Origin of the sequence: Saccharothrix deserti (assembly GCF_009769385.1) — a bacterium.
GTDB lineage: Bacteria > Actinomycetota > Actinomycetes > Mycobacteriales > Pseudonocardiaceae > Actinosynnema > Actinosynnema deserti.
Genome location: NZ_VKAB01000052.1, coordinates 1 through 54,618 on the forward strand (window position 1 = coordinate 1; position 54,618 = coordinate 54,618).

Sequence of the window (54,618 nt, forward strand, 5' to 3'; positions counted from 1 at the left end):
CACCCGACGACGCCACTCCCACCTCGGCCAGAAGTCCCCGATCGACTACGAGAACAGCCTCACCCCAACACCCGCTACGCTGACCCCAGCCGCATAACCCCGTGTCCAACATCCGGGGTGAAGTCCCCCTGTCCCCCTTCGGCCAGATGCACGATGCGGGTCTTGGCGGCCTTGGGTTCCAACCCCAGATCGCCCAACAGGACCGTCAACCGCGCCAGCGCGGCTTCGGCCTGCTCCCGTGACTGGCACATCACCACCAGGTCATCGCAGTAGCGCACCAGCACACCGTGCTCACCCGCATCCCATACCCGGTCCAGCCGATGCAGATACGTGTTACACAGCAACGGCGATGCCGGGCCGCCCTGCGGGGTTCCGGACGCCTCACGGCGCACCACCCCGTCCTCCGGCACACCCCCGCGCAGCATCACGCGCAGCAGCTTCAGGACACCCTGGTCGCTGATGCGTTCCTCGATCACTTGCATCAACTTCTCATGCGGAATCGCCGAGAAACACTCGGCGATGTCCGTCTCGACCACCCACCGCTTGCCCTGCCACGACTCGTCAACGAGCACTTGCAGGGCGTCGTGCGCCGACCGTTTCAGGCGAAACCCGAAGCTGCACGGCAGGAAATCGGCCTCGAAGATCGGCTCGAGCACGACCTTCAGCGCGGCCTGCACGACACGGTCCCGGACCGAAGGAATCGACAGCGGACGACACTCATCCGTCCCGGGCTTGGGAATCAGCACCCGCCGGGCCGGCAACGGCCGCCACCGTCCGTTCCTCAGGTCCTCGGCCAACTCGTCCAAGAGTCGATCAATGCCGTACTCCTCGACATCGGCCAGAGTGGTTCCATCGATGCCCGGCGCACCGTCATTGCGGCGCACCGCGACCCACGCCCGCCACAGGACGTCTCTGCGATAGACCTTGTCCCGCAGCGCGTGGAACCGTCGTCCCGGATCGGCCTTGGCCGACCGGTAAAGCGCATGCTGCAAGGCACGAACCGGGTCTCTTACGGACCCCACAGCGGCGGAACTAGCCTGACCGGCACTCACCGGGCCCCTCCTTCCAGACACTGCGCACGAACGAAGCAGCGGCCCTTCCCTCACCGCAGGTTGTGTTGTCCTGCGGCTCGATCGGTACTACGACCGCCTCCGACTCCCTCCCGGCATCCGATCCACTTCCCGGTTCCACACCGGTTATAGGACGGACTTGTCCACGCCACTCGCAGTGCGCTTCGGCCGGGGAGGGCCTCCCCAGTTCCCGCTGTCACCTTCTGAACGTTCCGCGCCCTCTTACGCCGGGGAGTCCTTCGCGGCTGCACTTTCAGGATCTTCACCGCTTCCATGGCCTTCACCGTGAGCCGCACGGCTCGGCTCTCCCTCAATGTCTAACGACGCGGCAGGCTTCGCTATCCGCTACGGACCGCTCAGTTGCTTCCCCCAACGGGGCTTTTGACGCTGGGCTTCGACCCGACCCGTTTCCAGACCGAGCCGCCAGCCTGCTACCGGGCCTCCTGGCAGCTACCCGGACCGGACTCACACCGGCTGGCGACGACGAGCTTCTGATCAGGTCATGACCGCTGGACGATCACCTCCTGATCACTGGGCGCACCGGCTGGAGTATTAAGACCACATTTCATCTGAGGTTGTTGTGGGTCAGCAGATCCAACTTGACGGCTCGGCGGTAGCAGATCACCGCGCAGGCAAGTCGGGCGGATGCGGCGAAGTGGGTGGCCTTGCGCTCGTAGCGGCGCGCCAGGCGTCGGAACCGGGAACCCACTCCAGGGTGCGTTCGACTGGTCATGGACCTCGAAGACGCGGCTGCCACGCGATTCCTGACCCGCGACCGGGATGGGAAGTCCCCGCCCTGTTCGACGGCATCCTCGCCGACGCCGGCATCGAGGTCGTCCTCAGCGGCGTCCGGATCCCGCGGATGAACGCGATCAAGCGCGTGACCGGACAGGCCGAGCTCGTCCGGCCTGCCGGGCACCGGGTAGATGACGTTCATCACGGTGGTGTCCAGCATCGCCATGGAGAAGCCCACGGCCAGTACGGAGAGCTTGGCCTCCGCGGATCTCCGGTCCACCTCGAACGGCCGGTGCGGCGGGCCGGACGCCATTGTCGATCACCATTGCCCGCATCAGTTCCTCCACCAAGCGAGGACGATCAACGGCAACAATCGTGACCGCCCCCGAACCGCAGATCGACAGGCGGCACAAAACTCTAGGATTTCTACCATACATCGAGTTCACGAAACGTCCGACTTGAGGTTTATTTGATATTCCCTTCACATTGCATTGACGAGAACCCGCGTTATCGGAAAGTTCCACCGCAGGACGCCTCAACCGCCCCCGCCCGACAGCACGCCCGGGACACCCCGGTCACAGGCCTGCGGCGACGAAAACTAGTACCTTTCCCAGCCACCGTTGACACCGACGTGCCCGCCGCCGAATATCTGGCCACCGGCAATAGTCGCCAGCCGGTTCCCTGATCTTCGGAACAGGTCGCCAATTCACGGGTTGCCAAGAGAAACGGTAGACACGACATGAAGGCTCGCAGCCTGCTCGCCGTGCTCGGTACGGCGCTGCTGATCCTCGTAGCCGCCGGCCCGGCGGTCGCCACCACTGCCCCGCACCGGACCGACGTGGTGCTGGAGTGGTTCGACGTCACCGCCGAAACCCTGGCCGCCGCGCCGGATGCGGGGCCGCTGCACGCTGAGCGGGCCTGGGCGATCAGCTGGCTCGCCGCGACGCAGGCCGTCCGCGGAGTCGCTCATCCGTGGGAGGCGGCGTTCGCCGGGGCGATCCACCGGAGTCAGCACCGCGTAGTCGTTGCCCATCGTGCCGGTGAACACCCCGACCCGGTCGTCGGCGAGGGCGGCCGGAACGATGCCTGCGTCCTCCGGCGCTTCCCAGCTCAACTCCAGCATCAGCCGCTGCCGCGGGTCCATCACCGCGGCCTCGGCGGGCGCGATGCCGAAGAAGCCGGGGTCGAACCGGTCCACGTGGTCGAGGAACCCGCCCCGCAGGGCCGCGGCGGGCAGCACCGGATCGCCCGGCTCAAGCTGCTCCCACCGTCCGGGCGGTACGTCGGTCGTCGCGTCCACCCCGTCCGCCAGCAGGTGCCAGAAGGCGTCGAGCCCGTCCGCCTTGGGCACCCGGCACGCCATGCCGACCACCGCCACGAAATCGTCGGCGGGCGCGTTGTCCGGCATGCGGGGTCCCGAACCCGTGCTCAAGGCCATGCTGCGGTTCCCTTCCAGGCGTTCTGGCGGACGTTCTGACACGGAGTTGGTCACGCCGGCCACCCGGCGCGCAGCCGCCACGCGGTGAGCGCGGTGGCGAGGAGGAAGCAGGCGGCGGCGATCAGGAAGAACACGGCGGTCCCGGCGACGTTGTCGGTGGCTTCGACGAGCACCGCGCCGGCCACTGCCACGCCGGCAAGCGCACCGACCTGCCTGGTGGCGTGCATCGCGGAGACGGCGATGTTCGCGTGCCGGGGTCCGGCCGCGTCGAGCAGGACGGCGGACATGCCGGGGATGGCGAACCCGGCGCCCAGGTTGCTGATCGCCAACCCGATGCAGGAGAACACCCGTCCGCAAAGGACTCGAACCGGTGTTCTCCTGCAAGTGGACGGCCACCGCGAACAGCCGGCCGAAAACCGCGCAGTTGAGCAGGAAGCCCACCGCGGCGACGGTCGGGAAACGCCGGTCGCGCACCAGCTCGGCGGGCAGAACGGGGTGCGCCGAACGGCGTTCCCGGAGCGCGAAACCCATACCGGCGACGACCGCCGCCACCGCCGAGACGACGATCCACGGGGAGTCCCACCCTCGGATCGACCCTTCGAGGAGGGTGACGCACAGCAGCGCCAACGCGGCCAGGCCCAGCGCATGACCGGACAGGGGCTAGCGGACCCGGTCGGCCGGGTGCCGGGTCGAACACCGCGCGGGCCGCCAGGATCGCGACAACGCCGAGCGGCACGTTGACCAGGAACACCGCGCGCCAGCCGGCCAGGTCCACCAGCAGCCCGCCGACGAACGGCCCCGTCGCCATCGAGGCGGAGACCAGGGCCGCCCAGACACCGATCATCCGGGTCCGCTGGGCCGCGTCGGGGAAGGCGGAGTTCAGCAGTGCGAGCGAACTCGGCATGAACATGGCCGCACCGGCGCCTTGGAGCACGCGGGCGGCCAACAACCCGCAGGGGTGGTTGCGAGGCCCGCGATCAGGGAGGAGACGGTGAAGACGGTCAACCCGACCGTGTAGACGGACCGGGCCCCGAACCGGGTCGCCAACGCGCCACCGAGCAACAGCAGCGCGGCGAACGACAGGACGTAGCCGTTCACGAGCCACGCCGGCCCGGTGAGGCCCATGTCCAGGCTGCGCGTCACCGCGAGCCCACCGACGTTCATCACGGTGGTGTCCACCATCGCCAGGGCGGAGCCCAAGGCCGACGCGAGGAGCCGGCCGGCCGCGGACCTCCGGTCCACCTCCAGCGACCGGCGCGGCGGACCGGGCCGGCCACCTTTGCCGATCACCAGCGCGCGCATGCGTTCCTCCACGAAACGAAGGTGATCTGCGGCGACAATCACCACCGCATTCGAATCGTAGATCGATGTGCGTCCGAAAAACTCTATAAGTTCGACTACAAGGAAACCGTTGACGGTCGGCCGACTTGAGGTTCTCTTGATATTCCAATCAAACGGAACCGGCAAACCCGCACTTGTCCAACATAAGCCAGCACCTTCCCGGACCTGCGGATCGCCAATCTGTAACAGCACATCGCTGTAACGTCGACGCAACTCACCGATCACCGGGACATGCTCTTACCTGCTCGCCGGGGACGTCTACCGACCTCACCGGGCTGCGCTGGGTGATGGAGACCTCCGTGCTCAAGACCCTGGCAGGCGAGCACCGCTCGTCGAATACTGGAAGGTCCTCGCCACCGGCTACCGAGGCCGCCTGGCCGAGCTCCCCACCATCATCCACATCGTCACCGCCCTCGATCACTACCGCCTCGGCTGGTGAGGCTCTGAACAACGCTCATGGTTTCCCATCGGCAAGGTCGATGGCTTTCCCGCCTTCCCTGGTGATCTCCCTCACCGACACACTGGTAGCTCTCAACAACGCACAAAGCCGTGTTCCGTTTGAGTGACTCCACAGGTCCATCCCCTGCGACTCAAGGAGTAACAATGCGATCCAGCAGTGCGGTAATCCCCGAGGAGGGATCCGTCCGAACCCGGAAGCGGCGACGCTTCCAAAGTCTCGTGCTCCTACCCCTGGTGCTGCTCACAATGTTCAGCGCGCCCGGTATCGCCCAGGCTGCCACCTGGTGCTGGGTGACGGGAGACACTCTCAGGTCCGGCGACACCAGCTACGCCCGGGTGAAACAGCAGGCCAGCAAAACCTGGGAGGACTGGATCTGGCGCGGGCCCATCTACCAGTGCCCGCGGGGCGTCGAGCAGTGCACGTACGCCTGGGGACAGACCAAGCTGTCGGGCTGGAGGTGGAGCACCGGCGTATCGATGGACCTGGCCGGACTCAAGCTCCCCGGCACGGTGAGCGGCGATTTCGGCCGCTACGGCGAGATGAGCACGACATTCACGGCCACGGTCTACATGAAGCCGGGGCAGTACGCCCAGCCCATCCAGAAGGTGATCCGCCGGTGGCGGTCGGGTGACTTCGTAGGAGCCTTCCGGCGCACCGGTAATACGTGCAACTACAGCAGTTGGCAAAAGGGTCAGGAGTTCTACTGGGACGGGGGCTACGCGTGGGGTAGGTGGTCGGACAACCGCCGCCAGTGGGAGACCGGGGGCCACCACACCTGGTTCTGACCTGTGACGGCTGGGCCCCGGCGCGACAAGGCGACCGGGGCCCGGCCCACCACAGCCGTTGCGACGTGTGGTCGACAGCATCGTTTCCGATCCGGGAGAACCGAGTCCATGAACCTGCGCTGTTTCCGGCGCGTCGTCGTGCCGGTGTCCGGTGCCCTCCTGTGCGGCATCCTGGCGTCCTGTTCCGGCGGGAGCGAGGTGCCCGCCGCCGCCTCCACCACCGCCGCGCCGGTGGCGATCGGCCCTTCGGTTTCGGAAGACACTGCTCCGCCCAGCGTCAAGACGTTGCAGCCTTCGGCGCTGTGCGGGGCACTCGACCTGGCCGCCGCGCAGGGCGTGTCGGCCGACCTCCGGTTCTCACCCCAGGCCGCCCCCGAGGGCAGCGACGACAGCACGGCCGCGGAAGCGTGCACCTACGCCACGGACGACGGAACCGCCGTGCTGAGCCTCGCACCCACCACGCGCCCCTACGACACCGCACTCACCCTGGCCCACGAAGTCGTCCAGGACCCCGCGCTGGCCGGCATGACCGACGTGCGGGTGGAGCCGGTCACCGGGCTCGGGCAGGCCGCGTTCAGCCAAACCGGGATCGTGGTCGAACCACTACAGAACAACATCACGCATGTGGTGTGGCGCACGGATTCCGGCAGCTGGGTCCTGACCCTCGCCGAGATCGACCAGACCGATCTCGCCGGCCGACTCGTGCCACTGGCCCAGCAGATCAGCCCCCGACTACCTCGGTGAACAAGGCTACCTCCACCACGAACGACCACGCCCAGAGTCGTGATGTGAGAGTCCCTGGTCCCGCACGCGGGACCAGGGACTCTCGACGTGTGCCCGGTCTAGGGAGCCATATAGATTCTTCCGTCCCGGTCTTGCCGAGGACCCGCCGCCGGCGGACGCTTCGCTTCGAAGCAGGCGTTTGCAGGTCCGGATTCGTTGTTGCGCCGCCACCGCCGGTCTGACCCCGAGCGACGCATGGCCGGCCGAGGAGGAGATCGACGTGAATCACGACGAAGCCGAGGTCACCGGCGGCGGGCACACCGCGGAGCCGTTCCGGATCACAGGGCCGGACCGAAGCGCGCGGGGACGGTTCGTCGGTCGGTTCTGGGAACTCCTGCTCGTCGACCACGTCCTGTCCGAACTCCAAAACGGCCACGGCGGGGTGCTGTTGGTCACCGGCCGAGCCGGAATCGGCAAGACCCGCATCGTGGCGGAGCTGGTCGCCCGGGCACAGACGGGCAGCGGTTGCGTGAGCGTCGCGGTCGAGGCAGGCGGTGCTGCGCATCCTGGGCTGTGGCGCCAAGTGCTCGCCGAGCTGGCTCGCGACCACCCGGACGTGACTGGACGTGACTTGTCCACCGTGGACGCGTTGACGCTGCGGACGGCGGCTTCGGAGATAACGGAACGAGCCCGCGTGCCGATGATCGTCGTCTTGGAGGGAATCGACGCGGTTGATTCGGACGAACTATCCATAATGGACGATCTGCTGCCCGACCTCGGCGATGTGCCGCTGCTCCTCGTCCTCACCGCCACAACTCAGCGCGACGACACCCCGACACCACGACACCCGCATTGGCACGGCCACCGCAACACCACCCGCCTGGACCTCCGGCCGCTGCCCGCGGAGACCGTGCTGGAGCTGGTCGAGGCGGAGTTGCCCGGCGTGAGCCGGGAGACCGTCATGTCGATCGCGGCGGCGAGCGACGGCAATCCCGGAATCGCCCAAGAGCTGTGCGAGTGGACCCTGCATCCCAGGGAAGACGCGGACGTGTCGACCACGGCCTGGCTCACCGCCGCGCTCGCGGACACCGACGACGTCCTCGCCACGCTGGCCGCGGTCGGGGAGCCGGTGGTCGCGGGCCTGATCGGCGAAGTGCTGCGGATGGACCGCGACGGGGTCGTGGCGGTGCTGGAGGCGGCCGTCGCGACAGGGCTCGTCGTGCGTGATCACGAGGTCGATCCACGGTACCTGCTCAGCCATCCGCTCATCGGGTACGCCGCACGGGCGCTTGCCGGTCCGGAGCGGATGGCCGTGATCAACCGCCGCATCGCGCACGAGCTCGCGGATCGGCAGGAGGAGTCCCCCTCGCCGGTCCACGTGCGGATCGCGGCGCACCTGCTGGCCGCAGGCGATCACGGGCCTGGCGTCGTCCGGCACTGCCTGGACGCCGTGCGTTGGCTCATCGCCGAGAGGTCGTTCGGCGCGGCGATCGACTTCGCGACCGAAGGCCTGGCCCGCGATCCGGACCCGGAGCAGGAAAGCCACCTCCTGATGCTCGCCGGCCGGTGCGCGATCAAGTCCGGGGCTTACTCGGTCGGCCTGGCCTACCTGGAGCGCGCGATCGCGACCACTGAGGCGATGGCCGACCGGGAACTGTTCGCCCGCGCGGTCGTGGAATTCCTCGAGGCCACCCTGATCGGCCAGATAACCGTCGAGCGGCGCCCGGAGCTGCTGGTCCGGGCGCTGCGGGGCTGCCCGCCGGGCGCGGTCGCGTTGCGGGCCCGCCTTGAGGCGCAGCGCGCGTCGATGACGTGCCTCGATGACGCCCCGGGGTACCGGGTGATCGCCGAGCACGCGGTGGCGCTCGCCAGGGAGAGCGGAGATCCGGAGGCGATCGGTTTCGCGCTCGCGGTGCGTGCGGCCAACCCGATCCCCCACGAGGTCGAGGAGTACGCCCGCATCGCCGCCGAGACGAGCAGGCTGCCGGGGGCGGCAGCCTGGGGCGCGCTGCCGGCGATGGTGTACTCGGCGATGGCCACCGGGCGGCGGGAGACGCTCGACACCGCGATGAACACGGCGGCAGGGCTCCCGGCAGCGCCCGGCGACCGGTTCATCCACACCCGTCACGCCGAGTTCGCCGCCGGTCGGGCGATCCTCGACGCCGAGGAAGCGGACCTGGTCCACGCACTGCGGCGGTTGACGGCCGAAGCGCCGTCGATCGCGTCCTTCGTGGCACCGGCCGCCACCGGGCTCTGGCGCGCGCACACCGGCCGGGCGTTGCCGCCGGCGGCCACACCACCCGCCCTGCGCCCCGACCTTCCAGGGCACATCACCTCGCTGGTGACGGCGGTGGACTACCTGATGCCCGCCGAGTCCGCCGACCCGGTGGCGCACCGACGGTTGAAAGACCTGGTCGCGCGCCTGCCCGACCCGACCCGGCTGCCCCGCGACTTCACCTGGTCGACCTGGCAGGCCGTCACCGCCCGCGTAGGCGTGCTGCTCGGCGACGCCGACCGGTGCCGTCGGGCGGTCGGGCAACTGGGGTCCTTCCTCGACCAGTTCGTCGTGCTGGGCACGGCCCTGCCCGTCGGGCCGGTCGGCTGGTTCCTCGCCGATCCACTGTCCCTGCTCGGCCGCACCGAGGAGGCACTGGACGCCAACACCCGGGCCGAACGGATCAGCCGCGACCTGCACAGCCGGGGCTGGGTGGCGCGCTGCCTGATCCAACGCGGACACCTGCTGCGCGGGCTGGACCCGGCCGCCGCGGCGGACGCGGCGGCCGAGGCACGGCAGGCCGCGCGCGAGATCGGCATGACATCGCTCGTCGAGCAGACCGGGAAGCTGCTGGTCGGGATCCGCGCGGACATCGCCGATCCGGCCGTCGGCCCGGTCGGCCATCGGACGGACGCTCGGGAGCCGGCGGCCGGTCCGGTCAACGAGCCGGGCGTCGCGGGCGGGTCTGCGATTCTCCTGGCCGCCGGACTCAGCCTGGAGGACATCGACCTCATCCAGTACGCCGCGGCCGGGAACACCAACGCGCAGATCGCGAAAATCCTGCACCTGAGCGTGCCGACGATCGAGCGGCGACTGACGAACGTGTACCGGCGGCTCGGCGTGCGCAACCGGGCCCAGGCCGTGAGCCTCGTCGCTCGCGGCCCGGGCCGGTGACTGCGGTGGACCTCGGGTCTGGAACGGAACGGTGACGCAGGCCGGGCGCACACCCGCCCTGCCGGCGTGGCCGGCCCCGGTGCGGGAGAACGCGAACACGCACCCGGTATCGATCGACCGCTCCTGCCGGCACACCGGTCGAGGCGGCGGTTCCAGGACCTTTGTGGACGGTCCACCGACATCCGTCCGTCGGACGAACCGGACGTCAGCGCGTCGCGTCGGCGACCACAGCCGCCACCAGCACCTGGGCACGTGCCCGCTGGTCGCGTTGAACCGGGCGTCCGGCCCAACAGCACACCACGGCTCACGCCTGCCGATCGACCACCGCGCGCAGGGCATCGGCGAGCTCGGCGCGCCGGCGCACCCTGAGCTTCCGGTAGGTGTTGGTCAGGTGCTTCTCCACCGCGCGCGACGTGACCGAGAGTTCGTCGGCGATCTCCTGATTGGACCGTCCATCGACCGCGAGCATCGCGACCTTGCGCTCCGCGGGCGTCAGCCGCGGTGCGGACTGCACCGCCGCGCCGTCGAGGGCACGGCGAGCACGCTCCGCGATCACCGTCGCCCCGCACTCCGCCGCGACGTCCAGGCACCGTTGCCACACATCGGCGCGGGCCGACATCTCGGCCCACAGCCGGAGCGCCCGGGCGAGTTCCAGCTTGTCCGAGGAGCCCTCCAGCACGCCGACCGCCCGCCGGGCGAGCTCGACGCCGTGCCGCTTTCCGGACAGCTTCGCGAGCACGCGCCACGCCCGCCCCACGCCGCTGGGTGCGCCCCACTCCTGGGCGATAAGCCGTTCCTCCTCGGCCAGTTCGAGGGCGCTGTCGGTGTCGCCGAGCCGGTGCTTGATCAACGCGAGCGAGCTGCGCCAGGGGAACAGCACGGGGTTGCGCCAGCCGGAGCGGTCGAGCCTCGCGCCGTGTTCGGACAACACCGCCGCGGCGGAGGGCAGGTCACCGCGCGACATCGCCGCCGAACTGCGGAGCATCCTCAGCACCGCGGCCAGGAACGGGTTCACGGGTTGGTCCTCGAACGCGCCGAGCAACCGGTCGGTCAGCACCGGATCGCCCAGTTGCAATGCCACCGACCCGGACACGATCGCCGTCGCGGACCCGATCGTGTTCCAGTCCAGCGCGCCCATCTGGAACGCGTCGGCCGCGGCCCGGGTCGCCTCTGCGAGCCGTCCGGTCCGGAGGTGCACCAGCGACTGCTCGGTGCGGATCAGGGTCTGCGCGACCAGGTCGCTGCGGCTTCGCGCCATGCCGAGCGCCTCGTCCAGCCATCCCGTCACGACGCCGGGCGAGTCGGTCGCGACCAGTACCGCAACCAGCAGTGGGGTGGCAGTGTGCACGTGGTCGGGTAAAGGCAGCTCCTGCGCCAGCACCCGTTCCGCGAGGTGCGCCAACTCGGCGGCCGGCCGCCGAGCGGACAGCATCGCGCCGTGCAGCAGCACGGTGAGCAATTCACGATCGGCACCGGTCGCCATCGGCGGTTCCGCGCCCATGGCCGCCAACCGCGCCAGGGTGATGCCGAGTTCGGATGCCTCCGTGTCGGCGACGTACCTCACCCTGGCCTCGATGCGCAGCGCCAGCTCGCGGTCGACACCTTCCAGGTGATCGGGGTCGCCCAGTTCGTCGCCGATGCCGCGGAGCATCCCGACCACCTGTTCGGGCGCGCCGCCGAGCACGACCGGAGCGAGCCGGATGGCCGCCGCCGCGCGGTCACGCGGCCGGTCGAGCAGCGCGGTCGCATAGGTGATGTGCCGCACCGCGGCGTGCAGGTCGAAGCCCCGCTCGACGGTCGCCAGGTCGACCAGCACCCTCGCCCTGTCCTCACCGTCGACGGAGCTGTCCAGCAGGGCTCGGCGCAGGTAGCGCGCCGCGACCTCGTTGGCCCCGCTGCGCACGGCGTTGTCGGCGGCGACGCGCAGCACCTCCACGGTCCACTGGCCTTGCGGGGTGGTGATGCCGAGCAGTTGCGCGGCCACCTGTTCGGCGGGCCAGCCGTGATCGTGCAGCAGCCGCACCGCACGCAGCTGCGCGTCCTCCCGCTCGGCGACGGTCATCATCTCCTCGACCGCCTCACGCGCGGTGGAGTGGGCGAACCGATCGCCCGCGACCAGGCCGAGTTTCCGCAGGACGGACAGCGCGTCGGCGGTGGCCACGCCGTCGAGCCCCGCCAACGCGCCCGCGACCGCCAGGTCGCCGCACTCGGCCAACACGGCCAGCGCCTTGGCCAGCGCCTGGACGGGTTCCGGCTGCGTCCGCAGGCAGGCGATGAAGCGGTCACGTGACCGAGCGGGCCGAAGCGCGCGCACCACGTCGGCCTGGGCCGCGACCGGGGCCTGACCGCCGAGCGCCCACTCCAGGGCCAACGCGGTGAGCAGCATCGGGTTGCCGGCGGTGGCCTCATGGCACGCGAGCGCGAACTCCGGGTCGCACTCGGGCCCCAGCCGTTCCCGCAGCAGCGCCGCCGAGCCCGCCGACGACAGGAGGCACGGGCGCAGCTGGTGCACGGTCTCCGCGGTCGTGGTGAGCGCGCACCGGTCGGCAGACGGCTCACCCTCACGTACGGTCCCCACGAACACGACGCGCGCGGGCCTGGACCCGATCCACTTCCCGAGGTCCTTGAGCAGGCGGGCTGACATGTCGTCGACCCACTGCAGGTCGTCGACGAGCACCAACACCGGCTCGTCCCGGAAGATGTTGCGCGCCAGGGCCGTCATCCCGAACAGCAGCAGCCGCTGTCTGTCCACCGCGCCGGGCGGCTGGTCGAACCCGTCGGCTTCGAAGAAGGGGCGGGCCAGCGCCGCGGCTCCGCGCCAGACGTGTTCGTCCGCCGCCGCCACCGCCGGTTCGAGCAGCTGACGGACGACACCGAACGCGAAATCGCGCTCGAAGGGCGAGGCCGCCGCGCGCAACACGTGGCAGCCGGCGGCCTCGGGCAGCCGGGCGAGGGCATGCAGCAGCGCGGTCTTGCCGTTGCCGAGCGGCCCGCCGATGAGGATCACGCCGCCGGTGCCGGCCGAGGCCAGCCGGAGGGCACGGCTCACCGTGGCCAGTTCGTCATCGCGTTCGACCAGCACTCCGCGTCCGTCTCCCTTCCAGGCCGCCGGGCACCCAGCCGAGATCTCGGGCCCGGGCGACCAAGTGGTTCGCATGGTGGATCAACGCGATCTCCGCGGCTTCCCGCACCAGCGGTGCGGCCTCCGCGGGGTCGCCCGCCGCGGCGAGTTCGAGCAGGGCCGTCGCGTAGCGGACGCGCATCGGTGAATCCCTGAGCAGCCGGACCGCGGCGCGCCGGTGCTCGTGGGCGTGGTCGCCGGTCAGCACCAGCGCGCTGCCCAGGTGTGCGTTCCCCAGCGTGCTCGGCGCTCCCCACCGGCGCGCGAGTTCCCGTTCCTCGGCGACGAGCCGAACGGCGCGTTCGGTGTCACCGGTCATCCGCAGCGAGATCGCCGCGACCGTCCGCCAGGCGAGCAGGGCCGGGTTGCCCCACCGCCGGGCGAGCAGGCGGCGCCCGCACTCCAGGGACCGCGCCGCGGCGGTCCCGGCGTCACCGCTCACCAGGGCGAGCAGGCCGCGGGAGAACGTCAGGTGCGTCGCTCCGAAGCCGTTGACCCCGCCTTCGGGTGGCACGCTCGCGGATAGTGCCTCCGCGCGCTCGACCAGTCCGCGTTCCAGGCTCAGCAGCATGTCCAGGGCCACGATGACCACCCGCGCCGCGGGATGCCAACTCGACCGCGGCAGTTCCACCCCGGCCCGCTCCAGATCGGCGGTGGCGTCCTCGATCCACCCACGCCGCGCCTTCACCTTGGCCCGCGCGACCAAGGCGAAGCTCGCGACCGCGGTCAACCCCCGCCTGCGTGCCTCGGTCACCACCGCGTCGAGGCCGGCCGTCGCCTCGTCGACGTCGTCGGTCAGCATCAACGCGCGACATGCCTGGACGCGGGGGATCAACAGGGCGGGTCTGCCCGTCAACGCGGCTCTGGCCAGCGTGCGGGTGCGTGCCAGGTCGGTGCCGAGCGCCGCGCACCGCCACGCCGCCGCGCCCGCTCGCGCGGGGTCCTCGGGTGCGTCCGGCAGCTCCGGCACTTCGAGCACGCCCAGCCCCGGCTCCTCGTGCGGCGCGTCGTCGGCGAGCCAGTACAGCGCGGCGAAGCTGTGCCGTTGGACACCGGTGGCGTACACCGCGCTGAAGGTGCGTCGGGCCAGGGCGCTGTCGCCACGCGTGAGAAGTTGCTCGGCGGCGTCGGTCCGCGCGGCGGCGACCCCGGTCAGCGGCGGTTCCAGCAGCAACCGGGCCAGCCTGCGGTCACCGGTCTCCGGCGCGTGGACGCCTTCGGTTACCGCCAGTTCCACGATCAGCCCAGCCCGCTCGGCCGGTTCGAGGGGTTCGCGCAGCGCTCGCTCCAGGTGGCGGGCCGCCTCCCACGTCCGGCCGCGTTCGCGTTCGCGTTTCGCGGCGGTGCGCAGCAGGGGCACCACCCACGGCTCACCCGACGGCGGCGCGCCCGCGAGGAGCCTCGCCACGGCCTCTTCCGCGACCGCGCTCCGGTAGCCCAGCAGCGCGGCACGGGCGAACAGCTCCGCCCGCCGCGACTGGGGAATTCCGGACAGCACCTGACCCGCGCCGACCCCGGCCACCAGCACGGGCCGTTCCCTGGACGTGATCAGCCCGGTGTTGACCAGCAGTTCGAGGGCACGGGTCGGAGTAAACGCCCGCACGGGCGCCAACGCGTGCACTAGATCGAGATCGAATTCCGGACGGCAGATCGCGATGACCCTCAGCAGCTCGACCACCTCGGCGGGCAACGTGTGCAGCGCCCACACCACGGCCTCACCGATCGTGTCCACCGTGTGCTCGATCAGGTCTGGCACGTGCTCCGCACGCGGCGCCAGTCCGGCCGCGGCCAGCCTGTTGAGCACCGAGCGGAGCACCGCGGGCCTGCCCTGGGTGCACCGGGCAGCCGCCTCCAGGAACTCCGGGTCGGCCTGCTCCCGGAACCGCGCGGCGACCAGCTCCGCGATGGCGGCGGCGCCCAACGGCCGCAGCGTCAGCACGGTCGCGCCGTCCAGGACGGGGCGCACCCCGTCGGACGCGACAACGATCATGACCGCGGCCTCACCGCCACGCCGCGCCAGACCGGCGAGCCAGGTCCTCGACGCGTCGTCGATCCACTGCGCGTCGTCCACCACCAGCAGCAGCGGCGTGGCCCTCGCGGTTTCGAGGAGCAACGCCGCGGCCGCCGACAGTCGCCGCGCCCTCGCAGGCGCCCTACCATTCAAACCGGCCAGCAGGTCGTACACGACGCGGTGCTCCCGCTCGAACTCGCCGAGGGAGCCGCGCGCGGTCAGCACCGTCGCCCCGGCCCGCTCTCCCGTCGCGGCCACGTATCGCAGCACGACGCTCCGGCCGACGCCGGTGGGGCCGACGACCTCGAACTGCGCCGAGTCGCCACCGGTCAGCGCCTGAACCGCCGTCCCCAGAACCGCGAGCTCGGCGTCGTGCTCGACGGTCACGGACCACCCCTTCCGAACTGTCCGACCAGCTCCGCCCGCGTCTGCACACCCAGCTTGCGGTAGGCGTTGGACAGGTGGCTTTCGACCGTGCGCACGGTGACGAACAGCGCGTCCGCGATCTCCCGGTTGGTCCGGCCGTCGGCGGCCAGTGCCGCGACTCGGTGTTCACTGCGTGTGAGTGCGTCCACCGGCGTCGCGCTCACCTCTGCCATCCGGCCGCCCGCGAGGTCGAGTCCGGCTCTGGCGACCTGTGCGGCCGAGACGTCACCGCAGCTCACCGCGAGCTCGACGGCCGTCCGGAAGCTCTTGCGGGCGGCCTTGTCATGTCCGTCGGTCAGCAGCGCGTGGCCGAGCGCCGTGCGCGCCACGATCTCGTAGGGGCGGGAGTAGGAGGCCGCGAGCTCGCGGACCGCCTCCTCCAGCGTGGCCGCCTTCCCCTGGCCGGACGTGATCAGCCCCGTGGCCAGCAGCGCGTACCCGCGGGCGGCCGGAGTGTCCCAGCGCACGGCCCACTCCGTGCCGCGCTCCACCAGGTCGACCGCGGCGGCCGGTCGCCCGAGGTCGGCGAGCACCATGGTCGCCTCCAGCCACCACGGGGCCAGCACCGGGTTCCGCACGCCCATCCCGTCGAGCTCCCGGCCGTACCGGAGCAGCACATCGAGCGCGCCCTCGCGGTCATCGGCGTCGGACAGCAGTCGGGCGTGGGTGATCATCAGCGTCCCGTATTCGCTCACGCTGCGCGGGGTTCCCCCCAGGGTGAACATCGCCGCCGCACGGGAGCTGTCGCCCCGTCGGATGAGCACCGAGGCGAGAGTCCTCCTCGTCCACTCCTGCTCGGTGACCCACCCGGCCTCTTCCGCGATGCTGAGCGCGCCTTCGGCGTCCGTTTCCGCGTCCTTCAGGTCGCCCGAGTCCAGCCGGAGGCACGCGCGAATGTTGAGTGCCACGTGGTGGACGCACGGGTCGGCACGCCGCGAGGTGGCGTCGAGCACCCCGTCCAGCACGGCGAGGGCGTCGTCCGGTGCGCCGGCGAGGTGGAGCACCTGTGCCAAGGGCAGGTCCCACAAGTCATACAGGTCGGTCCGGCGGGCCACGCCTACCGCGGCCAGTTCGAGTGCCCGTCGCGCCGAGCCGCCGGACAGCATCTCGACGCGGGCCAACTGGTGCGCCAGCCGCCGCGCGGCCGCCGTCCGACCGGTCGGCACGGCGGTCGCCCGCCCGCGGACCAGCGCTTCGGCGGTCGTGTCGGGATGACCGATGCCGATCAAGAGCACGGTCGACTCGACCAGCAGCCGCAGCTCGCTGTCCGCGTCGGCGGGCAGGTCGCGCAGCGAGTCCGTCAACACGGGAAACGCCTCGTCCGGCCGTCGCTGCGCCAGCGCGACGAGGGCATACACGACCGCGAGGGACGCCCGTGCGACCGGGTCGGCTAGTTCCGCCAGCGCCTCGGCGAACACGGGCAGCGCGGCCTCGGGATCCGTCCGGGTGAGCGCCATGGCCAAGTCGACCCGCACCTCGACCGGTGCGATCCCTGAGGCCACCACCCGGCTCAGGTACCGCGCGGCGACGTCCGGCGCGCCGGCGGCGGCGGCCGACTGGGCGGCCTCGCGCAGCACGGACACCATCCACGGCTCGGTCGGCTCCGGCACCGACACGAGCAGGCGAGCGATCTCCCGAACGGGACGCCCCCCGTCGGCCAGCAACCGTGCCGCGCGGACCCGCAGAGCACCCAGCTCCGCCCTGTCCATCACGCTGAGCACGGTGTCGGGCAGGTGGTCGATGCGGAAATCCCGGCCGTCCGGCGTGAGCACCCGGAAGTCCAAGAGTGCGGTACGCGCCGCCGACATGGCCCCCGTCGAGTGACCGAACAACGCTCCGACGGTCTCCGGAGAGGCGGCGGTGCCCAACAGCGCCACGCCGGAGGCGTACTGCCGCACCGGCTCGCTCTGCTCCGACAGCCACGCTCCCGTACAGGCGATCCCCCACGCGCTACCCACCTCGCGCACCCGGTCGACCGCCGAGGCGTCGGGCGACAGGCCCTCGACCCGCAGTCGCACCAGCAGCTCGGCGACGACTCCGGGGAAGCCGAGGGTCACCTCCATGCAGACGGCCAGGAAGCCGTCGTCGGGAGTGGCGCCCAGTTCGCGGCCCAAGTACTCGCCGACGTGTTCCGCCGACAGCGGCCGGACGTCGAGGACCGTGGTGTGGAGCAAGCCGGCGAGGTCCGCGAACAGCACCTCGCCCACACCGCGCACGCCGCTCGGAACGGCCAGCACGACCAGGAGCGGCAGGTCCGCCGCGCGCCGGGCCAGGAAGTCGAGCCACCGCGCGCTGGCAGGGTCGCACCGGTGCGCATCGTCCAGCACGAGCACCAGTGGCCGGTCCGCGGCGAGGCGCACCACGCGCCGGTACAGGGCGTACGACACCGAGTAGTCGTCCGACCGAAGCGTCACGGACTCGCCACGCAGAATTCCGTCGGCCCGCGCACCGAACAGGCCCCGCACCGCGGCGAAGGCCTCCTCACGGACAGTGCAGGCGGTGTGCAGCACCGTCACGTCGTCGGAGAGCGACTCGCGGGCGAGGTCGAGCACGGTCGACTTGCCGACGCCCGGAGCGCCTTCGACGATGAGCAGGCCGGGGTTGCCGAGCGCCGCCTCGCGGACGCGGGCGACGATGCCGGCGACCTCGTCCTCGCGGCCGACCGGTCGTTGGACGACCGTGGTGTCGTGTTCCATGTGTCGTGCTCCCCCGTTCCTGGCTCGTCGTGCCGGGTCTACCACCCGGTCAGCTCCCGGTGTTCGACAGCGCCGGTCGAGCGGCTGGTCCGGGCAGTGGCGTCAACGCGTCGCCGCCGTCGAGCAGTGCCAAGGCGACGCGCGATGCCAAGGGGACCATCGCTGGTGCACGTGGCGGTCCCGCCGTAGCCGACGAGGCCGAGCGTCGCCCCGTGCGCATCGACCGAGGAAACCATCCACCGGAAATGCATTTCCCCCTCGCCGCGACACCTGGAGTCCACACCGGACTCGAGGATCCGGCGGACGGTTCGGCGCCGGGTAGTCCCTCCGCGACAGGGCGACCCGCCGTTGTCCGGAAAGGACTCCACTCCGACACTCCGTTCGGGCAATTGGAACGACGTACCGCATCCGCACACACTAGACGCCGCCAGGCCAGTGACCTCGCGGGCTTGAGGTTTACTTAAGGTGAGTGTCCGATGCGCACAGCGTAACGTGAAGGGGTTCGACCGGGTCGCCGCGAGGAGGTACCAGGAGGTCGCTCCGACGTGCCGGTACGGGTAACAGCCGAACCCGAAACCGGTGTCGATCGGACTGCCGGCGGCGACCACACCCGCCCGTGCGGGCAGCGCCCTCCCGCCGAAGGTCTGGCCGGCACCGAGGAGTTCCTGTGCCGACTCGAAACATCCCGGACATACCCAGGACATCACCACCAAGGTCTGGGACTTCCCCAGTCCGCTGTCGACACATCTCCCGGACCATGGATCGAAACGACGACGGCCGACAGCCACTCCGGCGGACGCGATCACCGGCGGTTCGTGAAGTGCCGTGGTCCGACGGCGCGCCCTATCGCCGGACCACGGCGACTACGGGCGGTTCCACAAGGAGCGTGACATCGACAGCCACCACTTCATGCGCGCCACCGCCTTGGCAGCTACCGCATGATGACGCCCGTATTCGCCGGAGCACCACGCCCCGCCACGCACTGATCCTGCCGGCGGGTGTGCCCGCCGCGTTGCCGGCTCGCCGCCGGGGAGCGGTGGACGGACAAGCAGTTGCGCCGACGCGCCGACCACCTGTGGCGGCTCCTCGGGCGTGCCTCGCTCAAACCCACGCCGCCGGGCCGGCTCGGGCACGTCGGGCGACCGTGACCTGTTCCACCCCCCGCCGTCGAGGCAACGCCACAACCCACCGCGCTCCACGGCGATCGCCGTCACCCGCCGGTCGGTCACAGCCGGCGGAACGCCGCGACCTGGATGAGTCCGCTGTCCAGCACGTGGCGGTGCCACGGCATCGTGCGCAAGACACGCGTGCGCCCCTGGTACCTGATGCGGATCTCGCCGCCGTCGGCGGGCGCCTGGACCACGACATGGCGCAGCATCGAGTCTTTCCACACCATGTCGATGGTGACGCCGCCGCGTGCCAGCAGGCCGCTCACCAAGCCCTCCGGCCACTGGCGTGGCAGCGCCGGCAGGACCTCGACGTCGCCCGTGTGGCTTTGCAGCAGCATCTCCGCGATCGCCGCCGTGAGCTCGATGTTCACCCGGCCGCCGTGCAACGCCGGCGGCAGGCCGGCGATCACCTCGGCGAGGGCGGCGTGGGCGCGCTCGCCGTCACCCGATCTCGCCCACGCGGTGACCGGAGAGGCACCGGACACGGATCGGTCTTCCCCGGTCGGGACCGCGCTCTCCGGTGTCGCGCTCCGCAGTCCTGCTGGGACAAGGCATGATTCGGCCGTGCCTGACCGGACATCGTGCAGGGCCGAGGGCCTGGGTGGGATCGGCAACCGTTTCAGGTGGTCGCGCACCCGCGTGATGACGGGACCGCTCGCGCCGAGGATCTTGCTCGCCTCGACCACCTGCGTGAAGACCTGCCGGAGCAGGGCGCCGACCCGGTGGTCGGCCGGCCCGTGACGCTCGTCGAGCCACGCGCAGCCGAGTTCGGCGGTGCGCACGACGACAGGCCATACCACCGTGCCGAGCCGATGCCTGTTCGGCCGGAAAGCGTTGTGCTCCCACAGGTAGGTGCTCAGCCGCGCATCGGCCACCAGCCGATCGAGCCAGGTGCCATCGCGGCGCGCGGCACCCTCGGGAGTGTCGCCGAACCGCTCCACGAAACGCACTAGCGACTCGTGGTACTCCGGCAGCGCTGTGTGCGATGACGAGCCCAGCCACGTCCTGTCCACGGCCTTGGTGACGGACACGTGCCGACCGAGGTGGAACAGTTTCGCGACCAGCGTCGGAGGGACGTCGCCCGCCGAGACCCGGGCGAGGAACTGGTCGACCGTCAGCCGCGCGGCACGCCCGAATCGCAGCCGGATGTCCTCGAACTCCAGGCGGCGCGCGCGCAGCGCGGCGGCGCGGAACCTCTTCCAGCCCCGGCCCGCGACCTTGTCGACCACCGCGCGTGCCTGCCGCACGCACCGATCGGGATCACGGTCGGGCTCCGCGAGCGGTCCCCGGTCGCCAGTGCGGAACGCGAGGTACACGCACACCGAGTGATCTCCTTCGTCGTGGAGCGCGATCGCCATCGCGTAGGGCGTGCCGTCCGCGCCCACGCCCGCCAGTTCGGTGCCTCCTCCGGTCAGCCACGCGGTCGCCCGCGCGCCGCCTTCCGCCCACACCCGAATGCCGATGACGCCGCTCCGCCCGTCGCACACCACTTCCCGGCGCACCGGCGTGCGACCGATCCGGTAATCCACCGTGTGGATGCCCGAGCGCAAGTCCAGTTGCCTGCCGTAGTCCTCGACCGGCCCGCCGTGCGGCGCGTGCACGGCCACGGTCAGGTCGCCAAGCGGCTCAACCTGCGTGTCCATATTGGACAGCTCAAGCCGTTCCTCTTCCACCGCGCCGAAGCACAGCGCGCTGACTCGGCCGGTGCCTACCGGTAGCGCTTCGCCGGCGGCGCGTGCCGGCGTGTCGAACCACATCAGGTACTCACCTCTAGTGCGCAACGGCCACCACTTCCCCTCCCGCCGGGAACGCGCGACCCTGCGACGCACGGAACAGGCACTGGCTGTTTTTGCGCCCGTGCCGTTCAAATTCCGTGCTGCTGCGCGAACTCTTCACGAAGGTCGGCGGCCGGACCTCACGCCGAGTCGACGGGCCGGCACCGGGAACGGCCGCGGCCGTGCACTCCGCGTCGTCGTGCGGACGGTGCCCGCTGTGTGCCGCACTGCCCCGAAACATCTGTGCCGACACCGCGTAGGTGACGACGATTCGCTGGAGACAGCAGTCGAGCACGCCGCCGCCCCTTGGCGCCACGCCGCATGCGACCAGATCTCCGGCGACGCGGTATCGAAGCCCAGCGCTGCCGACGTTCAGGGCGTTGAGTTCGGTCAGCGCCTGTTGGGCGGTGTGCTCGTCGGGGTGGGCCACGGAGATCGTGTCGGTCACCGGTTCTCTTCTCCGCGTCACGAAATGGGGATTGCCGTCAGCGAACGGACGGGCCTTTTCTGTTCGGCGGATGGGTTGACCCCGTTTCCATCCTGACGCCGAAAGACCCGTCCGCCCGTCAGGCCTTACCAGCCGTCACCAACGTCACGAGCCGCAACAGTTGGTTGCACCGCAACGTGATGCGGGCCCCAGTAGTACGCTGTCCCTTCCTTACCAGGTGCTCCGTTCGGCCAGGCTCACGTTGTTGCGGTCGATGCACTGGTTTCGCGCGTCGGTCAGCGCGATGGCATAGGCCGAGCCCTCGTACGTCGACCAACCCCGACCCGTCACCAGTTCACCGCGGGCAAGCGCTGTGCCGGTCTGCGAACTCGTCCGGCGACGCCCATCTGGCCGGCGATTCGGCCATGTCGGTTCCTGCCTTCCGCTGTCGATCAGGACTGCTTGACGTAGTCGGGCACAACGCGGGGCGGCCAACTGCCTGCATCGAGGATCCCCCTCGAAAACGCGCGGGAGACGAGCGTCGCACGGTTGACCGCACCGAGCTTGCGCAGCATCGTTCCCACGTGGTACTCGACTCCCTGTCTGCTCAGGTACAGCCGGCAGGCCATGCCGGCAGTCGACTCACCGACTGCGATCGCTTCGAGGATTCGGGCGTCGAGGTCGCTCAGGATCCGTTGGGGGGCGTCCGCAGCGCAGGCGGATGACACGGTCACCACCAACCCGCGCCGCACAGCCACCGCGACCACCTCGACGGCGGACGGCGCGCGGTCGACGCGGACGATCTCGGCGCTGTACGTGAACCCGCCACGCCGCTGGGCGAGCAGGCGCGCGCACCGTCCGCGCAATGCCGGCCGCACCTCGCCGCGGAAGAGATCCACGAAATCGCGCCCGGTCAAGTCCTCGGCAGCAATCCCCAAAAGCGCCGCGAATTCGTTGCTAGCACTGCGCAACACAAGTCGTGCGTCCACCAGACCGGCATTCATCTCGGAAAGATTGAAACACCTCCCGGACTCGACATCATGACGCTCGCGCAACAAGGACAGACCGGCCACCGAGGTCACCTCAGATCCTCCCTGAAACATGACAACGCGAACCCCTAAAGGCTTGAAACCAATACAGCCCCACACCGCGTCGACAGCTTTCGGTGCGGATGATATTGAGCCCGAGAGCCGCGGGCAACGTCATCCACCAGATACTGTGGGTGGCCGTTCCGCGGAGGGTTCGGTCGCGCCCGTGGCAGCCGACGGCGTTGTGCGGTTCGGTCCGAGCGGTGGAGAAGCCGCCGGTGCGCGATCAATGCGACCGACGAGCGCCATGGGACCAGCACGGGTTGCGCCACCCCGAGCGGTCCAGTCGGTCGCCGCACTCCAAGAGCAGGAACGCCGCGCCCGCGAGGTCACCGCACAGCACCGCGTGCGCCCCCGGAGGGGGAGACGTCGACCGCGAGCACCAGGCGACCACCGGCGGCACGCGGCAACGACATCCCCGCCAACGCGTCACGCAACCGGTCGGTGTCGACCCGGCCGTTGTTGACCACGTCGTAGAGACCGCCGTGCCCGCGCCGATGCTCCGGCGCCAGTGACAGGCCGACCAGGGTCCGCACCGGTCCGTCGGCGCACAGAGTCGGCGCACAGAACGGCGTCGGCCAGTTCGAACAACCCGTCCGCACGACGGGTCAGGCAACGGTGGCACTCCCGCCGGAACCCGGACAACTCCCCGAGTGCGCGGTCCACACCGGGCACGGTGACGACACGACCATCGGTGCGGAAGCGCCGGGCGTGCACGGCTTGCCCTAAAGGGCGTACGGCCGGGCGGAGATCAAGACGCCATTCTGTTGGGACTCGCTCGACGAGTGGCGCGAGTTCGCCATGACCAAGTTCCCGCGCCATTGCGCTGCTCGGCTCAGCTACCTCAACGACATCGTCGAGAAGGTGCGCGCTGCCCTCCAGGAACGGCTTGAGGAAGCCGAACGGGGACACCTGCCGGACGAGGCGGAGCAGTCTGTGGGTATCGAGGGACGGGACTGCCGCAGGCTGGTGTTGGGCCTCGGGTTGTAGGTGGTCGCGGGCTTGGTGGGGTCGGTGTCGGTTGTAGTGGGTCTCGTAGGTCTTGAGGATCTGTCGTGCGTGGGCTTCTCCCGTGAGGGTGTGGTCGAGGAGTTCGCGTCGGATGGTGCCGATGACTCGTTCACAGTGGGCGTTCATGCGAGGTGCCTGCGGAGCGCTGGTGACCACGCGTAGGTCGTCGGCTTGGAAGACGGTGTCGAACGTCTGGCCGTACTTGCCGTCGCGGTCGCGGAGCAGGAAGCGCAGGGACGCCGTCCGGTGTCCGAGGTCGGAGGCAAGGTTTCTGGCCTGCTGCGCTGTCCAGGCCTGTGTGGGGTGGGCGGTGACGCCGGTGATGTGCAGGCGCCTGGTTCCGTGTTCGAGGAACGCCAGCGCGTAGAGGCGTGTGCCGAGCACGGTGTCGAGGTGGAGGAAGTCCGTCGCGATAATGCCCTGGGCCTGGGCGGTGAGGAACTCCCGCCAGGTCGGGCCGGCGCGGCGGGGCGCTGGGTCGATGCCCGCGGAGTGCAGGATCTGCCAGACCGTCGAGGCGGCGATGCGATGGCCGAGGCGGGCCAGTTCGCCCTGGATCCGGCGGTGACCCCATCGCGGGTTCTCCCTGGCGAGCCGCAGCACGGGCGACTTGGTCGCTGCTCGAGTCGGTGGGCGTCCGGTACGTCGACGCGTGGAGTAGTCCCACTTGCGGGCCACGAGTTTGCGGTGCCAGGCGAGCAGGGTGCCCGGCGTGACAGGGAAGACCTCCCGCCAACGCCGACGATCCACCGGTCCAGCGAGGGCGGCGAACCAGAACCGATCCGCGGGCTCGTAGCGGACCGGACCCGCGAGTTGCCGGCGGAGTACCGCGTTCTCGTGCCGCAGCACGAGCAGCTCGACGGCCTTCGCCGCCTCGTTGCGCAGCAGCACCGACGGGGCGGACAGCAACTTCCGGGTGATCTTGTACAGGAGGGACACGATCACCCGGACATGCTCTCAAGCGGCATCTGCGCTGCTCTACCAGCGACGATGACTTTTCGAGCGGCACAGGCGGGTCGCGCGGGCTGTCGTCAACCCGCGAGGGCGGTGACGGTGCGGGACGGGCTGGGACGACCGAGCTTCTCGGCGAGCCAGACACTGGTGTCGACCATCTTCCGCAGATCGACGCCGGTGTCGATGCCGAGGCCGTGCAACTGCCAGAGCAGGTCTTCGGTGGCGAGGTTCCCCGTGGCACTGCCCGCGTAGGGGCAGCCGCCCAGGCCGCCGGCGCTGGCGTCGATCGTGGTGACGCCGCGGCAGAGTGCGGCGAAGGTGTTGGCCAGGGCTTGGCCGTAGGTGTCGTGGAAGTGCACGGCGATCGAGTCGACCGGGATTCCCGCTGCGATCAGGGCGTCGAGCACGGCGACGACCCGGCCCGGTGTCGCGACCCCGATGGTGTCGCCGAGGCTGAGTTCGGTGCAGCCCAGCGCCATCATCCGGGTGGCGACGTCGAGCACCCGCGAGACGGGAACGTCGCCCTCCCAGGGATCGCCGAAGCACATCGACAGGTAGCCGCGCACCCGCACGTCCGCCTCGCGAGCTCGGGCCACCACCGGCGCGAACATCTCCAGCGACTCGTCCACCGTGCGGTTGAGGTTCCGCTTGGCGAAGGTCTCGGTAACGCTGCCGAACACCGCGATGTCGCGCACGCCCAGACCGAGAGCACGATCCAGGCCCCGCTCGTTGGGCACGAGCACCGGATATCGCACCCGGGGTGCCGGGGTGATCGCTGCGAGCAGGTCTTCGGCGTCGGCCAACTGCGGCACCCACTCCGGGTGCACGAAGCTGGTCGTCTCGACGAGGGTGTGCCCGGCGTCGACCAGCCGCGCGACGAACTCGGCCTTGACCTCGACCGGGAGTACAGCCGACTCGTTCTGCAACCCGTCGCGCGGTCCGACCTCGCAGATCGTCACCCGGGAGGGCAGCAGGAGCCCGCCGAGCGGAGTGCTGTCGAAGTCCATGTCAGGCGTTCCTGATCGCGGCGGCTTCGCCCAGGTCGAGGATCTGGACGGACTTGGCACGCATCTCGACCTTGCGGACCTTGCCGGTGACGGTCATCGGGAACTCGTCGACGACCAGGACGTAGCGCGGGATCTTGTAGTGCGCGAGCTTCCCGGCGGCGAAGGCCTTGAGGTTCTCGGCCGTCATCTCGTCGGCCCCGTCGCGCAGCTTGACCCAGGCGCAGAGCTCCTCGCCGTACTTGACGTCCGGGACGCCGACGACCTGGGCGTCAAGGATGTCGGGGTGGGTGTAGAGGAACTCCTCGATCTCCCGGGGGTAGATGTTCTCCCCACCCCGGATGACCATGTCCTTGATCCGGCCGGTGATGTTGACGTACCCCTCGTCGCCCATCACCGCCAGGTCGCCGGTGTGCATCCACCGCGCGGCGTCGATCGCCTCGGCGGTCTTCTCCGGCTCGTTCCAGTACCCGAGCATCACCGAGTACCCGCGGGTGCACAGCTCCCCCGGCGTGCCGCGCGGCACGGTCAGCCCCGTGTCCGGGTCGACCAGCTTGATCTCCAGGTGCGGGTGCACCCGCCCGACGGTCGAGACGCGCAGTTCGAGGGAGTCGTCGGCGCGCGTCTGGGTGGAGACGGGGCTGGTCTCGGTCATGCCGTAGCAGATCGTGACCTCCTCCATGCCCATCCGGGACACGACCTGCTTCATCACCTCCACCGGGCACGGCGACCCGGCCATGATCCCCGTTCGCAGGCTCGACAGGTCGTAGGACTCGAAGTCCGGGTGGTTGAGCTCGGCGATGAACATCGTCGGCACCCCGTACAGCGAGGTGCACCGCTCCTGCGCCACCGCCTCCAGGGTCGCCTTCGGGTCGAAGCCCTCCGCCGGGATGACCATGGTGCAGCCGTGGGAGGTGCAGGCCAGGTTGCCCATCACCATGCCGAAGCAGTGGTAGAACGGCACCGGGATGCACACCCGGTCCTCCGGTGTGTAGCCGCAGATGGCGCCGACGAAGTAGCCGTTGTTGAGGATGTTGTGGTGCGACAGGGTCGCGCCCTTCGGGAAGCCCGTCGTCCCGGAGGTGTACTGGATGTTGATCGGGTCGTCCGGCGACAGCGCGGCCTGCGCCTGCGCCAGCCGCGCCGCGTCCCCGCCCCGACCGGTCTCCAGCAACCCGTCCCAATCACCCGACCCGATCAGCACCACCGAGCGCAGCTGCGAGCAGTTCCCGCGGACCTCCTCGATCATCGCGGCGTAGTTCGACGTCTTGAACTCCCGTGCCGACACCAGCAGCGAGATCCCGGCCTGCTCGAGCACGTACTCCAGCTCGTGCGTCCGGTAGCTCGGGTTGATGTTGACCAGGATCGCGCCGATCTTCGCCGTCGCGTACTGCAACAGCGTCCACTCGGCCACGTTCGGCGCCCAGATACCAACCCGGTCACCCTTGTCCACGCCGGCGTCGAGCAAGCCCAGGGCAAGGACGTCGACGTCGGCGCGCAACTGCCCGTAGGTCCACCGCCGGCCCGTCGCGACTTCCACCAGGGCTTCACGTTCCGGGTCCGCGGCGACCGTGCGGTCGAAGTTGTCCCCGATGGTGTCTCCGAGCAACGGCACGTCGCAAGGGCCGGAGGCGTAGGACGGCCTCACCGGCGCTGCAAGGGTGCGGTGGCTACTGGTCACGTCAGCTCCTCACGGCATCGATGCCGCTGAACGGTTGTCGAGAACGGTTACGGACAGGGCCGAGAACGGCGCCACTCACGCTAGTGACCGCTCGTAGGGGCCGGGATCACCGGGAGCACGATGCGGGAGGGCCGGGTCGCATCGTGTGCGATCTCCTGTCGGGCCGGCTGCGAGCGCGTTCCCCTGTCGATGGGCTCGCCGGTGTTCAAGTTCCGGTCCCACCGCGGGAAGTTGCTGGACGTGACGTGCATCCGGATGCGGTGACCGGCACGGAACACGTGGCTGGTGGACCAGAGATCGACGACGTGCTCGGTGAACTCGCCCGGCGACGCCACCGCGCGCACGATCCCGTCGACGATGTTGCGTGAGACGCCGGCGGTGTCGACGTCGCAGAGCCGGACGACCCAGTCGGTCGTCGGCACGTCGGTCGCCGCGTGGATGAAGGCCTGGACGCGCCCGGTGACCTCCACGTCCTCGGTCAGCGGCTCGGTGCTGTAGACCAGCACGTCCGGTCGTGCTTCGACCGCTGCCTGGTTGAGCGGGCCGGGCGGGAACTCGTTCGACATCAGCAAGGCGCCACCGGTGGTCGGCACCGGGTCGGCGGGGTCGTAGGTGTACGTGTCGGTTCCTTCCTCGGCCTCCGGGGCATCGAAGGCGAGCCGGTCACCCGCGCGCAGGAACAGGTCCGTGTCGACCGCACGGGTGAGAGGCCACTCCTGCTCCTCTCGCCACTGGTTGATGCCCATGGTGAACAGCAGGACCGGCGGCAACCCCGGCCGCGGCGGATCCGCGACGGCGGTGTCCGCGGCGTCCGGCGTGAACCACCGGCTGAACCAGCCGAGTTCGAGGTCGGCGAGCCTGCCGCGAAAGCCCAGCAGCTCCGCGCTCGCGGCCATCCCGAAGTTGACCTCGCCGAGGTATCCCATTTGGCCGGTGTGGGACCACGGTCCCATGACCAGCGTCGCCGGGCGGCCGGCCGCCCGCATCGCGGTGAAGTTGTCGAGCGTGCCCTGGCAGAAGATGTCGTACCAGCCCCCGGTGTGCAAGCTCGGCAGGTCAACCTCCGATTGCCGGCCGGCGACCCGGCAGGACGCGCTCCACTCCGGCTCGCGTCGCGACCGCTCGAAGCCGAGTTCCGGGATGCCGTGCCGCTCGAAGGCGGGGTGGCGACCGGCGGGCAGCTCCCAGTACGTGGTGTCCGCGACCGCGTCGAGGTCACCGACCAGCGCCATGAGCGACTGCCCCAGGGCCGTCGGATCGCCGGCGTGCCGGCGCAGCAGGGTGTCGGTCCCCTGCATGAGCGACCACGGCACCGTGATGCCCAGCTCGCTCGCCCCACCGCGGGCGAAGAGCCCGTCGTCCGGCTCCGACCAGGTGACCATCGGCGCGATCGCCTTCAACTCCGGCGGCTTCGCGAGCGCGGCCATCCACTGGGTGTTGCCGAAGTAGCTGGCCCCGAACATCCCGACGGACCCGTTCGACCCTGGGAGCGCGGCGGCCCAGCGGACCGTGTCGTAGCCGTCGTCCATCTCGAACGTCCACGGCTCCCACTCGCCGTCCGAGGCGAACCGGCCCCTCGTGTCCTGGACGACGACGATGAACCCGCGCCGCGCCTTGCCGACCGGATCCATCAGACCGGCGAGCATCGGCATGTTCTTGCCGTAGGGCAGCCGGGTCAGCAGCACTGGCCACGGGCCGCCCGTCGTGGGCCGGTACACATCGGCCCGCAGCACGACGCCGTCACGCATCGTAGCCGGCACGTCGTGTTCGATCGTCACGTCAAGCACTGGTGGCCTCGTTCCTCACACCGATGGGAGCGACCGGACCCTGGCAGACTGGCGACACCTCGCGGCACACCCGAACGGGTGTACCGGCGCAAGGGCAGATGCGCTGTCGTCAGCCGGGACGACGAGGAGGTACCGGTGGACGACGTGGTTTCGCCCGGAGGCGTCCTGCGCCACGCGGCGGCGCTGACCACACGGGCGTTGCGACCGGGACGCGCCGTGTCGCTGTACGCGCAGAACCGGCCACTCCAGGGCGCGGTGCAGAGCCACCGAGCCAAGTTCCCACGGCCGGTCCGGTCCGTGGACGACCTCCCGAAGACGTCCACGGGCAAAGTCATGCGACGCGAGCTGATCAAACGGTTCACGTCGTGACAGGTGCCGGCAAGGGCGTGTTTGATGTGGCCGTGTTTGATGTGGCCGTGTTTGATGAGGAAGTGCGAGCGCACCCACTCCTCCCCCTCGGGGAACAGCACGCGGACCTGCTCGCGGCGCTGGACCGCGGCGAGGCGCTGCGCCGCGCCTTGGCCCTGCTCGCCGACAGCTCGGAGGTGGCCTGGACGGCTCGGCCCGACGCGACCGGCGTGCTGACGCTCGAACAGGTCATCGGCGACCGAACCGGAGTGCTCCGCGCGCTCCGGGTGCCGCCCGACACGGGCCTGACCGGCAAGGTGTACCGGGCAGGGCGAGTCGAGTGGGTCGACGACTACTTCGGCAGTCAGGAGATCACGCACGAATTCGACCGGCACATCGCCGCCGAGGAGGTGCGGCGGGTGCTGGCGGTCCCGCTGCTCCGGGACGGGGAATCGCTCGGCGTCATCGCCCTCGGCCCGCGTGACGACGGAACGTTCGGCGACCGCGATGTCGAGCGCGTCTTGGCGATCGCGGCGCAGGCGGCACTGGCGGTCTCGGTCGCCGAACGCGCCCGGCTGAGCCGGGAGATCGCGGTGCACGAGGAGCGGCAGCGGCTCGCGGTCGAACTGCACGACAGCGTCGGTGCGCTGCTGTTCGCCATCGGGTCCGGAGTGGCCGATCTCGCCGAGTCCGCACGGACCGATCCCGAGCTGCGTGCGCGGCTCGACCGGCTCCAGGGGCAGGCCGCGGACGCGACCACCGCTCTGCGCGAGTCGCTGCGCACGCTGCGCTCGTCGCCCGCCGCGCTCGCGCTCGGCGTCGCCCTGCGCGCCGACTGCGCGGCCTTCTCCGATCGCACCGGACTGCCCGCGGAGCTCGTCATCCTGGACGGGGATCCGCCCGAGCTCCCGCCGTCCCGGTCGGAAGCACTCCTGACCGCGGTCCGTGAGGCGCTGTTGAACGTCGAAAAACACGCCCGCGCCGGCGCCGTCACGGTGTCGGTGCAGCGAAGCGCCACCTGGCTGAGCATCGCCGTGCACGACGACGGCGTGGGGCTGCGCCCGGACCACGCGCCGGGGCTCGGCCTCACCAGCACGGCGGAAGCACTCGCCCGGCTGGGCGGTTCCGTCCGCGTCGTGTCCGATCCGGACGGTGGCACGATCTGGCGGGCCCGCCTGCCGTGCTGAGCCGCCCGCAGACCCGAATCGTGATCGTGGACGACCACCCGGTCGTCCACGACGGCGTCGCGGCCCAGCTGCAGCGGTACCCGGACATGCACGTCGTCGGCCACGCCGGCACCGGCGCCGACGCCGTCACGGTCTGCGCCGACGAACAGCCCGACGTCGTGCTGCTCGACCTCCGCCTGCCCGACTGCCTCGCCGCCGATGTCGTGCCCCGGGTGCACCGGGTCAGCCCGGACAGTCGCGTCCTGCTGTTCACCGCGTTCCCCGAACACGCCGCCGTCGCACCGACGCTCGCCGCCGGTGCCTGCGGGATCCTGGTGAAACACGCCGGCGGCACAGCCCTCCACGACGCGATCCGCAGCGTCGCCCGCACCGGCTCCTTCCACGCCGGCACACCCGCCTCGTCCGCCGCGCCGGTCACCGCCCGCGAGTACGACGTGCTCCGACTGGTCGCGGCCGGGCACACCAACCCGGAGATCGGCGCCGAGCTGCACCTGTCGATCAACACGGTCAAGACCTACCTGCGCTCCGTGATGCACAAGCTCGCCGCCCGCAACCGGGCCCAGCTGATCGCCAACGCCCGCGGACAAGGCCTGCTCTGAGCGGAGTTCCGCGCCTGTCCGGTGCCGGGCACCGTCCTGCGATGGCATCGGCGCCTGGTGGTGTGCCGCTCGAAAAGTCATCGGTGCAGGTCATGCGGTATGTCTGTACTCATTGATGAGTCCGCCCGGGATCCGGGTGCGCAGCAGTCTGCGAGTGTCGAGGTCGTGCACTGGGGCAGGGTCCTCTCGAGCCTCGGGTGGTAGCTGGTCGCGGGCCTGGCGGGGCCGGTGCCGGTTGTAGTGGGCTTCGTAGGTCTTGAGGACTTGTCGTGCGTGGCTCTCGCCCGTGATCAGGATGTGGTCGAGGACTTCGCGTCGGATGGTGCCGATGACTCGTTCGCAGTGGGTGTTCATCCGGGGTGCCTGCGGTGCACTGGTGATCACGCGCAGGTCGTCGGCCTGGAAGACGGCGTCGAACGCCGCCGCCGGGGGTGAGCCTGCCGCGCACCGCCCAGACCCAGTTCGACGCAGGCCCCCGTGTCCCGGCCGGGCAGCCGCTGCTGCCGGGCGACCTCGTCTTCTACGGCACACCGGGCAATATCCACCACGTCAGCCTCTACGTCGGCGGCGGGCTCATGATCAACGCGCCGACGTTCGGCCAACCAGTGCAGATCGACAACTACCGGTACAACGGTGACGACTACGCAGGGGCGACCCGTCCGGCGGGCTCTATTGCGGTGATCGTTCCGCGTACAGATGACCGTCTCCGTGGGCAGATGACCATCTGATTAGGTGCTGTGGAAAGTTCTGGTTCGAGTCGTCCCAGGAAGAGGCGGTCTGACGAGTTGAACTCCCATGCCGATTTGCGGGCGTTGCGGGATGGCGTGGTTGTCCACAAAATGATGGATTCAGGTACCCGTGAACCCTGAAGGGCACCCATGACCACGCTCGAAACCGACCAGTCGAACGATGTGGGACCCGCACCAAGCCACCTGCGCAACTGGACACCGCAAGTCGAACCCGCGTCCTGACCATGGGCTGATCGCTGTTCTGAGAGCAGCCGACCACCATGCGCTTGCCGTCGAACTTCGCATCGATCGCATGGATCGACGAAGAGGCCGGCACGGCGGCATACCACTCGGTGCGACCTATCCGACACCACGGCACCCACGCAGGCCGCACAGCTCAGGCGGGACTTCCTCGCGGCGGCTGACTCACTCTCGGTCACTCCTTTTTAGCCGAGGAGAAGCTTCCCCGTCTGCTCGGCCTGCCCGTCGGTGTACAGACCCTGGGCCGCCTTCCGCAGCTCCTGCCAGGTGATCCTGCCGTCTCCATCGGTGTCGATCTGATCGAAGGCGGCGCGCGCCTTACCGGTGTCGCGGCCGATGGCCTGGTGCATCCGGACGAATTCATCGGGGGAGAGTTGACCGTCACCGTCGGTGTCGAGGGCTTCGAATGCAGCGTGGGTGACTCCCATAGGGCCGTCGAGCTGATCAGGACCGTCCTTCAGGATGCCGGCGCGGATCGCGTTGAAGAACTCCTGGCGGGTCACGCGGCCGTCCGAGTCGGCATCGATCGCCTTGAGGACCTGCTCGCTCCAGGCGGCATACGCCTTGCGGATGGCCTGGTGGTGCCGGGACGACGAGTCGGGCGCCACCGTCGCGCACATCTTGTCAGCCTGAGCCTGGAAATCCGATGCCTCGATAACACCGTCACCGTCGGCGTCGAAAATGTCGAACATTGTGTTAACATTGGCTTCACTAACATCGGCATCCATGAGCAAACCCTTTCCTGGGACAAGTCGCCGATCTTCATTGGTCACACGAGAACCAACGCCACGCAATGCCGTGAGTCACCAAAAAGCGCAACGCCGGCATCGTGATATCCATTTTCCTCCCGAAAACTTTAGCACGGCGCACCTAAACCACAATCACTCAACACGGTACACAATCCCGACATCAAGTCACCCAATCGGGTTTTTCGACCAAGCTCTCGTGCCGCTGATCGGTCACACCACCCAGGCAAGCAAGTGATCAAGCAGTACGGACACCAGCCGCTTCCAGAGCGATCAAGTCGCACGGAAACGCCAGGGCATGCGTTCACATTTGCTCATGTTCGCGCGGAACGTACATGCGGCATGAACGGTTCGGGTTCGCCCATGCCCGCGCCGATCTTCGCGGCGAAAGGGTGCCCGTGGTGGTCGCCGGCCAGCTCGAAGAGGGTGTTCATCACCTCGCGGCTGGTGGTGCGGTCCGTGTCGGTCTCGACCGACAGGCCCTCGACCAGGATCTCCAGGACGCGCTACCGGGGTAGCACGGCGATGCGTGTGCGGACCTGCGCGCCCCACACGACCAGGAAGTCCACCGGGGATTCAGGTTCGGGCATGGCGAGGTCCCTCGGACAGCGGTGGCGGGTTACCGCTCTTGCGGGGCGCGCAGTTCGGCGCGCAGGTCATCCAGAACGCGGCCGTCGGCGGTCCGCTGCCACGCGCTCCAGCCGTGGTGGTGTGTGCCGCCGACTGCGGTCGCGGCGGCCGAGGGGGTGGCGAAGACCCGTTCGCCGGTGAGCAGGAGGGTGCCGTCCGTGCGGATGCGGGCGGTGTGTCGGACTTGGCCCGCGCGGCGGTCCCACACCAGCTCGTCGCCGACCTCCAGGAGCCTGGCGGTGAGCAGGTCGCTCACGACGGTGCCCGCCCACCGCAACGGCGAGGAGCCCGGCCGTTCGGAGGCCGGCACCATGTCGCGGCTGAGGGTCTCGACGGCGGCGTCGCGTGGCGAGTGAACGCGAGGCGCCGTTCCGAGCTGTGCGCACCGCGGGCCCGGCACCGCCGACCGCCCCACGGCGCGAGCGCGGGAAAGTCGCGCATTCGTCAACCCCCTTTGTTCCCAATGGTTTATCGATCGGTTGACGTGTATGGACGCTTCATGCGGACCGAGATGTCAATGCCGGTGCATGATGCGCGAACGAAGTGGACCGGTTTGCACCAACGACACAGGCGAATCGGTGTCCGTCCACACAAGAAAAGTGTCTTTTTTGATGTACCGCTTGACTCCATGCGCCGAAGGAAGCGTCCATAGTCGTACGGCCCGACAAACCACCGGATGCGCACCGGGTGAGGTTGTCCCCGAAGACCGGACACCGGGTTTTATGCCGCGAGGGCGAGGCCTTGACGATAGCCGACGCGGACTTCGTGTGGAGTGCGGTAGTCGAGTGTCGAATGTAGACGGTCGTGGTTGTAGTAGCTGAGGTAGGCGAACACGTCTCGTCGGGCATCGTCGCGGGTGTCCCAGACGGTGGTGCCGATCTCGGTTTTGAGGGTGGCGAAGAACGACTCGGCGACCGCACTATCGAAGCACGACCCGGTCCGCCCCACCGACGGGCGCATGCCGTGCCCGGCAAGTGTGGACCGGAACCGCCCAGAGGTGTATTGGGCGGATTCCAGCGGTCGTCGCAACACAGGTGATCAACTGGCTTCGGCCAGGAGCCTAGCCAAACGCTCGGCGGGGGTGTCCCAGCCGAGCGTTTGCGTGGGCGGCGGTTGAGTTGGGCGGCGACGGCGGCGAGGTCCTCGGGGCTGTGGACGGCGAGGTCGGTGCCTTTGGGGAAGTACTGGCGGAGCAGGCCGTTGGTGTTCTCGTTGGAGCCGCGTTGCCAGGGCGAGTGCGGGTCGCAGAAGTAGACCGGGATGTCGGTGGCGAGGGTGAACTCGTGGTGGCGGCTCATCTCGGAGCCCTGGTCCCAGGTCAGGGACCGGGTCAGGTGGGCGGGCAGGGTGGTGACGGTGGTGATCAGCGCGTCGCGGACCGCTTCGGCGGTGCGGTCGTGTCCCAGGTGCACGAGCATCACGTAGCGGGTGGTGCGTTCCACGAGGGTGCCGATGGCGGATTGCTGGTCGGCGCCGATGATGAGGTCGCCTTCCCAGTGGCCGGGGACGGCGCGGTCGTCGACCTGCGCCGGGCGGTCGCCGATCATGATCATCGGGGCGGTGAAGCGTGGCCGGCGTTGGTCGGCGGTGCGGCGGGGTTTGCGCACGGTGCGTCCGGTGCGCAGGGCGCGGGCCAGTTCGCGGCGCAGCTCGCCGCGGCCCTGGACGTAGAGGGCCTGGTAGATGGTCTCGTGGGACACGTGCAGCTCCGGCCGGTCGGGGTGGTCGTGGCGCAGCCGGTGGCGGATCTGCTCGGGGCTGCACCGGTCGTCGAGCATGTCCTGTACCAGCGTCCGCAGCTCGGGGTTCGCCGCGATCTTGCCGGATCTGGGCCGGGGGCGGCGGGCGTCGGCGCGGGCCTACGCCCGGTAGGGCCGGTACCCGCCGCCGGCGGGGTCGCCGTTGCGGCGCAGTTCCCGGCTGATCGTGGACGGATCGCGCCCGAGTTCCCTGGCGATGGCCCGCACCCCGACCCCGGCCCGGTCCAGGTCCGCGATCGTCAGCCGATCGTCCTGGGACAGGAACCGGGGCGACACCGGCGGTCGGGCGAGGTCCGCCCGCGCGGGAGGGGCGGGCGACCGGTTGGGCTCCCGCTCCGCCCCACCCGCGCGGCCGTGCCGCCACCGGTGCCCGGTCCTGCGGTCGACCCCCACGATCCGGCATGCCTCGGCCGTGCCCACACCCTGCGCCACAAGATCAAGACAAGCCAGGCGCTCGGCGAGCAACTTCCTACGGCCCTGAGGCGACCGGTCCCCACGGATCTCGAACACCACAACAACCCCTGAACAAGTCAGGTGTTGCGACGACCGCTGGAATCCACCGTGCCGTCATCGCCACGGGTGTTGCCGCTGATCGCCTCACCCACTTGCCCGGTGACGAGCACCGTGCGGCTTCCGGACGCGGAGATACGCATCAGCTCCGGTCCATGGGTGCGCTGGCACACCGCGCAACTGCCGAGCAAGGACAGGGTCATCGAGCCGTCGGGGTTGACGGTGATGTTCTCGGGGATCTCGCCGGCGGCGTAGTCGAACGTCGCCGCGGTCCGTACGTCGGTGACAACGGACCCGCGATACGAGTGCCCCGTCCCTGCGGACGCGGACGTCGCCGACCCCAGGACGGCCGCCGTCGCGGTGACCACCAGCGCGATTCCGACGTTCTTCCTCAGCAAACGCCTTGCGCTCGATGCACTGCGCCGGGCCGTTTGCCGGCTTTGCTTCTGCATGACTCTCCCCTGAACCCGTCGTGTGCGTCCGTTCAGCCGCCGTTGAGTGCTTCGTCCAGTGCGGTGGTTCGGGCCTGGAGGAAGGCCTGGGAGAGGGCGGTTTTCGCTTCGACGGAGTCGAAGGCGTGGTAGGCGCCGGGCACTACGCGCAAGGCGCAGGCGACGCCGGCCTGCTGCAGTCGCCGGGCGTATGTGACGTCCTCGTCGTGGAACAGGTCGTTGGTGCCGACGCCGATCCATGCGGGCGGCAGGCCGGAAAGGTCGCCGTAGCGGGCCGGCGCGGCCAGCGGGGACACGTCGCCGTCCGCGGTGGCGGGGCCGAGGTAGGCGCGCCAGCCGAACCGGTTGCTTTTCTGGCTCCACATGCGTAGCCGCCGCGGGTCGATGTCGGTTCGGGTGGTGGTCCGGTCGTCCAGCATCGGGTAGGACAGCAATTGCAGGACCGGGCGGATCTCGCCGCGACGGTCCCTGCTCGGCCAACAGGCCAATGGCTGCCCGCGCAAGCCACTCCGGGACGTCATCGGCCCTCGCCCGCCGTGGCACGTCTCTCACGCCTTCACATGGATCGACAACTGACGACGATCCTCCTACCGCACGCACGCCAACAACGCGCGTGCCGGAACGATCAGTTCGACCGGTGACTCACAGCGTCGGGCGCCGATGCGTCATCCGTAAACTTCCATCATGGAACGGACGAGCTTTCAAGGCATGAACTGCCCGATCGCGCTGGCGCTGGAGCGGGTCGGCGAGTGGTGGAGCATCCTCATCCTGCGGGACGCGACACACGGCATCACCCGGTTCGACGGGTTCCAGAAGAGCCTGGGCATCTCACCGAACTCGCTGGCCCGCCGACTCGGCACCCTCGTCCATGCCGGTCTCCTCGAGCGACGCCGCTACAGCGAACGCCCTCCGCGGGACGAGTACGTCCTCACCGAGGCCGGGCACGCATTCCGCCCGGTGCTCGTCGCCCTGTACGCCTTCGGCATCAGCCACTTCCCGCCGGAGGAGCCGAACGTCCGTCTGGTGGACAAGGAGTCGGGCACCGATGTCGATCCGCTGCTGATCGACCGCTTGACCGGCCACCCCCTCGACGAGGAGCACGCCACGTTCCTACCGGGACCGTCTGCGGACGACCTGCTCCGAGCAGCACTCGAACGGAGGAACGGGGCCTCGTGAGCGACTGGTGACTTCCATAACGATAGCTAGTTACTTGCGTGATGGTAGTAGCTCTCCTAGTGTTGGCGCTTGAGTCCACAAGCGAGTGTGAGCACCTCCTTCCCGGGATCGGTCACAGGCCGCAGATCGAGTGCCCGACGAGTTCGCCGCCCGCGTCCTGACGGTTCCGCCGATGCGGAGCGTGTCGTCAACGCCCTCCCGCACAGCGCAGCGACGACTCCCTGACCACTCCGATCGCCTACACGAGTAATGGAGACCAGTCATGGGTTTCGCCAGCCCGTTCCCCGACGTGCACATCCCCGAAGTGAGCGTGTTCGACCTGCTTTTCAGAGACATCGGCCAGACGGATCCGGACCGGATCGCGCTCGTCGATGCCGCGGGTGGCGTGCGGACCACCTACTGGGAGCTCATCGAGCGGATCAACGCGACAGCCGGCGCACTGGCCGCTCGAGGTATCGGCGTGGGGGCCGTGGTGGGTCTGCTGGCGCCGAACTCGTCCCTGTTCGCCGTGGCCTTCCACGGCATTCTGCGGGCCGGTGCCACCGCGACCACCATCAACGCGTTGTTCACCGCCCATGACGTCGCCAAACAGCTCACCGACGCGAACGCGACGATGCTGATCACCGTCCGCGCGTTGCTGCCGCAGGCACGGGAGGCGGCACAGACCGTCGGGATCGCACCGGAGAACCTGATCGTCCTCGACGGCGACGGTGAAACCGCCACCGGACACCCGAACGCCGACGACCTGTTCGCCCCGGGCGCCCCGGCACCACAGGTCGACTTCGATCCCGCCACGCACCTGGCGGTGTTGCCCCACAGCTCCGGAACCACGGGCCACCCCAAGGGCGTCATGCTCACCCACCGGAACCTGGTGGCCAACATGGCGCAGATCCGGCCGCTGCTCGCGATGAGGTCCGACGACAAGATCCTCGCGGTGCTGCCGTTCTTCCACATCTACGGCATGACGGTGCTGCTCAACGCCGCGTTGCAAGCGCGGGCGACATTGGTCGTCATGCCCCGGTTCGACCTGACCGAATTCCTGGACACCATCCAGGAACACCGGGTCACCTACGGCTTCATCGCTCCTCCGGTCGCGGTGGCGCTGGCCAAGCACCCGCTGGTCGACCAGTACGACCTGTCATCGCTGCACACCATCGTGTCCGGCGCCGCACCGCTGGACGCCGAACTCGGCACCGCCGTGGCCAAGCGGCTGGACGTGCGGATGAACCAGGGCTACGGCATGAGCGAGCTGAGCCCGGTCAGCCACAGCATGCCCGCGGACGGCGGCCGGGAACGCTTCGGCGAGGTCGCACCGCTGAGCTCGTGCGGCTGGCCCGTCCCCAACACGATCAACAAGATCGTCGACCCCGCCACCGGCGACGAAGTCACCTACCCCGCGGAAGGGCTGAGCGAGCCGGGCGAGTTGTGGGTCAAGGGGCCGAACGTGATGACCGGCTACCTGGGCAACGAGGAGGAGACCACCGCCGCGATCGACCGCGACGGGTTCCTGCACACCGGCGACCTCGCCCGCGTCGACCACACCGGCCGGGTGTTCATCGTCGACCGGCTCAAGGAACTGATCAAGTTCAAGGGCTACCAGGTTCCACCCGCCGAACTCGAAGCCCTGCTGCTCACCCACCCGGCCATCATCGACACAGCGGTCATCGGGGTCACCGACGACGACGGTGAGGAGATTCCCAAGGCCTTCGTCGTCCGCCGCCCCGCCCGACCACGTGACACGCACGCGGCCGCCGGAGGCGCTCGACAGGCGGCTCCGGCGGCCTGCCGCGGTTCGTCACGAGGCGCGGCGCCACGCACGAACCGCGGATCAGGCGTTGGCGCCCTGGGGTAGGAGTGCCTCGCCGAGCATGCGCCAGTACCGCGTTGCGGACTCGCCCGGCTCGATCCCGATCACCTGCACCGCGACGTGATCGGCGCCGGCCTCGACGTGAGCCTGGAGCTTCTCGGCGATGTTGTCCAGGTCGCCCCAGAACACGAGGTCGTCGACGATGCGGTCGCTGCCGTTGGCGATCTCCTCCTCCGAGTAGCCCAGCCGACGGAACTTCGCGATGTTGTACGGGGTGTTCAGATAGATGTGCAGGTGCTCCCGCGCGATCGCGCGGGCCTTGTCGGGGTCGGACTCGAACAGCACCGCGTGCTCGACGCCCAGGAACGCGTCCGGCCCGAGGATCTCGCGCGCCTGCGCGGTATGCGCCACGTTGACGTGATAGGTCTGCGCGCCGGCGGTGCGTTCGCGAGCCAGGTGGAGCATCTTGGGCCCGTACGCGGCCATGATGCGGCGCATCGGAGCCTTCGGCATGGGGTTGGGCGTCTCCAGTGCGTCCATCTCGTCGAGGTACGCGGTCATGGCCGCCAGGGGCTTGGCCCCCGGCTGTCCGCCGCCGACGCCCAGCCCGAGCACGTGCCGGTCGGGGTAGGCGTCGGCCAACAGGAGGGCGGCGCCGTAAGCCCACCGGGCCCCGCGTGACCAGATCTGCGCGATGCCGTTGACGACGCTCATCTGCTCGGTGCAGGAGAGCAGATAGCCGGCGTGCGTGAGCGCGTCGCGCCCGAGGAGCTCGGGGATCCACAACGCGCGCCAACCCTGCTCCTCCAGTTCCTGAACCGACTCGCGTATCCGCGCTGCCGGCTGGACCTCGAAGTCGAAGGTGTAGACCCCGAACGTCCCGAGAGCCAGGCCATCGATGTCGCCCATCGAACATCCCCCCGTACGATTGCAGTAGACAGACCTGTCTGTTAACTTACACGTCGTGAGCACCGCGTCAACGCGACGTCCCGCCCGGGATCGCATCCTCGACACCGCCTGCGAGCTGTTCTACGCCCACGGCATCCACGCCGTAGGGGTGGACCGGTTGATCGCCGAGTCGGGAGTCGCCAAGGCCACGCTGTACAAGCAGTTCCCCAGCAAGGATGACGTGGTCGCCGCCTACCTGCGGCGGATGGACGACAGGTGGCAGCGCGGGCTGCGTTCGACGGCGCTCGCGGCCGGGGACGACCCGCGCGAACAACTCGTCGGCGTCTTCGTCGCACTGGAGCACGCGGCGCGAGAGGGCACGCTCGGCTGCGCGTTCATCAACGCGGCGGCGGAGTACCACCCCGGCAGCACCGCGCACGCCATCACCGCCGAGCACAAGCGCGCTGTGCGCGCCTGGGTGCGCGACCTGACCGCCGCGGCCGGCGCCGCGGACCCCGACACGCTCGCACTCCAGCTCACACTCCTCATCGACGGCACGCTGGCGGCGACGCGCGTCGAACACGCCGATGTCGCCGCCGGCGCGGCCAGGCAGGCGGCGCAAGCCATGATCGACTCGGCCTGCCCGCAACCCGACTGACCCTGTCGGACTCATAACGCCCGGCGGCTTCCTTGCCGATCACCGCCCCACCCGAATAGCATTACGACCATAATTCAATGACCGGGCTCACGACGACCGACGACTCGACCGGCGCTCGTTCCGAGAGGGGTGCCAGGCCGCGCCACCACCTGCCCGGCACCCCTTCCCAACCGGCTTCCGGGACGCGCCCACCAGTCATCACCGGCCCGGCGGCGTCGATCCGAGCATCGCGGCTTTCTCACTTACCAGGAGCTTCTTCGTGGACCTCTCCACCAGCACCGTCCTCGTCACCGGAGCCAACCGCGGGTTCGGCCGGGCGCTCACCAACGCCCTGCGCGTCCAACTCGCCGACCAGGACATCCTGGTGGCCGGACTGCACGTCGGCTACATGGACACCGACATGACCGCAGGCGTCACCGCGCACAAATCCGACCCCACCGACATCGCCCGCATCGCGGCCATCCGTGGCCGCACCCGCGGCGCCGGCAACGAGCTGGCGCTCGCCTGCGACCTGCGGTACGCCAGTCGCGAGAAGGCGTTCTTCGGCCAGCCCGAGGTCGGTATCGGAATCGTTCCCGGCGGAGGTGGAACCGAGCGACTCCCCCGACCCATCGGCCGCGACCGGGCGCTCGAGGCCATCCTCGGCAGCGCCGACTACGACGCCGACGTGGCCGAGCGCTGGGGATGGGTCACGCGAGCCCTGCCCGACGCGGAACTCGACGCCTTCGTCGACGCGACGGTCGCCCGCCTCGCCTCCTTCGACCGGCAGGCATTGGCGACCGCGAAGGCGATGGTCAACCGAGCGACACTGCCGCCGGACGCCGACCTGGTCACCAGGTACGGCGAGTTCGTGGACTCGCTGACGAACCCGGGATACCTGGTTCGCGCGGCGGCGCTCGGCGCGCTGGTCGCCGACAAGGGTCTCGACGTCGAATACCACCTGGGCGAGTACCTCGGCCTGGCCAACCAGACCACCTGATCACTTCTCGCCGCGGGAGAGCCCGACCGCGATGCTCGACAAGGCCGACTCACCCGTAGCGTTCTGCCGCGTCGGCAGATTCCACGGTCGGTCGGGCACCCGTCGCGACGGGTGCCCGACCACATGGAGTCTCCGGTCGGCTGGGGCTGTGACCTGCGCGGGTTGCGGCGGCGTCTGCTGCGGCCTCGATCCGCGAGCGGCCTGCACGGAATCCCTGAACTCGCCCACCTGGCCGGGGGTCGGGCGCGCCTGCCTCAATTCAAGAAGCTCGTCGCCGAAAGGGTCTCGAACAGGCGGATCTCCCCCTGGGTGAGCACCGAATTCCGGGGAGCCGACGGAGGAGGCCTCGGCTCACTGGTCGTCTCCGCCTCCTGCGGCATCGAGGGCAAGCGCGTCATCGCCTACAAGCCGCTGCTGGACCGGGCTATCGAACTCGCCGTCCACAAGCCGGAGAAGTGCGTGATCCTGCAACGCCCGCAGGCGCGGGCCGAGTTGGGGCCCGATGACCTCGACTGGGGCGACCTGGTCGCCGCCGCGCCTCCGGTCGACTGCGTGTCCGTCGCCGCGAACGATCCCTTGTACATCCTCTACACGTCCGGAACGACCGGAAAACCCAAGGGAGTCGTCCGTGACTGCGGCGGCTACGCGGTCGCCCTGCACTGGTCGATGGGTGCGGTGTACGACGTGGGTCCGGGCGAAACGATGTTCACCGGCTCCGACGTCGGCTGGGTCGTCGGGCACTCCTACATCGTCTATGCGCCCCTGCTGGTCGGCGCCACGACGATCCTGTACGAGGGCAAGCCGGTCGGCACCCCGGACGCGGGCCAGTTCTGGCGCGTCGCCGCCGAGTACGGCGTCAAGACCATGTTCACGGCGCCCACCGCCTTCCGCGCCATCCGCAAGGAGGACCCGAAGGGGACGTTCACCCGCAGGTTACGACCTGTCCGCCCTGCACTACCTCTTCCTCGCCGGCGAGCGCCTCGACCCCGAGACCTACCACTGGGCGACCGACCTGCTGGGCATCCCGGTGGTCGACCACCGGTGGCAGACCGAGACCGGCTGGCCCATCGTCGCCAACCCGGTCGGCATCGAAGCCGCTCCCCTCAAGCCCGGCTCCCCCACCCGCCCGCTGCCGGGCTGGGACGTCCGCGTCCTCGACCCCTCGGGCGAACCGGTGCCCGCGGGCGTCGACGGAGCGATCGTCGTGAAGCTGCCCCTGCCGCCCGGTGCGCTCCCCACCCTCTGGAACGACGACGACGGCTTCGTCGCCTCCTACCTGTCCGCCTTCGACGGCTACTACCTCACCGGTGACAGCGGGCACATCGACGACGACGGCTACGTCTTCGTCATGGGCCGCACCGACGACGGTGTCGAGATCCACGGCGCCAACGGCTACCTGCCGCACCAGTTCCTCGCCACCAACACCAACCACCGCACCGACCGCTACGGCGGCTCGATCGAGAACCGGATCCGCTTCGCGGTCGAGATCGCCACGGCCGTGGCCGACGAGATCGGCGCCGCCCACACCGGCATCCGCATCTCTCCCGGGAACCCCTTCAACGACATCGCGGAGACCGACACCCACGAGCTGTACCCGGCACTCGTCAGCGCCCTCGCTCCGCTCGACCTGGCCTACCTGCACATCGGCCACGGCGGCGACGACGAACTCCTGCGCACCCTGCGCGGCATCTGGCCGACCGCGCTGATCGTCAACCGCGGCTTCACCGACATCGCCACCCGCGTCAAGGACATCGACGACGGCCTGGCCGACATCGTCTCCGTCGGCGTCATGGCGCTCGCCAACCCCGACCTGGTCGAGCGCGTGCGCACCGGCGCGCCCCTCAACGACCCCGACCCCGCCACGTTCTACGGCGGCGGCGAAGCCGGCTACACCGATTACCCCACCCACGCAGCCTGACCAAGCGCCCGGCGCCCGAGGAATTCACCGAACTCGGGCACCTCGACACGGCTACTGCGCACGGCGGCCCTGCGACCCGAGGAGTCGCGGGGCCGCCGCCGAGCTGAATCCCGGCGTCGCCGTGGCGTATCAGTGAACGGAGCGCCCCGACGACCGCGTCACCTTTGAGGGGCGGGCACCGGGAAGAGCAGGCAGCTGCTGGTGGCGTGGGCGAGCAGGCGGTCCGTCGAGTCGACCAACCGCGCCTCGGCGAGGGCGGTTTGACGGCCGCTGCTGACAACCGTGCCGATGGCGCGCACCTTGCCCGTGTCCACGGTGACCCGGCGCAGGAACTTCACCGTCAGGTCGAGCGAGGTGTACGCCACGCCTTGCGGGAGGGTGGAGTGGACGGCGCAACCCGCCGCCGAGTCGAGCAGGGTGGCGAAGATGCCGCCGTGCACGCTGCCGATCGGGTTGTAGTGCTCCTCCCCCGGCATCAGGGAGAAGACCGCGCGGCCGGGCTCCACCTCGTCCAGGGCGAAGTCGACGGTGTAGTTGATGGGCGGCCCCGGCAGTCGGCCCGCCAGCAGTTCGCGCAGGAAGTCGATGCCGGCCATGCGCCCGGCGGCTTCCGCCAGGATCGCGGGATCTTCCCAGTGATACGCACGTGTTCGTCCCACGACCCAGCGCCTCCCGATCTGACTTTTTCAGGTGAAGCTAGCCGGGCACCCACCTGACTGTCAACGACGAAGCCAGGCCCTTACGATGGCGGGATGGAGTGGCTTGAGGTGAGCACGGAGAACTGCCCCGTCCAGCGCACGCTCGACGTCGTCGGGGAGAAGTGGACGCTGCTGATCCTGCGTGACGCCGTCAACGGAGTCCGCCGCTTCGACGACTTCCACCGCCACATCGGCCTGTCCGAAGCCGTCCTCAGCGACCGCCTCCGGAAGCTGATCTCGGCCGGCATCCTGAAGACCGTCCCCTACCAGGAGCCGGGCAGCCGCTCCCGCAACGAGTACCGCCTGACCCGCAAGGGCTGGGACCTGTGGCCCGTCCTGGTGGCGCTGAACCAGTGGGGCGAGACCTACGCCCTCGACCCCGACGGCCCCGTGCTGGACGTTCGCCACACCGACTGCGACGCTCCGGTCCGCGTCGTCGTCGAGTGCTCCGCGGAGCACTCACCCCTCACCCCCGGGGACGTCACCGCCCGACCGGGACCGGGCGCCCGCCCGCGCCCGTGAGGCGCGAACCTCGGCCTCGCGGGCCGGACGGCCGCCGATCACGGGAATCGAGAGCCCTCACCTTCATGCGCTGAACGGGCCGTCGACCCTCAGCCGGGCGGCTGCCCGCCTCCGCCGTGCCGACCAGCCGGAGGCCCGGATCACGCGCCGACCGTGCTTCGCACCGACTACCGCTCGAGGAACTCGAGCGCTTTCCCCACGAACTGCCCGTGGAACTGGAAGATGCCGCCGTGGCCGGTGTCGGGGTAGATCACCAATTCGCTGGTCGGCGTGGTCAGGCGGCGAGGAAGTCGACCACCTGCTTGGTGAAGGCCTTGGCGTACTGGAAGAGGAAGGCGTGGCCGGCACCGCTGTAGAGGACGAGGACGGCATTGTCGAGGTGCTGGACCGCGACGTAGGAGTTGTGGGCGGGGATCATCACGTCGTTCAGACCGTTGGCGTAGAGGACCGGGTGCTTGATGGCCTCCAGTTCCGCCTGGACCTGGTCGAAGGGGGCGGCCAGGAGCTGACCCGCCGCGGTGAGCATGCCCTGCGCCGCGACCTCGGAGACCGCAGGTCCGCCGGCGGCGAGTCGGAGCGAGACGTGGTTGAAGTGCTCGTGCCCGGAAGCGCGGGCCGCCTCCGTGTCGGGGTAGAAGAGGTACAGCATGTCCTCCAGGTCGGCATCGGGCTTGGCCATGATGCCCAGGACCTTCTCGCTCATGGGCGGCGCATCGGGCACCCAGCCGGCCGGACTGCTCCCCGCCACGACGAGCTTGCGCACCAGCTCAGGGCGTCGCAGTGCCACGCGTTGGGCCACGATGCCACCCAGGGACCAGCCGAGCAGATCGGCCTGCGCCAAACCGAGGGCCTCGATGAACTCGATGGCACCCTCGGCGAACCCTTCGAGGGAGTCGCGCGGTTCGCCGCCCGTGTAGCCGACGCCGACGTTGTCGAACACGATCACGTCGCGGTCGGCGGCCAGGTAGTCCAGGAACTCCGGGTCCCACCAGTCGATCGTCCCCCGGAAACGGTTCAGCAGGACCAACGGGACACCACCCTGCGGACCCATCCGCCGGTAGGTGAACCGCGCAGAAGGACCCTCGACGGCGAGGTCCTCGGCCTTGTCAGCCAGATACGTGCTCATGACGTCCTTGTCTTGTCGGCGGATGTGCGAGGTCTCGCGGGCCTGCTCGCGCAGCGCACCGCCCTGCCGAGCGCCTGGGCGGTTGACGCCTCCGAGGCGAGACAATGACCTTATGTTCGTACTACTATGCACGGAGCGGCGGGGCGCGAGCAAGCCCCAGGGAGGTGACCAGCGACACCTCGTCGCCGATCAACCAATTCCCGACACCCTGAAGTCATTGGATTACGTTCGAAATCACATACAGCGAGAGAGCCGGTGGAGAGCGAGCAGCCCTCCCTGCGAGCGAAGGAGCACGTGGTGCGCTACGGGAAAGAGCACAAGCAGGCGACCAGACAGCGGATCGTCGAGACAGCCGGTCGCCGGTTCAAGCGGGACGGCACCGACGACTCGAGCGTCTCGACACCCATGAAGGACTTCAGGGCTGACCAACGGCGCCTTCTACGCCCACTTCACGTCCAAGGACGACCTCGTCGCCACCGCGGTCGCCGACCAGTTGCACGCACAGCACAGCCCTCACCAAGCAGGCCTACACCGACGGCGTGCTGATGGTCATCGACAGCATCGCCGCCCGCACCACAGGGTGCCGACCGGCGACCAACCCGTCCCACTCCTGCCACCGACGCGACACACCCGAGAAGAAGCGCCAACTTGCGATCCGCCCACCGGCCGTTTAGAATTATGACCGTACGCCAATGGGCTTGGGCACGGTGCCGAGCCACACGGGCAGCCGCCGGCATTCGTGACGCGAGGTCGGCCAACCCCGACTGTTGCCGACCGCAGCGCGCGTCGGGCACTACGCCGAGTGCGCCCCACACGCGCTCATCATCGAGGACGTCCAGCCCTCCGGCGGCGGCCCGGGATGAGCAGTACCCTCGTCCGCTCGCGGACGAGGCATGAGACGACAAGGACCCGGACGTGAGCACACCGCGGAATCACCTTTCACACCCGCCGGCGTCGTACCAGAACGCGGTGACCCGCTCCGTATCCGGGCCACGCTGAAGGGCGCCCTGACACGTCAGGATCCGAAGCTGTCCTTCTTCTTCACCGAGACCGCCAACGGCCGAGGGGCGGGACTTGCCCTCCTGGAGCGGCTGAAGGAGCGCACGGACAACCGCGACAAAGACATCTCGCTGTCGTCGCTCCGCGCCCAGATGAAGGCCGTCAAACAGTGGGGCCGCCGGACACCGTCAGACCTGTCGGCCATCCGCCAACCAGTCCTCGTGGCAAACGGTGAGAACGACCGGATGGTGCCCAGCCAGAACACACTCGACCTGGCCGCGCGTCTGCCCAAGAGCGAACTCGTCCCCCTCTACCCGGATGCCGGCCACGGTGGGATCTTCCAGTACCACGATGAATTCGTGACAAGGGCGCTCGGGTTCCTCGGATCCTGAGCCTGAGCGGAGTCAGCTCAGCGTGACGACCCACTCCACGTGCAAGCCAAGGAAACCCCGAGAAAGCAGGCCGAGATGAAGGCATTCGTGGTCGAGAAGTACGGCAAGGACGGCCTCGTCGCCGCCGACGTGCCCGAGCCGGAGGTCGGCGACCGTGACGTCCTGGTCAAGGTCAGCGCGGCGAGCATCAACCCGCTGGACAAGATGGTCCGCAACGGGGAGTTCAAGCAGCTCCTCAAGTACAAGACGCCGTTCGTGCTCGGGCACGACGTCGCCGGCGTGGTCACCCGGGTCGGCTCCGCCGTCCGCGAGTTCGAGGTCGGCGACGAGGTCTACGCCCGCCCCCGCGACCTGCGCATCGGGACCTTCGCCGAGTACATCGCCATCGACCAGGACGACGTCGCCCGCAAACCGGCCTCCCTGACCCTGCACGAGGCCGCCGCGGTTCCTCTCGTCGCCCTCGCCGCGTGGCAGACGCTCGTCGACGTGGCAAAGGTCAAGCCCGGCCAGAAAGTGCTCGTCCACGCCGGTGCCGGCGGCCTGGGCTCGACGGTGGTCCAGCTCGCCAAGCACCTGGGCGCCTACGTCGCGACGACGGCGCACACCAACGATGCGGACAAGGCACGCGGACTCGGCGCCGATGAGGTCATCGACTTCACCACGACCGACTTCGCCGACGTGCTCTCCGGCTACGACTTCGTACTCGACTCCCTCGGCGGCACCAACCTCGAGAAGTCGTTGACCGTCCTCAAGCCCGGCGGCCTGGCCATCAGCGTGGTCGGCCCGCCCGACGCCGCGTTCGCCCAGCAGGTGGGCCAGCCGATCCTGCGGCCGGTCATGGCGATGTTGAGCAGCAAGGTCCGCAGGAAGGCGAAGAAGCTCGGGGTGCGCTACTCCTTCTTCTTCATGCGGGCCAACGGCGCGCAGCTGCGCAAGCTCGCTGCCCTCTACGACGCGGGCCACCTCCGGCCGGTCCTCGATGACCGGAGCTTCCCCTTCGACCAGACCCTCGACGCACTCGCCTACGTCGAACAGGGCAAAGCCAGCGGCAAGGTCGTCGTCACGCGCGACAGCGCGGACAAGCCCTGACTTGGTCCACTCGGGACCCTCTGCATCCATCTGACCCTCCCCTGGTTGTCCGTCAACGGGTCAAGCCCACACCGAACACATCGGCGACGCGCAGATGCTCTTGATCCTGGACAACTGCGAGCACCTGGCCGAGGCTGCGCGAAACTCACCAGCGAACTGCTGTCCGCCTGCCCCGCGCTACGAGTGCTGGCCACCAGCCGTGAAGCACTGCGCATCGCCGGGGAAACCCGCTACCTGGTGCCACCGCTGTCCGTGCCGAAGCCCGGGCAGGCGGTGGGCGAGGGCGATTTCCAGCGCTACGAGGCTGCCCGGCTGTTCGTGGACCGGGCCACCGCGCTCACCCTCACCCCGGACGACATGCAAGCCGTGATCGAGCTGTGCCGGCGCCTGGACGGGTTGCCACTGGCCAACGCGCCGGAGAACTGGTGGCAAGCCCCGCCCCGGACACCGACATCGCACTCGTCTACTCGGCCGACACCAAATGGCGCTCGAGAGCATCCCGATGCTGCACGACGACACCGGGAAAGGCACCGGCGAGCCCGACCGGCGCTCCTACCAGGCCGTGTTCGACGTCTTCTACCGCGGCGTGTTCGACGCCGGGCTACAGGCACGGATCGCACACCCGACACAGGTCTTCGCCGAAGACCCAACGGCCTTCGCCGTCCACCATCCCGTGCTGATCGCCGCCGGGCTTCTCATCGCCACCGACGAGCACCTCGCCTGGCTCGACCGGTACGCGGCGGCCGGCGGCCACCTGGTGCTGGGACCGGCTACGGCGACGACGAGGCCCGCGCACGCAGAACGCAAACCCGCGCTGCTCACCGACGCCTCCGGCGTCTGGTACGACGAGTTCAGCACCATCGAGCGGCCCGTCCCCACCCGCGCCACCGCCGGCTCCCCTCTCGACATCCCGACCGGCACCCACGCACCCGGCGGATCGACGGCGTGCAGGCAGAAGACGCCGAGGTACTGGCAGAGTACGAGCACCCGCACCTCTCCCGCTGGCCCGCCATCACCACCCGAGCCCACGAGACCGGGCGCGTCACCTACGTCGGCACCGTCCCCGACCACACGCCGGCCACCACGCTCGCCCGCCGGCTCGCACCCCGATGCCACCTGGCGACCGGCGAGCCCCGGCCAGACCGTCACCGGCGCCACCGCCCACCACAGCTCCGGCTGCGGTTCGTGCACAACTGGTCCTGGAAACCCAGCAGCTTCCCGCTGCCGGCGCCGGTACAGGATGTGCTGACGGGCACGAAGATCGACACGGGCACGGAACTGAAGCTCGAAGCCTGGGACGTCCGCGTGCTGCGCCGGATGCCGCAAGCGACGAGCAGGCGATCGAGCAGAACCAACTCTTGGCGGCCTGCGGGCAGCGCGCGTCCCAGGGGCCCCAGGCGTGTCGGAGCTGCCGACTCCGCGCGTCCGCGCTACTGGGTGGCGTCCAGCAGGGTGAGCGCGTTGTGGACGCCCTGCTCGAGGACTTCATCGGCGAGTTTCCGGTCAGCCAAGGCACGGGACAGTTGCACCGTCCCGATCATCAAGGCGAAGACGCTGAGCGTCTTCGCACGCGCCGAGGACGGATCGTGCGGCGCCAGGCGGGAGGCGATGTCGTCGACGACGGTCAGCGCGCCGTCGGTGTACGCGCGTTTGGTGGCGTCAGTGGCACGGCCGATCTCGTCGAGCAGCGCAGCGGACGGGCAGCCGTGTTCGGGGTTGTCGCGGTGTTCGGCCGTGAGGTACGCACGAACGAACTGCTCGATTCCCGCGCGACCGGGCGCCAGCGCGCTGAGGCTCTCGCACTGTCCGCGGAGCTGGTCGGCGACCACGTTGGCCACGAGGTCGTCCTTGGACGCGAAGTGGGCGTAGAAGGCGCCGTTGGTCAACCCGGCATCCGACATCAGCGTGGCGACACCGGAGCCGTCGATGCCGTCGCGCTTGAACCGGCGGCCGGCCCTCTCGATGATCCGCTGCCGCGTCGCCTGCTTGTGCTCCTTGTCGTACCGCGCCACGCCACACGCTCCTTCACCCGCCGGCCGCCTGTCCTCGACCCCGCACGCTTTGATCATGCGACCATAATTCAACGCCCGGAAGATCTTGTGCCCGGCCCGACCACTATGACATTATGGCCATACTATCATAGTGGTCGGGCCGGCTACGGCAGCAGCTCGACCGGCAGCACCCATGACGAGCACCCTCCTCGACCCCCGCCAGGCCGACCGGGCGGCAACACCCGGAACGCGGTAACGCGCCAACCCCGCCCACGCGGCGAACGACACTTGATATCCACCAACGACTGCGACGAGTACCCCTTCGCCGTCACCCACCAGGGCGTGCAGATGACCACATCGTCGAAGAGGACCCTTTCTACGTGCTGATCAGGGACTGATACCGTCACGCGGCGTGACCGGTGACAGTCTCCGGTCACGCCGAGCTGACCGGCATCGATCCGGACGCCACCCCGACTGTGCTGACCACGCTGCGCTGGTGGTGGGCCTGTTCCACCTGGCACACCAGCTGACCACGCCGAGGATTGGGCAGCACCGCCAGCGACCTCGTGGGCAGCACCACCCACCTGGTTCTCTCGCCCAACCCGGCTTGATCACGCAGTCCTGTGGTTCACCCGGAGAGCCCATGCGGCGACCGTGGCGGAACTCGCTGCGCGCCTCGCGCCAGTTCGGGTCGTCGCCGGTGTAGCGCAACGGTTGCCTTGGTTCCTCGGCCCAGATCCAGGCGCTCTGCTCACCGCTCAGGGATTTCGGGCCGACGACCTCGTGGGTGCCGACCGGGAAGTCCGGCTCGGCCGGCGCGCCCGCGAGCCGCAGCTTGCCCGCGTGCGCCGGGATCATGCGTGCCGGTTTGCTGACGTTCGTCCCGCGCTGCGTAGGCCGCTGGGGTGAGGCCGGTGCGGTTGCGGAAGAAGCGCCCGAAGTCGGCGGCGTCGGGAAAGCCCAGGTGGGCAGCGACGGCGCTCGCCGTCCAGCGGCTGAGGCCGAGCAGGCGGCGGGCTTCGAGGAGACGGCGCTCGTCGATCACCTGCCGCGCTCCGGTGCCGGCGGTGTCCTGTGCGGCGCGGGTGAGGGTGCGGACCGAGCAGCCGAGCAGGCGGGCGTAGTCGTCCACGCGGTGCAGCTCGCGGAAGTGCAGTTCCAGTGCGTCGAGGAATTGCCGGTGGACCGTGGCGCGTCGGCCGCCGGTGCGGCCGTCGGGCGGCGGTGGGGTGGTGTCCGGGTCGTGGGCGAGGCGGAGCAGCAGTGCTTCCAGCAGGCTGCGCCGCAGAGCGTGATGAAGGTCGAGGGAGCGTCGTCCCAGCGCGCGGTGTTCGTCGAGGAGCTGGAGGGCGGTGCGCTCGGCCCAGGGGGCGTCTTCGGGGTGCGGGGTCAGGACGGCGGGCGCGTCGTGTGCGGTGACGGGGGTGAGCAGCCGTGCCGTCTCCGCCCCCAGGACGTCCTGCTCGAACAGGATGAAGGGGCCTGTGGCGGTACCGGGCGGGTGCCAGCACTGCGTGTGGCCAGGGCGTACCCACAGCCACTGGCCGGGGATGACGGTGCGGGTGACGTGGTCGACGTCGTGGTACAGCGCTCCGGACGTCACGAGGATGAGGTAGTGGAAGGTGGCCCGGCCGGGGAGGGGAGGGTTCCACGGCCAGTCGTCGTGGTGGGCGTGGAAGTCCTCGATGGTGGTGACTTCCAGGCCGTACGGGGTGCCGACCGGGGGCCGGAAACCGTACAGCGGAGTGGGCGCACCCGCCGGGGAGGCGGATGCCTTGACCCTGCCCGTCTGTCCGTTGCTGACCATCATATGTCCGACAGCTTAGCGTCCGAATGCCCGATCCCGGTGAATAGTGGCTGGTGGGGCCCGCACGGCCGGGCCGATGCGGCCGACCACGGCATCCATGAAGGGAGATGGGATGAGCGTCGACAAGGAAGAGATCAGCAAGACCGTTCTTGAGCTGGAGAAGTCCTTCAACGAGCGGTGGAGCGTCGGCGACAACCGCGGCTACCTCGACAACTACGCCGAGGAGATCGGCTACTTCGATCCGGTTCTGAAGGAACTTGTCGTCGGTCGCGACGCGGTCATCGCGCACATCGAGTCGATCTACTCGAACCCGCACATCGTGCGGAGCGAGTACCTCAACCCCGCCGTGAACGTCAGCGACAGTGGTGATTTCGCGGTTCTGGCCTACAACCTGGACACGTACGTGCTCGACGACAACGGCGACGAGCAGCAGCTCCGTGCGTGGAACGCCACGGAGGCTTACCGGCTGATCGACGGTGAGTGGCGCATCGTGCACTCCAACTGGGCGTTCACCCGGACCGCGGAAGGCGCGATCGCGTCCTGACGGAGAGGGGCCGAGGTGCGCCCAGCACAGCACGTGCCAGACATGACTCTCATAGATGGCAACGAGATCCTGCTTTACATCTCGCGTCCACTGTCGACAGAGGCTCCTTGTTCGGGGTGGTGCACGTGCACGGTGGCGGGAAGGGACCATCGGCATGATCCGCGGAGTCGTGCCCTTAGTACTGCAACGACAGGTTGTAATCTGAAGCTGGCTCTGGTAGTTGATCTTGGCGTGTTGGTGGAGATGGTGGCTGGGTGGTCGGCGAGCTTCGAGGCGTTCGTGGGTCGGTTCGCGGCTCGGTTCCCTCGCGTGGAGTCACGACGGCAGATGCGGTCGTATGTGCGTGGTCTGCTCAGCGAAACCGAGCGGAAGAATGGATGGACACTGGCCGAGGCTCTCGGAGACGCCGGCCCGGAACGCATGCAGCGGTTGCTGAACTTCTACGCCTGGGATACCGACGGCCTGCGTGATGACGTGCGTGCCGCAGTCGTCGAGGCTCTCGGTGATGAGCGGCAGGGTGTGCTGATCGTCGATGAGACCGGTTTTCTGAAGAAGGGCTCCAAGTCCGCCGGAGTTGCCCGCCAGTACTCCGGTACCGCCGGCCGGATCGAGAACTCGCAGATCGGGGTGTTCCTGGCCTACGCCTCCGGGCGAGGGCGGGCGTTGATCGACCGGGAGCTGTACCTGCCCAAGGAATGGACCTCCGACCGTGAACGCTGCCGGCGGGTCGGCATCCCTGACGAGGTGAAGCTGGCGACCAGACCCGTTCTCGCGCAACGGATGATCGCTCGTGCCGTGCAAGCCGGGGTGCCGTTTGGGTGGGTCACTGGCGATGAGGCATACGGCGTGGACACCAAGCTGCGGATGTGGCTGGAGTCCGAGGACATCGCCCATGTCCTCGCGGTGGCAAAGAACTCGATGGTGGTCACCATGCAGTTGACCAAGGTTCGGGTCGATCGGGTCATCGCCGAGCTCGCCGAGGACTCATGGACACGGATGAGTTGCGGCGACGGCGCCCATGGGCAGCGAGTCTACGACTGGGCGGTGGTCGACATCCGCCCGCTGCGGTTGACGGAGCGGGGGCATTGGCTGTTGGCTCGTCGTAGCCTGACCGACCCCACCGAAATCGCCTACTACGTCTGCTTCGGCCCCGCGGGCACCACGGTCGACGAACTCGTGCGGGTGGCAGGATCTCGTTGGGCCATCGAGGAGTCCTTTCAGACAGCCAAGAACGAGACCGGCTTGGACCACTACCAGGTCCGTGGCTACCAGGCCTGGTATCGCCACGTCACACTGTCCATGACTGCGGCGGCGTTTCTGGTGATCACCCGGGACGCCGCGAAAAAGGGGGCGCGACACCCGGCGCCGACAACGGGTTGATTCCCTTGTCTTCCAACGAGATCCGTCGCCTCTGGAACCGCATAGCCGCACCCTTGACCCGCACGATCGACCATGTCGTGCACTGGTCGAACTGGCGACGAACAAGCCAGACCCGCGCCCGCATCAGTCACTACCGGAGACGTGGACATCACGACCTGTCGTTGCAGTACTAAGACCCTATACGCCGATCGCGGCTACGACCACGACAAGTACCGCAGGCGCCTGCATGCCAGGGGCATCGCGCCTCGGATCGCCCGCCGCGGTGAACCCCACGGATCCGGCTTGGGCACGGTCAGGTGGGTCGTGGAGCGCACGATGTGCGCCGCGAGGCGCCCTGTTGTATCCCCGGCTCAGCCGGGGGGAACTCGGAGGGAGGTTCCTGGGTCGAATGGCTTACCTGATGCCGAAAGGCTGAGGGGACAAGAGCATGCCAGCTAGAGGGTGTTTGAAAAGCTCAGTTCGGGGCGTTCCCCAGGCGGTGGAGCAGGATCATGATCATGGCCAGGTAGATCGTGTTCTCTGAGGTGTCGATCCGGTACTCGTAGTCCTTGG

General features: G+C 69.4%; 42 protein-coding genes and 8 pseudogenes. 21 read left to right on the forward strand and 29 right to left on the reverse strand.

The window, feature by feature from the left end:
• Nucleotides 1-74: 74 nt before the first annotated feature.
• The 6 genes and pseudogenes from ltrA to FM051_RS44360 form a co-directional block, all read right to left on the reverse strand.
• Nucleotides 75-1,052: a group II intron reverse transcriptase/maturase gene (gene ltrA / locus FM051_RS44340; RefSeq protein ID WP_158853106.1), complete on the reverse strand. Its 978-nt coding sequence runs from the start codon at nucleotides 1,050-1,052 to the stop codon at nucleotides 75-77.
• Between the two features lie 583 nt (nucleotides 1,053-1,635).
• The gene (locus tag FM051_RS44345; protein ID WP_158853107.1) at nucleotides 1,636-2,118 is read right to left on the reverse strand and encodes a hypothetical protein; all 483 of its coding nucleotides are present in this window, start codon (nucleotides 2,116-2,118) and stop codon (nucleotides 1,636-1,638) included.
• 393 nt (nucleotides 2,119-2,511) lie between these two features.
• Nucleotides 2,512-3,243 carry a beta-ketoacyl [acyl carrier protein] synthase domain-containing protein gene (locus tag FM051_RS44350; RefSeq protein ID WP_158853108.1) on the reverse strand — a complete coding sequence of 244 codons (732 nt, stop codon included), beginning with the start codon at nucleotides 3,241-3,243 and terminating at the stop codon, nucleotides 2,512-2,514.
• Between the two features lie 50 nt (nucleotides 3,244-3,293).
• Nucleotides 3,294-3,572 carry a hypothetical protein gene (locus FM051_RS52585; protein WP_238413108.1) on the reverse strand — a complete coding sequence of 93 codons (279 nt, stop codon included), beginning with the start codon at nucleotides 3,570-3,572 and terminating at the stop codon, nucleotides 3,294-3,296.
• A 392-nt stretch (nucleotides 3,573-3,964) separates the two neighbouring features.
• Nucleotides 3,965-4,153 (reverse strand): annotated as a pseudogene (locus FM051_RS54230) (MFS transporter); the annotation flags it as partial.
• On the reverse strand, nucleotides 4,123-4,809 hold the full coding sequence (locus tag FM051_RS44360) for an MFS transporter (RefSeq protein ID WP_158853110.1): 687 nt from the start codon (nucleotides 4,807-4,809) through the stop codon (nucleotides 4,123-4,125). The pseudogene FM051_RS54230 and the gene FM051_RS44360, both read right to left, overlap by 31 nt.
• Nucleotides 4,810-5,334: 525 nt before the next feature.
• Here FM051_RS44360 and FM051_RS44365 point away from each other — a divergent pair.
• The 3 genes from FM051_RS44365 to FM051_RS44375 all read left to right on the forward strand — a co-directional run bounded on the left by FM051_RS44365 (nucleotide 5,335) and on the right by FM051_RS44375 (nucleotide 9,721).
• A complete protein-coding gene (locus FM051_RS44365) occupies nucleotides 5,335-5,829 on the forward strand; it encodes a hypothetical protein (RefSeq protein WP_158853111.1) in 495 nt (164 codons plus the stop codon).
• Nucleotides 5,830-5,937: 108 nt separating this feature from the next.
• A complete protein-coding gene (locus FM051_RS44370; RefSeq protein WP_158853112.1) occupies nucleotides 5,938-6,573 on the forward strand; it encodes a hypothetical protein in 636 nt (211 codons plus the stop codon).
• 259 nt (nucleotides 6,574-6,832) lie between these two features.
• Nucleotides 6,833-9,721, forward strand: a complete 2,889-nt coding sequence (locus FM051_RS44375) for a helix-turn-helix transcriptional regulator (RefSeq protein ID WP_158853113.1) — start codon at nucleotides 6,833-6,835, stop codon at nucleotides 9,719-9,721.
• A gap of 304 nt (nucleotides 9,722-10,025) precedes the next feature.
• Here FM051_RS44375 and FM051_RS44380 read toward each other — a convergent pair whose 3' ends face one another.
• From FM051_RS44380 to FM051_RS44430, 11 genes are all read right to left on the reverse strand, one after another.
• A complete protein-coding gene (locus FM051_RS44380; RefSeq protein WP_158853114.1) occupies nucleotides 10,026-12,803 on the reverse strand; it encodes an AAA family ATPase in 2,778 nt (925 codons plus the stop codon).
• The gene (locus tag FM051_RS44385) at nucleotides 12,784-15,240 is read right to left on the reverse strand and encodes an ATP-binding protein (protein ID WP_158853115.1); all 2,457 of its coding nucleotides are present in this window, start codon (nucleotides 15,238-15,240) and stop codon (nucleotides 12,784-12,786) included. The genes FM051_RS44380 and FM051_RS44385 overlap by 20 nt, the downstream gene beginning before the upstream one ends.
• Nucleotides 15,237-17,975 (reverse strand): helix-turn-helix transcriptional regulator, encoded by a 2,739-nt coding sequence (locus FM051_RS44390; protein ID WP_158853116.1) that lies wholly within the window; start codon nucleotides 17,973-17,975, stop codon nucleotides 15,237-15,239. Before FM051_RS44390 ends, FM051_RS44385 begins: the two co-directional genes overlap by 4 nt.
• Before the next feature lie 1,225 nt (nucleotides 17,976-19,200).
• Nucleotides 19,201-20,901 carry a glycoside hydrolase N-terminal domain-containing protein gene (locus FM051_RS44395; protein ID WP_158853137.1) on the reverse strand — a complete coding sequence of 567 codons (1,701 nt, stop codon included), beginning with the start codon at nucleotides 20,899-20,901 and terminating at the stop codon, nucleotides 19,201-19,203.
• A 13-nt stretch (nucleotides 20,902-20,914) separates the two neighbouring features.
• The gene (locus FM051_RS44400; RefSeq protein ID WP_158853117.1) at nucleotides 20,915-21,367 is read right to left on the reverse strand and encodes a hypothetical protein; all 453 of its coding nucleotides are present in this window, start codon (nucleotides 21,365-21,367) and stop codon (nucleotides 20,915-20,917) included.
• A 431-nt stretch (nucleotides 21,368-21,798) separates the two neighbouring features.
• Nucleotides 21,799-22,428 carry a helix-turn-helix transcriptional regulator gene (locus tag FM051_RS51065; protein WP_202919366.1) on the reverse strand — a complete coding sequence of 210 codons (630 nt, stop codon included), beginning with the start codon at nucleotides 22,426-22,428 and terminating at the stop codon, nucleotides 21,799-21,801.
• A 335-nt stretch (nucleotides 22,429-22,763) separates the two neighbouring features.
• Entirely contained in the window at nucleotides 22,764-22,952 is a 189-nt protein-coding gene (locus tag FM051_RS52590; RefSeq protein ID WP_238413117.1) for a transposase, read from the reverse strand.
• Nucleotides 22,864-24,390: an integrase core domain-containing protein gene (locus FM051_RS52595; RefSeq protein ID WP_238413109.1), complete on the reverse strand. Its 1,527-nt coding sequence runs from the start codon at nucleotides 24,388-24,390 to the stop codon at nucleotides 22,864-22,866. Before FM051_RS52595 ends, FM051_RS52590 begins: the two co-directional genes overlap by 89 nt.
• Nucleotides 24,391-24,476: 86 nt before the next feature.
• Nucleotides 24,477-25,406, reverse strand: a complete 930-nt coding sequence (locus FM051_RS44420) for a hydroxymethylglutaryl-CoA lyase (RefSeq protein WP_158853118.1) — start codon at nucleotides 25,404-25,406, stop codon at nucleotides 24,477-24,479.
• 1 nt (nucleotide 25,407) lies between these two features.
• On the reverse strand, nucleotides 25,408-27,051 hold the full coding sequence (locus FM051_RS44425) for an AMP-binding protein (protein ID WP_158853139.1): 1,644 nt from the start codon (nucleotides 27,049-27,051) through the stop codon (nucleotides 25,408-25,410).
• A 113-nt stretch (nucleotides 27,052-27,164) separates the two neighbouring features.
• Nucleotides 27,165-28,862, reverse strand: a complete 1,698-nt coding sequence (locus FM051_RS44430; protein WP_238413111.1) for a CocE/NonD family hydrolase — start codon at nucleotides 28,860-28,862, stop codon at nucleotides 27,165-27,167.
• A 144-nt stretch (nucleotides 28,863-29,006) separates the two neighbouring features.
• Between FM051_RS44430 and FM051_RS44435 the strand changes: the two genes are divergently transcribed.
• From FM051_RS44435 to FM051_RS44445, 3 genes are all read left to right on the forward strand, one after another.
• The gene (locus tag FM051_RS44435) at nucleotides 29,007-29,240 is read left to right on the forward strand and encodes a hypothetical protein (protein ID WP_158853120.1); all 234 of its coding nucleotides are present in this window, start codon (nucleotides 29,007-29,009) and stop codon (nucleotides 29,238-29,240) included.
• A gap of 62 nt (nucleotides 29,241-29,302) precedes the next feature.
• Nucleotides 29,303-30,406 (forward strand): GAF domain-containing sensor histidine kinase, encoded by a 1,104-nt coding sequence (locus tag FM051_RS44440; RefSeq protein WP_238413112.1) that lies wholly within the window; start codon nucleotides 29,303-29,305, stop codon nucleotides 30,404-30,406.
• Between the two features lie 20 nt (nucleotides 30,407-30,426).
• On the forward strand, nucleotides 30,427-31,005 hold the full coding sequence (locus tag FM051_RS44445) for a response regulator transcription factor (protein ID WP_238413113.1): 579 nt from the start codon (nucleotides 30,427-30,429) through the stop codon (nucleotides 31,003-31,005).
• Nucleotides 31,006-31,095: 90 nt separating this feature from the next.
• On the opposite strand, the gene FM051_RS44450 is transcribed toward FM051_RS44445, so the two are convergent.
• Nucleotides 31,096-31,536, reverse strand: a complete 441-nt coding sequence (locus FM051_RS44450; RefSeq protein WP_338019531.1) for an integrase core domain-containing protein — start codon at nucleotides 31,534-31,536, stop codon at nucleotides 31,096-31,098.
• Here FM051_RS44450 and FM051_RS44455 point away from each other — a divergent pair.
• Nucleotides 31,434-31,733: pseudogene (locus FM051_RS44455) on the forward strand (C40 family peptidase); the annotation flags it as partial. The gene FM051_RS44450 and the pseudogene FM051_RS44455 overlap by 103 nt on opposite strands.
• A 446-nt stretch (nucleotides 31,734-32,179) precedes the next feature.
• On the opposite strand, the gene FM051_RS44460 reads toward FM051_RS44455, so the two are convergent.
• From FM051_RS44460 to FM051_RS44490, 6 genes and pseudogenes are all read right to left on the reverse strand, one after another.
• Complete coding sequence (locus tag FM051_RS44460; RefSeq protein ID WP_158853124.1) at nucleotides 32,180-32,722, reverse strand: EF-hand domain-containing protein; 543 nt, start codon at nucleotides 32,720-32,722, stop codon at nucleotides 32,180-32,182.
• Between the two features lie 637 nt (nucleotides 32,723-33,359).
• Nucleotides 33,360-33,683: a restriction system modified-DNA reader domain-containing protein gene (locus FM051_RS44470; protein WP_158853125.1), complete on the reverse strand. Its 324-nt coding sequence runs from the start codon at nucleotides 33,681-33,683 to the stop codon at nucleotides 33,360-33,362.
• Between the two features lie 407 nt (nucleotides 33,684-34,090).
• On the reverse strand, nucleotides 34,091-34,330 hold the full coding sequence (locus tag FM051_RS44475; RefSeq protein ID WP_158853140.1) for an integrase core domain-containing protein: 240 nt from the start codon (nucleotides 34,328-34,330) through the stop codon (nucleotides 34,091-34,093).
• A gap of 78 nt (nucleotides 34,331-34,408) precedes the next feature.
• A pseudogene (locus tag FM051_RS44480) lies at nucleotides 34,409-35,580 on the reverse strand (IS30 family transposase).
• 80 nt (nucleotides 35,581-35,660) lie between these two features.
• Nucleotides 35,661-36,092 carry a hypothetical protein gene (locus tag FM051_RS44485; RefSeq protein WP_158853126.1) on the reverse strand — a complete coding sequence of 144 codons (432 nt, stop codon included), beginning with the start codon at nucleotides 36,090-36,092 and terminating at the stop codon, nucleotides 35,661-35,663.
• A 32-nt stretch (nucleotides 36,093-36,124) separates the two neighbouring features.
• The gene (locus tag FM051_RS44490; RefSeq protein WP_158853127.1) at nucleotides 36,125-36,613 is read right to left on the reverse strand and encodes an alpha/beta hydrolase fold domain-containing protein; all 489 of its coding nucleotides are present in this window, start codon (nucleotides 36,611-36,613) and stop codon (nucleotides 36,125-36,127) included.
• Between the two features lie 163 nt (nucleotides 36,614-36,776).
• Between FM051_RS44490 and FM051_RS44495 the strand changes: the two genes are divergently transcribed.
• Both FM051_RS44495 and FM051_RS44500 read left to right on the forward strand, forming a co-directional pair.
• Nucleotides 36,777-37,268, forward strand: coding sequence for a winged helix-turn-helix transcriptional regulator (locus tag FM051_RS44495; protein ID WP_158853128.1), 492 nt, complete (start codon nucleotides 36,777-36,779; stop codon nucleotides 37,266-37,268).
• A 262-nt stretch (nucleotides 37,269-37,530) separates the two neighbouring features.
• A complete protein-coding gene (locus FM051_RS44500) occupies nucleotides 37,531-39,120 on the forward strand; it encodes an AMP-binding protein (protein ID WP_158853129.1) in 1,590 nt (529 codons plus the stop codon).
• Here the strand turns inward: FM051_RS44500 and FM051_RS44505 are convergent.
• Nucleotides 39,097-39,984: a TIGR03620 family F420-dependent LLM class oxidoreductase gene (locus FM051_RS44505; protein WP_158853130.1), complete on the reverse strand. Its 888-nt coding sequence runs from the start codon at nucleotides 39,982-39,984 to the stop codon at nucleotides 39,097-39,099. The two genes, FM051_RS44500 and FM051_RS44505, sit on opposite strands and share 24 nt — an antisense overlap.
• A gap of 55 nt (nucleotides 39,985-40,039) precedes the next feature.
• On the opposite strand from FM051_RS44505, the gene FM051_RS44510 reads away from it, so the two are divergent.
• The 4 genes and pseudogenes from FM051_RS44510 to FM051_RS54240 all read left to right on the forward strand — a co-directional run.
• The gene (locus FM051_RS44510; protein WP_202919368.1) at nucleotides 40,040-40,621 is read left to right on the forward strand and encodes a TetR/AcrR family transcriptional regulator; all 582 of its coding nucleotides are present in this window, start codon (nucleotides 40,040-40,042) and stop codon (nucleotides 40,619-40,621) included.
• A 259-nt stretch (nucleotides 40,622-40,880) separates the two neighbouring features.
• Complete coding sequence (locus tag FM051_RS44515) at nucleotides 40,881-41,600, forward strand: enoyl-CoA hydratase-related protein (RefSeq protein WP_238413114.1); 720 nt, start codon at nucleotides 40,881-40,883, stop codon at nucleotides 41,598-41,600.
• Between the two features lie 123 nt (nucleotides 41,601-41,723).
• Nucleotides 41,724-42,984, forward strand: a pseudogene (locus FM051_RS54235) (AMP-binding protein); the annotation flags it as partial.
• A gap of 39 nt (nucleotides 42,985-43,023) precedes the next feature.
• A pseudogene (locus FM051_RS54240) lies at nucleotides 43,024-43,518 on the forward strand (oxidoreductase); the annotation flags it as partial.
• 158 nt (nucleotides 43,519-43,676) lie between these two features.
• Here FM051_RS54240 and FM051_RS44525 read toward each other — a convergent pair.
• Nucleotides 43,677-44,177: a PaaI family thioesterase gene (locus FM051_RS44525; protein ID WP_158853131.1), complete on the reverse strand. Its 501-nt coding sequence runs from the start codon at nucleotides 44,175-44,177 to the stop codon at nucleotides 43,677-43,679.
• A gap of 93 nt (nucleotides 44,178-44,270) precedes the next feature.
• Between FM051_RS44525 and FM051_RS44530 the strand changes: the two genes are divergently transcribed.
• Complete coding sequence (locus tag FM051_RS44530; RefSeq protein WP_158853132.1) at nucleotides 44,271-44,738, forward strand: winged helix-turn-helix transcriptional regulator; 468 nt, start codon at nucleotides 44,271-44,273, stop codon at nucleotides 44,736-44,738.
• A 274-nt stretch (nucleotides 44,739-45,012) separates the two neighbouring features.
• On the opposite strand, the gene FM051_RS44535 is transcribed toward FM051_RS44530, so the two are convergent.
• On the reverse strand, nucleotides 45,013-45,969 hold the full coding sequence (locus FM051_RS44535; RefSeq protein WP_238413115.1) for an alpha/beta fold hydrolase: 957 nt from the start codon (nucleotides 45,967-45,969) through the stop codon (nucleotides 45,013-45,015).
• 788 nt (nucleotides 45,970-46,757) lie between these two features.
• On the opposite strand from FM051_RS44535, the gene FM051_RS44545 reads away from it, so the two are divergent.
• The 4 genes and pseudogenes from FM051_RS44545 to FM051_RS54250 form a co-directional block, all read left to right on the forward strand.
• Nucleotides 46,758-47,255 carry an alpha/beta fold hydrolase gene (locus tag FM051_RS44545; RefSeq protein ID WP_202919369.1) on the forward strand — a complete coding sequence of 166 codons (498 nt, stop codon included), beginning with the start codon at nucleotides 46,758-46,760 and terminating at the stop codon, nucleotides 47,253-47,255.
• A 75-nt stretch (nucleotides 47,256-47,330) separates the two neighbouring features.
• A complete protein-coding gene (locus FM051_RS44550) occupies nucleotides 47,331-48,344 on the forward strand; it encodes an NADP-dependent oxidoreductase (RefSeq protein WP_158853133.1) in 1,014 nt (337 codons plus the stop codon).
• Nucleotides 48,345-48,846: 502 nt separating this feature from the next.
• Nucleotides 48,847-49,203 (forward strand): annotated as a pseudogene (locus FM051_RS54245) (beta-galactosidase trimerization domain-containing protein); the annotation flags it as partial.
• An 86-nt stretch (nucleotides 49,204-49,289) separates the two neighbouring features.
• Nucleotides 49,290-49,601 (forward strand): annotated as a pseudogene (locus FM051_RS54250) (beta-galactosidase trimerization domain-containing protein); the annotation flags it as partial.
• A 173-nt stretch (nucleotides 49,602-49,774) separates the two neighbouring features.
• Here the strand turns inward: FM051_RS54250 and FM051_RS44565 are convergent.
• Together FM051_RS44565 and FM051_RS44570 are read right to left on the reverse strand one after the other, a co-directional pair.
• Nucleotides 49,775-50,356, reverse strand: a complete 582-nt coding sequence (locus FM051_RS44565; protein ID WP_158853135.1) for a TetR/AcrR family transcriptional regulator — start codon at nucleotides 50,354-50,356, stop codon at nucleotides 49,775-49,777.
• A 730-nt stretch (nucleotides 50,357-51,086) separates the two neighbouring features.
• Nucleotides 51,087-52,145 carry a helix-turn-helix domain-containing protein gene (locus FM051_RS44570; protein ID WP_238413116.1) on the reverse strand — a complete coding sequence of 353 codons (1,059 nt, stop codon included), beginning with the start codon at nucleotides 52,143-52,145 and terminating at the stop codon, nucleotides 51,087-51,089.
• A 109-nt stretch (nucleotides 52,146-52,254) separates the two neighbouring features.
• Here FM051_RS44570 and FM051_RS44575 point away from each other — a divergent pair, with 109 nt between their 5' ends.
• The 3 genes and pseudogenes from FM051_RS44575 to FM051_RS44585 all read left to right on the forward strand — a co-directional run.
• On the forward strand, nucleotides 52,255-52,686 hold the full coding sequence (locus FM051_RS44575) for a YybH family protein (protein WP_158853136.1): 432 nt from the start codon (nucleotides 52,255-52,257) through the stop codon (nucleotides 52,684-52,686).
• Between the two features lie 243 nt (nucleotides 52,687-52,929).
• Nucleotides 52,930-54,066: an IS701 family transposase gene (locus FM051_RS44580; protein WP_158853144.1), complete on the forward strand. Its 1,137-nt coding sequence runs from the start codon at nucleotides 52,930-52,932 to the stop codon at nucleotides 54,064-54,066.
• 171 nt (nucleotides 54,067-54,237) lie between these two features.
• A pseudogene (locus FM051_RS44585) lies at nucleotides 54,238-54,381 on the forward strand (IS5/IS1182 family transposase); the annotation flags it as partial.
• Nucleotides 54,382-54,618: the final 237 nt, after the last annotated feature.

What these genes read in the sequence shown, in the direction of transcription:
- FM051_RS44550 (WP_158853133.1), top strand. Translation starts at nt 47,331, where the DNA reads ATGAAGGCATTCGTGGTCGAGAAGTACGGCAAGGACGGCCTCGTCGCC.
- FM051_RS44460 (WP_158853124.1), bottom strand. Translation starts at nt 32,722, where the DNA reads ATGGATGCCGATGTTAGTGAAGCCAATGTTAACACAATGTTCGACATT.
- FM051_RS44470 (WP_158853125.1), bottom strand. Translation starts at nt 33,683, where the DNA reads ATGGTGCCGGCCTCCGAACGGCCGGGCTCCTCGCCGTTGCGGTGGGCG.
- FM051_RS44495 (WP_158853128.1), top strand. Translation starts at nt 36,777, where the DNA reads ATGGAACGGACGAGCTTTCAAGGCATGAACTGCCCGATCGCGCTGGCG.
- FM051_RS44545 (WP_202919369.1), top strand. Translation starts at nt 46,758, where the DNA reads ATGAGACGACAAGGACCCGGACGTGAGCACACCGCGGAATCACCTTTC.
- FM051_RS44420 (WP_158853118.1), bottom strand. Translation starts at nt 25,406, where the DNA reads ATGGACTTCGACAGCACTCCGCTCGGCGGGCTCCTGCTGCCCTCCCGG.
- FM051_RS44505 (WP_158853130.1), bottom strand. Translation starts at nt 39,984, where the DNA reads ATGGGCGACATCGATGGCCTGGCTCTCGGGACGTTCGGGGTCTACACC.
- FM051_RS44575 (WP_158853136.1), top strand. Translation starts at nt 52,255, where the DNA reads ATGAGCGTCGACAAGGAAGAGATCAGCAAGACCGTTCTTGAGCTGGAG.
- FM051_RS44395 (WP_158853137.1), bottom strand. Translation starts at nt 20,901, where the DNA reads ATGTGGTTCGACACGCCGGCACGCGCCGCCGGCGAAGCGCTACCGGTA.
- FM051_RS44390 (WP_158853116.1), bottom strand. Translation starts at nt 17,975, where the DNA reads ATGGAACACGACACCACGGTCGTCCAACGACCGGTCGGCCGCGAGGAC.
- FM051_RS44485 (WP_158853126.1), bottom strand. Translation starts at nt 36,092, where the DNA reads ATGCAGAAGCAAAGCCGGCAAACGGCCCGGCGCAGTGCATCGAGCGCA.
- FM051_RS44475 (WP_158853140.1), bottom strand. Translation starts at nt 34,330, where the DNA reads ATGCGCCCGTCGGTGGGGCGGACCGGGTCGTGCTTCGATAGTGCGGTC.
- FM051_RS44370 (WP_158853112.1), top strand. Translation starts at nt 5,938, where the DNA reads ATGAACCTGCGCTGTTTCCGGCGCGTCGTCGTGCCGGTGTCCGGTGCC.
- FM051_RS44345 (WP_158853107.1), bottom strand. Translation starts at nt 2,118, where the DNA reads ATGGCGTCCGGCCCGCCGCACCGGCCGTTCGAGGTGGACCGGAGATCC.
- FM051_RS44530 (WP_158853132.1), top strand. Translation starts at nt 44,271, where the DNA reads ATGGAGTGGCTTGAGGTGAGCACGGAGAACTGCCCCGTCCAGCGCACG.
- FM051_RS44490 (WP_158853127.1), bottom strand. Translation starts at nt 36,613, where the DNA reads ATGACGTCCCGGAGTGGCTTGCGCGGGCAGCCATTGGCCTGTTGGCCG.
- FM051_RS44350 (WP_158853108.1), bottom strand. Translation starts at nt 3,243, where the DNA reads ATGGCCTTGAGCACGGGTTCGGGACCCCGCATGCCGGACAACGCGCCC.
- FM051_RS44500 (WP_158853129.1), top strand. Translation starts at nt 37,531, where the DNA reads ATGGGTTTCGCCAGCCCGTTCCCCGACGTGCACATCCCCGAAGTGAGC.
- FM051_RS44570 (WP_238413116.1), bottom strand. Translation starts at nt 52,145, where the DNA reads ATGATGGTCAGCAACGGACAGACGGGCAGGGTCAAGGCATCCGCCTCC.
- FM051_RS44580 (WP_158853144.1), top strand. Translation starts at nt 52,930, where the DNA reads ATGGTGGCTGGGTGGTCGGCGAGCTTCGAGGCGTTCGTGGGTCGGTTC.